This is a genomic window from Pseudomonas sp. GL-R-19, assembly GCF_019956375.1.
Taxonomy (GTDB): domain Bacteria; phylum Pseudomonadota; class Gammaproteobacteria; order Pseudomonadales; family Pseudomonadaceae; genus Aquipseudomonas.
In genome coordinates this window covers 110661-165201 of sequence record NZ_JAHBDJ010000011.1, presented here as the reverse complement: position 1 = coordinate 165201, position 54541 = coordinate 110661, and the positions used below count along the sequence as shown (strand labels likewise).

General features: G+C 60.1%; 54 protein-coding genes and 1 pseudogene (1 of these 55 running past the window's edge). 25 read left to right on the top strand and 30 right to left on the bottom strand.

The genetic code is table 11. From position 1 onward, the window contains the following. Positions 1 to 50 precede the first annotated feature (50 nt). The 3 genes from KGA83_RS07195 to KGA83_RS07185 all read left to right on the top strand — a co-directional run bounded on the left by KGA83_RS07195 (position 51) and on the right by KGA83_RS07185 (position 1858). Positions 51 to 221, top strand: coding sequence for a rubredoxin (locus tag KGA83_RS07195; RefSeq protein WP_007995385.1), 171 nt, complete (start codon positions 51 to 53; stop codon positions 219 to 221). Between the two features lie 18 nt (positions 222 to 239). After that, positions 240 to 1388, top strand: coding sequence for an NAD(P)/FAD-dependent oxidoreductase (locus KGA83_RS07190; protein ID WP_223529265.1), 1149 nt, complete (start codon positions 240 to 242; stop codon positions 1386 to 1388). Between the two features lie 194 nt (positions 1389 to 1582). Then, on the top strand, positions 1583 to 1858 hold the full coding sequence (locus KGA83_RS07185; protein WP_003195589.1) for an HU family DNA-binding protein: 276 nt from the start codon (positions 1583 to 1585) through the stop codon (positions 1856 to 1858). 131 nt (positions 1859 to 1989) lie between these two features. Here the strand turns inward: KGA83_RS07185 and KGA83_RS07180 are convergent, their stop codons facing one another. Beyond that, positions 1990 to 2340, bottom strand: coding sequence for a DUF6124 family protein (locus KGA83_RS07180; RefSeq protein ID WP_223529263.1), 351 nt, complete (start codon positions 2338 to 2340; stop codon positions 1990 to 1992). Between the two features lie 389 nt (positions 2341 to 2729). Here KGA83_RS07180 and KGA83_RS07175 point away from each other — a divergent pair, with 389 nt between their 5' ends. Beyond that, positions 2730 to 3113 carry a helicase gene (locus KGA83_RS07175; RefSeq protein ID WP_223529260.1) on the top strand — a complete coding sequence of 128 codons (384 nt, stop codon included), beginning with the start codon at positions 2730 to 2732 and terminating at the stop codon, positions 3111 to 3113. Positions 3114 to 3196: 83 nt separating this feature from the next. On the opposite strand, the gene KGA83_RS07170 is transcribed toward KGA83_RS07175, so the two are convergent. From KGA83_RS07170 to exbB, 6 genes are all read right to left on the bottom strand, one after another. After that, a complete protein-coding gene (locus tag KGA83_RS07170) occupies positions 3197 to 4597 on the bottom strand; it encodes an aminoacyl-tRNA deacylase and HDOD domain-containing protein (protein WP_108218874.1) in 1401 nt (466 codons plus the stop codon). A gap of 78 nt (positions 4598 to 4675) precedes the next feature. After that, the gene (gene recG, locus KGA83_RS07165; protein WP_108218875.1) at positions 4676 to 6751 is read right to left on the bottom strand and encodes an ATP-dependent DNA helicase RecG; all 2076 of its coding nucleotides are present in this window, start codon (positions 6749 to 6751) and stop codon (positions 4676 to 4678) included. Positions 6752 to 6760: 9 nt separating this feature from the next. Beyond that, complete coding sequence (locus tag KGA83_RS07160; protein WP_108218876.1) at positions 6761 to 7690, bottom strand: hydrogen peroxide-inducible genes activator; 930 nt, start codon at positions 7688 to 7690, stop codon at positions 6761 to 6763. Positions 7691 to 7884: 194 nt separating this feature from the next. Next, positions 7885 to 8634, bottom strand: coding sequence for an energy transducer TonB (locus KGA83_RS07155; protein WP_223529258.1), 750 nt, complete (start codon positions 8632 to 8634; stop codon positions 7885 to 7887). Next, positions 8631 to 9059: a TonB system transport protein ExbD gene (gene exbD, locus KGA83_RS07150; RefSeq protein ID WP_108217242.1), complete on the bottom strand. Its 429-nt coding sequence runs from the start codon at positions 9057 to 9059 to the stop codon at positions 8631 to 8633. Before exbD ends, KGA83_RS07155 begins: the two co-directional genes overlap by 4 nt. Before the next feature lie 6 nt (positions 9060 to 9065). Then, positions 9066 to 10010: a tonB-system energizer ExbB gene (exbB, locus tag KGA83_RS07145; RefSeq protein WP_108217258.1), complete on the bottom strand. Its 945-nt coding sequence runs from the start codon at positions 10008 to 10010 to the stop codon at positions 9066 to 9068. 188 nt (positions 10011 to 10198) lie between these two features. Here exbB and KGA83_RS07140 point away from each other — a divergent pair, with 188 nt between their 5' ends. Further along, the gene (locus KGA83_RS07140; protein WP_223529256.1) at positions 10199 to 11056 is read left to right on the top strand and encodes an SDR family oxidoreductase; all 858 of its coding nucleotides are present in this window, start codon (positions 10199 to 10201) and stop codon (positions 11054 to 11056) included. A 94-nt stretch (positions 11057 to 11150) separates the two neighbouring features. Here KGA83_RS07140 and KGA83_RS07135 read toward each other — a convergent pair whose 3' ends face one another. The 6 genes from KGA83_RS07135 to KGA83_RS07110 all read right to left on the bottom strand — a co-directional run bounded on the left by KGA83_RS07135 (position 11151) and on the right by KGA83_RS07110 (position 16458). Next, positions 11151 to 11891 carry a hypothetical protein gene (locus KGA83_RS07135; protein WP_108217240.1) on the bottom strand — a complete coding sequence of 247 codons (741 nt, stop codon included), beginning with the start codon at positions 11889 to 11891 and terminating at the stop codon, positions 11151 to 11153. A gap of 67 nt (positions 11892 to 11958) precedes the next feature. After that, positions 11959 to 12339 (bottom strand): RidA family protein, encoded by a 381-nt coding sequence (locus KGA83_RS07130; RefSeq protein WP_108217239.1) that lies wholly within the window; start codon positions 12337 to 12339, stop codon positions 11959 to 11961. A 28-nt stretch (positions 12340 to 12367) separates the two neighbouring features. After that, a complete protein-coding gene (spoT, locus tag KGA83_RS07125; protein ID WP_108217238.1) occupies positions 12368 to 14473 on the bottom strand; it encodes a bifunctional GTP diphosphokinase/guanosine-3',5'-bis pyrophosphate 3'-pyrophosphohydrolase in 2106 nt (701 codons plus the stop codon). Between the two features lie 57 nt (positions 14474 to 14530). Next, positions 14531 to 14794 carry a DNA-directed RNA polymerase subunit omega gene (gene rpoZ / locus KGA83_RS07120; RefSeq protein ID WP_007921129.1) on the bottom strand — a complete coding sequence of 88 codons (264 nt, stop codon included), beginning with the start codon at positions 14792 to 14794 and terminating at the stop codon, positions 14531 to 14533. A gap of 167 nt (positions 14795 to 14961) precedes the next feature. Continuing rightward, positions 14962 to 15582, bottom strand: coding sequence for a guanylate kinase (gene gmk, locus KGA83_RS07115; RefSeq protein ID WP_007975181.1), 621 nt, complete (start codon positions 15580 to 15582; stop codon positions 14962 to 14964). 12 nt (positions 15583 to 15594) lie between these two features. Further along, positions 15595 to 16458, bottom strand: a complete 864-nt coding sequence (locus tag KGA83_RS07110) for a YicC/YloC family endoribonuclease (protein ID WP_115948392.1) — start codon at positions 16456 to 16458, stop codon at positions 15595 to 15597. A gap of 268 nt (positions 16459 to 16726) precedes the next feature. On the opposite strand from KGA83_RS07110, the gene rph reads away from it, so the two are divergent. From rph to gltS, 3 genes are all read left to right on the top strand, one after another. Beyond that, complete coding sequence (rph, locus tag KGA83_RS07105; protein ID WP_007989575.1) at positions 16727 to 17449, top strand: ribonuclease PH; 723 nt, start codon at positions 16727 to 16729, stop codon at positions 17447 to 17449. 28 nt (positions 17450 to 17477) lie between these two features. Next, positions 17478 to 17846 (top strand): DUF4870 domain-containing protein, encoded by a 369-nt coding sequence (locus tag KGA83_RS07100; RefSeq protein WP_007996522.1) that lies wholly within the window; start codon positions 17478 to 17480, stop codon positions 17844 to 17846. A 383-nt stretch (positions 17847 to 18229) separates the two neighbouring features. Then, complete coding sequence (gene gltS, locus KGA83_RS07095) at positions 18230 to 19435, top strand: sodium/glutamate symporter (RefSeq protein WP_115948391.1); 1206 nt, start codon at positions 18230 to 18232, stop codon at positions 19433 to 19435. Positions 19436 to 19541: 106 nt separating this feature from the next. Here gltS and KGA83_RS07090 read toward each other — a convergent pair whose 3' ends face one another. Then, positions 19542 to 20321: an exodeoxyribonuclease III gene (locus KGA83_RS07090; protein WP_003176915.1), complete on the bottom strand. Its 780-nt coding sequence runs from the start codon at positions 20319 to 20321 to the stop codon at positions 19542 to 19544. 82 nt (positions 20322 to 20403) lie between these two features. Here KGA83_RS07090 and pyrE point away from each other — a divergent pair, with 82 nt between their 5' ends. Next, positions 20404 to 21048, top strand: a complete 645-nt coding sequence (pyrE, locus tag KGA83_RS07085) for an orotate phosphoribosyltransferase (protein ID WP_108217236.1) — start codon at positions 20404 to 20406, stop codon at positions 21046 to 21048. 180 nt (positions 21049 to 21228) lie between these two features. On the opposite strand, the gene argB is transcribed toward pyrE, so the two are convergent. The 4 genes and pseudogenes from argB to coaBC form a co-directional block, all read right to left on the bottom strand. Beyond that, positions 21229 to 22134 carry an acetylglutamate kinase gene (gene argB, locus KGA83_RS07080; protein WP_008047078.1) on the bottom strand — a complete coding sequence of 302 codons (906 nt, stop codon included), beginning with the start codon at positions 22132 to 22134 and terminating at the stop codon, positions 21229 to 21231. A gap of 17 nt (positions 22135 to 22151) precedes the next feature. Continuing rightward, positions 22152 to 23528 (bottom strand): annotated as a pseudogene (locus tag KGA83_RS07075) (phosphomannomutase/phosphoglucomutase); the annotation flags it as partial. A gap of 265 nt (positions 23529 to 23793) precedes the next feature. Then, positions 23794 to 24249, bottom strand: a complete 456-nt coding sequence (gene dut / locus KGA83_RS07070) for a dUTP diphosphatase (protein WP_007975171.1) — start codon at positions 24247 to 24249, stop codon at positions 23794 to 23796. A gap of 5 nt (positions 24250 to 24254) precedes the next feature. Continuing rightward, the gene (coaBC, locus tag KGA83_RS07065; RefSeq protein WP_102700099.1) at positions 24255 to 25463 is read right to left on the bottom strand and encodes a bifunctional phosphopantothenoylcysteine decarboxylase/phosphopantothenate--cysteine ligase CoaBC; all 1209 of its coding nucleotides are present in this window, start codon (positions 25461 to 25463) and stop codon (positions 24255 to 24257) included. Between the two features lie 135 nt (positions 25464 to 25598). Between coaBC and radC the strand changes: the two genes are divergently transcribed. Beyond that, positions 25599 to 26273, top strand: a complete 675-nt coding sequence (gene radC, locus KGA83_RS07060; RefSeq protein WP_223529254.1) for a RadC family protein — start codon at positions 25599 to 25601, stop codon at positions 26271 to 26273. Between the two features lie 130 nt (positions 26274 to 26403). Here the strand turns inward: radC and KGA83_RS07055 are convergent, their stop codons facing one another. Then, entirely contained in the window at positions 26404 to 27990 is a 1587-nt protein-coding gene (locus KGA83_RS07055; protein ID WP_108217233.1) for an ABC transporter substrate-binding protein, read from the bottom strand. A gap of 446 nt (positions 27991 to 28436) precedes the next feature. Here KGA83_RS07055 and rpmB point away from each other — a divergent pair, with 446 nt between their 5' ends. Together rpmB and rpmG are read left to right on the top strand one after the other, a co-directional pair. Further along, positions 28437 to 28670 (top strand): 50S ribosomal protein L28, encoded by a 234-nt coding sequence (rpmB, locus tag KGA83_RS07050; RefSeq protein WP_007975166.1) that lies wholly within the window; start codon positions 28437 to 28439, stop codon positions 28668 to 28670. An 11-nt stretch (positions 28671 to 28681) separates the two neighbouring features. Further along, positions 28682 to 28837: a 50S ribosomal protein L33 gene (gene rpmG, locus KGA83_RS07045; protein WP_003177274.1), complete on the top strand. Its 156-nt coding sequence runs from the start codon at positions 28682 to 28684 to the stop codon at positions 28835 to 28837. A gap of 116 nt (positions 28838 to 28953) precedes the next feature. Here the strand turns inward: rpmG and KGA83_RS07040 are convergent, their stop codons facing one another. The 3 genes from KGA83_RS07040 to KGA83_RS07030 form a co-directional block, all read right to left on the bottom strand. Then, positions 28954 to 29265 carry a hypothetical protein gene (locus KGA83_RS07040; protein ID WP_223529252.1) on the bottom strand — a complete coding sequence of 104 codons (312 nt, stop codon included), beginning with the start codon at positions 29263 to 29265 and terminating at the stop codon, positions 28954 to 28956. Positions 29266 to 29575: 310 nt separating this feature from the next. Next, a complete protein-coding gene (locus tag KGA83_RS07035; RefSeq protein ID WP_108217232.1) occupies positions 29576 to 29794 on the bottom strand; it encodes a peptidase inhibitor in 219 nt (72 codons plus the stop codon). A 168-nt stretch (positions 29795 to 29962) separates the two neighbouring features. Continuing rightward, on the bottom strand, positions 29963 to 30325 hold the full coding sequence (locus KGA83_RS07030; RefSeq protein WP_108217231.1) for a cupin domain-containing protein: 363 nt from the start codon (positions 30323 to 30325) through the stop codon (positions 29963 to 29965). A 235-nt stretch (positions 30326 to 30560) separates the two neighbouring features. Between KGA83_RS07030 and KGA83_RS07025 the strand changes: the two genes are divergently transcribed. Both KGA83_RS07025 and KGA83_RS07020 read left to right on the top strand, forming a co-directional pair. Continuing rightward, positions 30561 to 32054, top strand: coding sequence for an aldehyde dehydrogenase (locus KGA83_RS07025; protein WP_223529249.1), 1494 nt, complete (start codon positions 30561 to 30563; stop codon positions 32052 to 32054). Positions 32055 to 32241: 187 nt separating this feature from the next. After that, positions 32242 to 33384 carry an MFS transporter gene (locus KGA83_RS07020; protein WP_115948387.1) on the top strand — a complete coding sequence of 381 codons (1143 nt, stop codon included), beginning with the start codon at positions 32242 to 32244 and terminating at the stop codon, positions 33382 to 33384. Positions 33385 to 33406: 22 nt separating this feature from the next. Here KGA83_RS07020 and KGA83_RS07015 read toward each other — a convergent pair whose 3' ends face one another. Both KGA83_RS07015 and KGA83_RS07010 read right to left on the bottom strand, forming a co-directional pair. Continuing rightward, positions 33407 to 34981 (bottom strand): phospholipase D family protein, encoded by a 1575-nt coding sequence (locus KGA83_RS07015; RefSeq protein WP_115948386.1) that lies wholly within the window; start codon positions 34979 to 34981, stop codon positions 33407 to 33409. Between the two features lie 60 nt (positions 34982 to 35041). Beyond that, on the bottom strand, positions 35042 to 36475 hold the full coding sequence (locus tag KGA83_RS07010) for a PLP-dependent aminotransferase family protein (protein ID WP_108217227.1): 1434 nt from the start codon (positions 36473 to 36475) through the stop codon (positions 35042 to 35044). A gap of 179 nt (positions 36476 to 36654) precedes the next feature. Here KGA83_RS07010 and KGA83_RS07005 point away from each other — a divergent pair, with 179 nt between their 5' ends. Next, the gene (locus KGA83_RS07005) at positions 36655 to 36900 is read left to right on the top strand and encodes a DUF1127 domain-containing protein (RefSeq protein ID WP_108217226.1); all 246 of its coding nucleotides are present in this window, start codon (positions 36655 to 36657) and stop codon (positions 36898 to 36900) included. Positions 36901 to 36932: 32 nt separating this feature from the next. Here KGA83_RS07005 and KGA83_RS07000 read toward each other — a convergent pair whose 3' ends face one another. Continuing rightward, the gene (locus KGA83_RS07000) at positions 36933 to 38240 is read right to left on the bottom strand and encodes an NAD(P)/FAD-dependent oxidoreductase (protein ID WP_108217225.1); all 1308 of its coding nucleotides are present in this window, start codon (positions 38238 to 38240) and stop codon (positions 36933 to 36935) included. A 147-nt stretch (positions 38241 to 38387) separates the two neighbouring features. Here KGA83_RS07000 and KGA83_RS06995 point away from each other — a divergent pair, with 147 nt between their 5' ends. Beyond that, on the top strand, positions 38388 to 38741 hold the full coding sequence (locus tag KGA83_RS06995; RefSeq protein ID WP_223529237.1) for a YkgJ family cysteine cluster protein: 354 nt from the start codon (positions 38388 to 38390) through the stop codon (positions 38739 to 38741). Between the two features lie 100 nt (positions 38742 to 38841). On the opposite strand, the gene KGA83_RS06990 is transcribed toward KGA83_RS06995, so the two are convergent. Further along, positions 38842 to 39330, bottom strand: a complete 489-nt coding sequence (locus KGA83_RS06990) for an Lrp/AsnC ligand binding domain-containing protein (RefSeq protein WP_007975155.1) — start codon at positions 39328 to 39330, stop codon at positions 38842 to 38844. A gap of 157 nt (positions 39331 to 39487) precedes the next feature. On the opposite strand from KGA83_RS06990, the gene dadA reads away from it, so the two are divergent. From dadA to KGA83_RS06960, 6 genes are all read left to right on the top strand, one after another. Continuing rightward, positions 39488 to 40792: a D-amino acid dehydrogenase gene (dadA, locus tag KGA83_RS06985; RefSeq protein ID WP_108217257.1), complete on the top strand. Its 1305-nt coding sequence runs from the start codon at positions 39488 to 39490 to the stop codon at positions 40790 to 40792. Further along, positions 40764 to 41117 carry a RidA family protein gene (locus KGA83_RS06980; protein ID WP_108217223.1) on the top strand — a complete coding sequence of 118 codons (354 nt, stop codon included), beginning with the start codon at positions 40764 to 40766 and terminating at the stop codon, positions 41115 to 41117. The genes dadA and KGA83_RS06980 overlap by 29 nt, the downstream gene beginning before the upstream one ends. 97 nt (positions 41118 to 41214) lie before the next feature. Beyond that, positions 41215 to 42288: an alanine racemase gene (alr, locus tag KGA83_RS06975; protein ID WP_115948385.1), complete on the top strand. Its 1074-nt coding sequence runs from the start codon at positions 41215 to 41217 to the stop codon at positions 42286 to 42288. A 128-nt stretch (positions 42289 to 42416) separates the two neighbouring features. Further along, entirely contained in the window at positions 42417 to 42965 is a 549-nt protein-coding gene (locus KGA83_RS06970; protein WP_108217221.1) for a cupin domain-containing protein, read from the top strand. Positions 42966 to 43147: 182 nt separating this feature from the next. Further along, the gene (locus KGA83_RS06965; RefSeq protein ID WP_108217220.1) at positions 43148 to 43570 is read left to right on the top strand and encodes a c-type cytochrome; all 423 of its coding nucleotides are present in this window, start codon (positions 43148 to 43150) and stop codon (positions 43568 to 43570) included. Positions 43571 to 43819: 249 nt separating this feature from the next. Then, a complete protein-coding gene (locus KGA83_RS06960; protein ID WP_223529235.1) occupies positions 43820 to 45742 on the top strand; it encodes an acetyl-CoA hydrolase/transferase C-terminal domain-containing protein in 1923 nt (640 codons plus the stop codon). 129 nt (positions 45743 to 45871) lie between these two features. Here KGA83_RS06960 and KGA83_RS06955 read toward each other — a convergent pair whose 3' ends face one another. Together KGA83_RS06955 and rep are read right to left on the bottom strand one after the other, a co-directional pair. Then, entirely contained in the window at positions 45872 to 46444 is a 573-nt protein-coding gene (locus KGA83_RS06955) for a xanthine phosphoribosyltransferase (RefSeq protein WP_223529233.1), read from the bottom strand. Between the two features lie 55 nt (positions 46445 to 46499). Beyond that, a complete protein-coding gene (gene rep, locus KGA83_RS06950) occupies positions 46500 to 48509 on the bottom strand; it encodes a DNA helicase Rep (RefSeq protein ID WP_108217218.1) in 2010 nt (669 codons plus the stop codon). A 264-nt stretch (positions 48510 to 48773) separates the two neighbouring features. Between rep and KGA83_RS06945 the strand changes: the two genes are divergently transcribed. Further along, entirely contained in the window at positions 48774 to 50447 is a 1674-nt protein-coding gene (locus KGA83_RS06945) for a putative bifunctional diguanylate cyclase/phosphodiesterase (protein ID WP_223529231.1), read from the top strand. 101 nt (positions 50448 to 50548) lie between these two features. Here the strand turns inward: KGA83_RS06945 and KGA83_RS06940 are convergent, their stop codons facing one another. Beyond that, a complete protein-coding gene (locus KGA83_RS06940; protein WP_108217216.1) occupies positions 50549 to 51958 on the bottom strand; it encodes a NorM family multidrug efflux MATE transporter in 1410 nt (469 codons plus the stop codon). A 157-nt stretch (positions 51959 to 52115) separates the two neighbouring features. Here KGA83_RS06940 and KGA83_RS06935 point away from each other — a divergent pair, with 157 nt between their 5' ends. Further along, positions 52116 to 53036, top strand: a complete 921-nt coding sequence (locus tag KGA83_RS06935; RefSeq protein WP_108217215.1) for a LysR substrate-binding domain-containing protein — start codon at positions 52116 to 52118, stop codon at positions 53034 to 53036. A 150-nt stretch (positions 53037 to 53186) separates the two neighbouring features. Continuing rightward, the gene (locus KGA83_RS06930; RefSeq protein ID WP_108217214.1) at positions 53187 to 54401 is read left to right on the top strand and encodes an aldose 1-epimerase family protein; all 1215 of its coding nucleotides are present in this window, start codon (positions 53187 to 53189) and stop codon (positions 54399 to 54401) included. A 57-nt stretch (positions 54402 to 54458) separates the two neighbouring features. Here KGA83_RS06930 and KGA83_RS06925 read toward each other — a convergent pair whose 3' ends face one another. Next, on the bottom strand, positions 54459 to 54541 hold the final stretch of the coding sequence (locus KGA83_RS06925; RefSeq protein ID WP_223529229.1) for a YifB family Mg chelatase-like AAA ATPase. The gene runs 1411 nt beyond the window's last position; 83 of the gene's 1494 nt are visible here — the last part of the coding sequence; the start codon falls outside the window, past its right edge; it ends in the stop codon at positions 54459 to 54461.

Below are 54541 nucleotides of genomic sequence, written 5' to 3'. Positions count from 1 at the left end.
CCATCGACCGTCCGGCCGGAAAAACGCCTGAACCCTGAGGAAGTACCTGAATGAAAAAGTGGCAATGTATCGTCTGCGGCCTGATCTACAACGAAGCCGACGGTTGGCCGGATGACGGCATTGCGCCGGGCACCCGTTGGGAAGACGTCCCGGCAGACTGGCTGTGCCCGGACTGCGGTGTGGGCAAAATGGATTTTGAAATGATCGAAATCGCTGCCTGAATAATTGAGGAGTAAGGAATGAACGCACCTGTCGTCATCATTGGCACCGGCCTGGCGGGTTACAACGTGGCCCGCGAGTTTCGCAAACTCGATAGCGAAACCCCGCTGCTGCTGATTACCGCCGATGACGGGCGCTCCTACTCCAAGCCGATGCTCTCCACCGGCTTCGGCAAAAACAAGGATGCCGACGGCCTGAGCATGGCTGAACCCGGCGCCATGGCCGAACAACTCAAAGCGGAAATACGCACCCACACCCGCATCAGCGGCATCGACCCGGGCCACAAACGCCTGTGGATTGGTGAAGAAGCGGTGATCTACCGCGACCTGATCCTGGCCTGGGGCGCCGAAACCGTGCGCGTGCCCATCGAAGGCGACGCGGCGGATTGCGTCTTCCCCATCAACGACCTGGAAGACTACGCACGTTTCCGCGCGGCGGTAGCCGGCAAGCGCCGCGTGCTGCTGCTCGGTGCCGGCCTGATCGGCTGCGAGTTCGCCAACGACCTGACCCTGGGCGGCTACGAAGTGCAACTGGTTGCACCGTGCGAACAAGTCATGCCGACCCTGTTGCACCCGGCGGCCGCCGCTGCGGTACAGGCTGGCCTCGAAAGCCTCGGCGCGCGCTTCCACCTTGGGCCAGTGCTCAACCGCCTGCAACGCGTGGCTGACGGCCTGGAAGCGCACCTGTCCGATGGCCAGGTGATCCCGTGCGACGTAGTGGTCTCGGCCATTGGCCTGCGCCCACGGGTCGACCTCGCGGCAGCGGCCGGTCTGCAGGTCAGCCGCGGCGTCATGGTCGATCGGCACCTGAAAACCTCCCACGCCAACATCTACGCCCTGGGTGATTGTGCCGAGGTCGACGGGCTGAATCTGCTGTACGTCATGCCTCTGATGAGTTGTGCGCGAGCGTTGGCCCAAACCCTCGCCGGCAACCCGACCGCCGTCACCTATGGCCCGATGCCGATCACCGTCAAAACCCCGGTCTGCCCGTTGGTGGTATCCCCGCCGCCACGGGGCGCAGAGGGCATATGGACCGTCGAAGGGCAGGGCGCCGACATCAAGGTGTTGTGCCGCGATGCCGCGGGCAAGCTGCTCGGTTATGCCCTCACCGGCGCCGCCGTGATGGAAAAACTGGCCCTGAACAAAGAGCTTCCGGCTCTGTTGGCATAAATACCGGTCGTTCTGTCGGAATCACCCCCCTTTTGCCCTAACAATGGCCGCGCCGATACTGGCGCGGGGCCTCACTGCGTGCCATCCTCACTCCTGTCTGCCGCAGAGTAGAGCATCTGCGGCGCTTTGGGCGCTGCTCCGCAGAGAGCAGCACGGACATAACAACAACAAACCGTCAAAGGGGCTTCACTCACATGCGTAAACCAGACCTCGCCGCAGCCATTGCTGAAAAGGCAGACCTCACCAAAGAACAAGCCAACCGCGTTCTCAACGCCGTTCTTGAAGAAATCACCGGTGCCCTGCACCGCAAAGACAGCGTGACGCTGGTGGGCTTCGGCACCTTCCTGCAACGCCATCGCGGTGCCCGCACCGGCAAAAACCCGCAAACCGGTGAGCCCGTCAAAATCAAGGCCAGCAACACCGTTGCGTTCAAGCCAGGCAAATCGTTGAAAGACAGCGTTAATCCGTAATCCGCTTTCACCTCCCGCGTCGCGGGGGAGTGGAATAAAAAATGGGCACGCCAACCAGGGTTGGGTGCCCATTTTTTGTGGGTGGCGAATCAGCCGAGCCCGCTTTGTTGCTTGGCGAGAATCGCCGCCATTTACGGCTCATCCAGATGATCCAGCGCCCGCTCTACCAGCAAATGCGCCCCCTCAGCCACGCGACTGATCGCCAGGGCTACAGAGCGGCGCGAGCCGTCTACATCGTCGGCCAGGTCAGCGGCGATGGCGCTGATGGATAGCAGATCTTCCGAGGCGTTGGCCAGGAGTGCTTCGGTGTTGATGTCCGGGCAGACACTGAAGAGCTGGCCGCTGCGTTTCGTTGGTGTTTGTTTTGGTGGGGCGAGACAGTGATCGAGGGCGCGTTCGGCGGCTTCGTGGAGTTTTTTGGAATTGAGGGATTCGTAGGGGGATGTGGCTTCGTTTTCGGATGCGTCGGGTATCGGAGTCATTGGTGTAAATCCTTGGTTAAGAAGTTTTGCTCCCGATTTCGGACTTGCACATCCGGTCGCCGTTTTTGGTGGTGACGATCAGAGGTTATCGATGAATTCAAAATTCGCCTAGGTCATGTATGGCGCAGCATTTTGAAGGAAGACTCCGATAGGTTTGCAGGGTAGAGGGGGGCAAAAGATCGCAGCCTTCGGCAGCTCCTACAGAATGTCTTTCTTCAGGTACAGAAGTGGCGTGTGGAGTGGCCGGAGTGATGTGTTGATAACTGTGACTTAGTAGTCATCGTGCAGGTAATGGTAATGATCTTCTCCTAATGCAGCTGGATACTGGTGTTATCGCCTGAAGCCGTTAAACTGCCCCGGCCGTTCATTTTTCTCTTGAGGCTGTGCGCATGAAGTTTCGTTTTCTGCTGTGGATGCTGGGTTTGTTGATGGGTAAGGCCAGCCGGACCAATCCGGCGTTTCAGCAGCAGTTGGGTGACAAGGACCTGGTGTTTCAGCTGCAGACCCTGGACGGGAAAGTGGCGCGGCAATTTCGCGTGAAGGACCGGCGCATTACCAGCCAATCGGGTGTGCATGCCGAGCCTGCGTTTGCGATTGCCTTTAAAGACGCCGCGTACGGCTTTGCCACGATGCAGGCGAAGAACAAGCAACTGGCGTTCATGACGGGGATTCAGGACAAGTCGATTCAGATCAAGGGCAACCCGGCGCTGGTGATCTGGTTCCAGGGGCTGACCAAGTATTTGAAGCCGAAGAAGGCCAAGGCCAAGGCTTGAGAGCTGTCAGTTAGACCGCGTGATACTCATCGCGAGCAGGCTCGCTCCCACAGGGATCACCTGATTCCTGTTCGCGATGCTTTTCAGCCCTGGGTGAACTGCGAAGCCAGTTCGCGCAGCAGCACTTCGGCCTCGAGGACTTTGCTGACCACGTCGTTGGCTTTTTCGCGGCTCAGGCCAAGGCGTTCGAGCAGGGCGTCGGGGATGCCTTCGTCCGGACCAGAGCCGATGCCACGGCTGCGCAGCAGGCGTACAGACAGGCACACCAGGTTCGGGTATTCGGCGTAGGCGCCATCGTAGGCCGGGTCGTGCTGGAAGCGCAGGGCGGTGGCCAGTTCTTCAGGCATGTCCCAGAAACGCATCAGCCATGTGCCGATCTGTTCCCGGCTGATGCCCAGCAGGTGTTGTTCCACGAAACTGTGGCACAGGTGCGGGTTGACCTCCAGGTGGCGGCAGATCAGTGAGAAGTGCGGCGGGAACACGTGGGCCAACAGCAGGTAGCCGAAGTTGTGCAGCAGGCCGGCCAGGTAGGTCAGGCCGGCTTCCGGACGCTGGGCGCGCGGCATGGCGCGGGTCAGGCCTTCGATGACGGCGGCGGTGTAGATCGACTGCTGCCAATACGGCGTGGAGTGTTGCGGGTGGTCTTTGGGCAGGCTCAGGGTTTTGCCCAGGGCCAGGCCCAGCGCCAGGTTGATCACCAGGTCGAAGCCCAGCACGCGCACGATGGCGTCTTCCACCGAGCGGATCTTGCCCGGTGAGGCGTAGTACGGCGATGCCGCCCAGCTCACGACTTGTGCGGCCAGCGCCGGGTCGGTTTCGACCACGCCGGTGATGTCGTCGATGGTGGCGTTGGGGTCGACGCGCAGCTTGATGATTTTTTGCGCGGTTTCGGCCAGCGGCGGAATCTCGATGGTCGCTTCCAGGCGCTGCTGGATACGCCGCGCGGTGAACGCCTGGACGGCCTGGGTGATTTCCTCGCGGTCGTCATCGGGGCGGTCGAGGTTGGGGCGGATGCTGGTCAGGTTTTCGCCGAAGTTGGCGGCGCTGGCCTTGGTCAGCATGGTCTTGAAGTCTTCACTGGAGATTTCCAGCAGCACGCCCGGCTCACCGGAATTGACCAGCAGCTTTGGTTCGCGCAGCAGGCTTTCTTCGTACAGGCACGGCGAGCTGGTGAGCGCCGGCAGGCCAGGCAACAGGCTCAGGTTGTGCTTGCCGAGCATTTTTTCCAGGCGTTCGACGGGTACGGCAGTGAGGCGGCGACCGGTGAGTTCGGTCAGGCGATTGAGGTCGAGCAACTGGCTCTGCGGGAACAACACCATCAATGCGCCGACGCTGTCATCCAGCAGAACGGCCTGCACTTTGCGCGCGGCATTGAGGCCGTGATGGTCCAGCACTTCTTCGTAGGCAATGGCCAACTTGCCCAGCATCAGCCGAATAACCGACGGAGCGTGCGGGGTGGCGGGTGCTTGGGCAACTTCGGTCATGGACTGTATCCGTTTCAAAACAATTGCAGGAGTATAACCAGCTTGCTCAAACCCATGGCCCGGAAACTGCGACGGTGCTTAGACTTGGCCGTATTGCTGCCCGTGACGTAGCCAGCGGTCGAGTAGCGGGCTGACGTGGGTTGGCCAGCGCTCGAGCAATGCCTGGGCGGCATCCCGTACGGCGGGCAACAAATCGGCATCGCGCATCAGGTCAGCGACTTTGAATTGAAGCAGGCCGGTTTGCCGGGTGCCGAGCATTTCGCCGGGGCCGCGCAGTTCCAGATCCCTTTCGGCGATGACGAAACCATCGTTGGTTTCGCGCATGATGCCCAGGCGCTGGCGGCCGATCTGCGACAGCGGCGGATGGTAGAGCAGCACGCAATGGCTGACGGCGCTGCCCCGGCCGACGCGGCCGCGCAGCTGGTGCAGTTGCGCCAGGCCCAGGCGCTCCGGGTTCTCAATGATCATCAGGCTGGCGTTGGGTACGTCCACGCCCACTTCGATCACCGTGGTCGCGACGAGCAGTTGCAGGTTGCCGGCCTTGAACTCGGCCATCACCGCGGCTTTTTCCGCAGGCTTCATGCGGCCGTGGATCAGCCCGACTTTCAACTCGCCGAGGGCGGCGGTGAGGTCCTCATAGGTGGTTTCGGCAGCCTGGCAGGTCAGCTCTTCCGACTCTTCGATCAGCGTGCACACCCAGTAGGCCTGGCGCCCTTCGGCGCAAGCGCTGCGTACCCGCTCGATGACTTCGACCCGGCGGGTGTCGGTGATCAGTACGGTGTTGACCGGAGTCCGGCCCGGCGGCAGTTCGTCGAGGATCGAGGTGTCGAGATCGGCGTAGGCGCTCATGGCCAGCGTGCGCGGAATCGGCGTGGCGGTCATGATCAACTGGTGCGGGCACATGCGCCCGCCGACGCCCTTCTGCCGCAAGGCCAGACGCTGCTGCACGCCGAAGCGGTGCTGCTCGTCGATGATCACCAGCGCCAGGTTCTTGAATTGCACTTCATCCTGGAACAGCGCGTGAGTACCAACCACCATCGGTGTGCCGCTGGCGATTTGCTCCAGCGCGGCTACGCGGTTCTTGCCCTTGAGCTTGCCGGCCAGCCACGCGACTTCGATGCCCAGCGGTTCGAGCCAGCGCTTGAACGTGATGAAGTGCTGCTCGGCGAGAATCTCGGTGGGCGCCATCAGTGCGACCTGATAACCGGCCTCCAGCGCTTGCAACGCAGCGAGGGCGGCGACTACGGTTTTGCCGGCGCCAACGTCGCCCTGGATCAGCCGCAGCATGGGTTCGTGCTGACTGAGGTCGTATGCGATTTCGTTGCCGACCCGTTGCTGGGCACCGGTCGGGTTGAAGCCGAGGTTCGCCAGGTACTTAGCCGGCAGTTGGGTGGCTTTGGGCATTGCCGGCGCGCGCAGGGAGCGCATGCTTTCACGCAGGCGCTGTTGCGACAATTGATGGGTCAGCAGTTCTTCGAAGGCCAGACGGTGCTGCGCCCAGTGGTGACCGAGGGCCAGTTCATCGACGTCGGCATCGGCGGGTGGGTTGTGCAGGTAGCGGATCGCATCGGCCAATGGCGCCAATTGGTAGTCGCGAGCCAGTTCGTTCGGCAGCCAGTCGGGCAGGCTGCTGGGGCCGAGCAGGGTGAGGGTCTGCATGCACAACTGGCGCAAGCGCTGTTGGGTCAGGCCTTCGGTGAGCGGGTAGACCGGGGTCAGGGTTTCATCCACCGGCGGCGGTTCGTCACCGGTGATGGCGCGGTATTCCGGGTGGTAGATCTCCAGCCCCGAAGCACCGGGCCGTGCCTCGCCGTAGCAGCGAATCCGCGTGCCGCGTTTGAGGCCTTCTTTCTGCGCGTTGCTGAAATGGTAGAAGCGCAGGCTTAAGCCCCCGGTGCCGTCCTGTAGTCGAACCACCAGGCTGCGTCGCCGGCCCATGACCACGTCGGCGCCGCTGACGGTGCCTTCGATGACCGCGTCCTGTCCGGGTCGCAATGCGCCAATCGGAACCACGCGGGTGCGGTCCTGATAGCGCAGCGGCAGGTGAAACAGCACGTCCTGGAGGTTTTCCAGGCCGACCTTGGCCAGTTTCTCGGCCATGGCTTCACCGACACCCTTGAGTGCCGTCACCGACACTTGCGACAACTCGCTCATGACCGTTGCTTAGCCCGCAGCGACTTGTGCCGCTGGCTTGGCCACCGAGCACAGGCGAATGGAGTCGGCGAGGATTTCAATCGCCTTCGGACGCGGGAAGCTGGCGCGCCAGGCAATGGCCACGGTGCGGAACGGTACAGGGGCCGAGAGCGGGCGCACTTCAATCACGCCCGGGGCGTAGTGATGGCTGTCGACTGCCGATAACGGCAGGATCGAAATACCCAGGCCGGACGCGACCATGTGGCGAATGGTTTCCAGGGAACTGGACTCCACCGTGGTGTGCTTGGCGCCGTCGTTGCCCTTGGTCAGGGTCGGGCAGGCTTCCAGTACCTGATCGCGGAAGCAGTGACCTTCTCCGAGCAGCAGCAGGCTCTTGTCGTTGAGCAGGTTGGCGTCGATGGATTCTTTCTGCGTCCACGGGTGCTGCGCCGGCATCAGTACGTAGAAGGGCTCGTCGTAGAGTTGCAGGGTCAGCACGTCGGCTTCATTGAACGGCAGGGCGATGATGATCGCGTCGAGCTCGCCGTTGCGCAGTTTGTCGCGCAGCACGTGGGTGAAATTTTCCTCGATGTACAGCGGCATCTGCGGGGCGACCCGGTGCAGTTGTGGAATCAGGTGCGGAAACAGGTAAGGCCCGACGGTGTAGATCGCGCCGACTTTGAGCGGGGCGGTCAGTTGATTCTTGCCGGCCTGGGCCAGTTCGCGGATGCCCTGGGCTTGTTCCAGCACTTTCTGCGCCTGGGCGACGATGCCTTCGCCGACTGGGGTCAGGCGCACGGCGCTTTTGCTGCGCTCGAAAATCAGCACACCGAGTTCGTCTTCAAGCTTTTTCACGCCCACCGAAAGGGTCGGCTGGCTGACGTGGCAACGCTCGGCCGCGTGGCCGAAGTGCTGCTCTTGGGCGAGGGTAACGATGTAGCGTAATTCTGTAAGAGTCATAGCAAGCGTCCATGAAGTTGCGGGCCAAGCATACCGGCTGCAATCGATAGACGCACGTTATCAGACTGTACGTGTCGAGTGACACTGGGCAATGCGAAAGGCAAAAAAGATCGCAGCCTGCGGCAGCTCCTACAGGGATCACATTAACCCGTGTAGGAGCTGCCGCAGGCTGCGATCTTTTGATCTGCTGCTTTTTACCGCCGACGCTTTTCCAGCGAATAAACAAACGGTGCAACGATTTCGATGGAGCCATTGGTCAGCATGTCGACCGGTGGCTTGGGCAGCGGTTGAGCGCGGCGGATCATTTCCAGGGTGGCCCGGTCCAGATCGGCAGTGCCCGAGGCGCCTATCAGCTCAAACGACAACACATTGCCTTCGGCATCCACGACGAAACGCAGACGGTTCATGCCTTCCTTGCCCCGCGCCTGGGCACTGGCCGGGTACTTCTTGTACTTCTGCAGGTGCGCCAGCAAGGTGCCTTGCCAGCTGGCCTTGGCCGCCAGTTGAGCCGGTGAAGGGCCGGGTGCAGGCTGGGCGGATTTCTCCGTTGGCGTCTGAGTCTGTTGCGTTTCGGCCGGTTTCTCTTCCGCCGGTTTTTCCTTCGGCGGCTCAGGTTTCTTCTCTACCGGCTTCGGCGGCTGCGGCTTGGGCTTTGGCTTGACGGGCTTGGGCACGGCAATTTCAGCTTTCGGCGCTTCGGCGAGCTTGGGTATCGGCAGTTCTTCAACCGGAGCCGGTGGCTGCGGCGGGGTGACGACCTTCGGCGGAGCAGGCGGTGGCGGGGCAGGAACCGGTGCCAGCTCGACCATCATTGCCTGAGGGGGCAATTCGATAGGCGGACGAGCGGACCAGTTCAGCGCCAGCGCGATGGCCAGCGCGTGAACACCCAGCACCACGGCCAGGCTACCGCTGTAACGCGTCAGCTTATGGCGCGTCGTGATCATTTTTTGGCTGCCGACTCGAGACCGACAAGACCCACCTTCAGGTAGCCGGCAGAGCGCAGGTTATCCATCACGCTCATCAGGTCGCCGTAATCCACGCCTTTGTCGGCCTGGAAGAAGATTGTCGTGTCTTTCTTGCCCTGGGTTTTGGCGTCGAGCGTGGCGCCGAGTGCTTCGGCCTTCACTTCGTCTTCGCCGAGGAACAGGCGCTGGTCAGCCTTGACGCTGAGGAACACCGGTTTCTCTGGCCGCGGCGCCGGCTTGGCGGTCGAGGCGGGCAGGTCGACCTTGATGTCCACGGTGGCCAGAGGGGCCGCCACCATGAAGATGATCAACAGCACCAGCATCACGTCGATGAACGGCGTGACATTGATTTCGTGGTTTTCGGACAGATCGTCGTCTGCCCCTTCCTTCAAATGCAGGCCCATGGCCGATTACCCCACTTTCACCATGTGCGGTTGCGAGCTGCGCTCAGGCTGGTGGTCGAGGTCACGGCTGACCAGCAGCAGGACCTGTGCCGAGGCGTCGGACACCTGGGCCTTGTAGCCGGCAATGGAGCGGGCAAAGACGTTGTAGATCACGACTGCAGGGATCGCTGCAACCAGGCCCAGCGCGGTAGCCAGCAGGGCTTCGGCGATGCCTGGCGCGACGACGGCGAGGTTGGTGGTCTGGGTTTTGGCAATGCCGATGAAGCTGTTCATGATGCCCCACACGGTGCCGAACAGGCCGACGAACGGCGCAGTCGAGCCGATGGTCGCCAGTACGCCGGTTCCGCTGCTCATGTTGCGACCGCAGGCCGCGACCAAGCGCTCAAGACGGAAGCTCACGCGTTCCTTGATGCCTTCTTTCTCGCGGCTGTTGACCGACAGGCGCATCTCTTCGAGGGCGTCATGCACCAGCAGGTTGGCCAGGGTGCCTTCCTTCGCCGCAGTGGCGCTGGCTTCCTTGAGGGAGGCGGATTTTTTCAGTTGGGCGATTTCACCGCGCAGCCGACGTTTGGCGCCCATCAACTCAAGGCCCTTGGCGATCCAGATGGTCCAGGTGATGATCGAGGCAATGGCCAGGCCGATCATCACGATTTTCACGATGATGTCGGCATTCTTGTACATGCCCCACGGCGACAGGTCATGGGCCATGCCCAGGGTGTTGTCGGCTTCGAGGACTTCAGGAACGTCTTCACCCAAGGTTTCTGCCGGTGCTGCCTGGGCAGGATCGGTCGCGGCCTGTGCAGGTGCTGTAGCGGCGGCCGGAGTAACGGATACCTGGGCATCGGCGAAAGCGGTGACTGGTGCGAGCATCAGGCTGAGGAGCAGGGCGGCCACCGCGCTCCAGGCGCGAGGTCGTTTGGTTGGCGAAGCGGGGAATTGATTGCGTGTCATGCTGGCCGGACCTGAGAGAAAAAACGGGTGATGTTCTTCCAGGCCTCGAAAGGCCGAGAACAAAAGTGGGGTGCATTATTGCAAGTAATTCTTGTTAACAGAAGTAATAGCGTCTCTTTTTTTCCTGCATTGCTAGCCGCCTGTCTATTGCCGGCGCTAGTCTGTGGCTTTGCGATGGGAGTTTTCTGATGTCTGCGCCTACTGTTTTGATCGCCGGCTGTGGTGATGTCGGCAGCCGCCTGGCCACACAACTGCTGACGGCTGGGTGGGAGGTTCACGGCCTGCGACGCGACGTTTCACGCCTGCCCAAGGGCGTCATCGGTGTTGCCGGTGACCTGTTCAACAAAGACTGCCCAGCCACTTGGCCAATCGGTGCCGTGGATTACCTGGTGTATTGCGCGGCGGCCACCGATCACGACGAAGCCGGTTACCGCGCTGCGTATGTCCAGGGCCTGGAGCATGTGCTGGAGTGGCTGAACGACTACGGGCAGATGCCCAATCGCCTGTTGTTTGTTTCCAGTAGCAGTGTTTACGGGCAACAGGAGGGCGAGTGGGTCGACGAGACTTCGCCAGCCGTGGCGGCAGGTTATTCCGGACGTGTGATGCTCGAAGCCGAGCAACTTGCCCTTAAAAGCGGCATTCCGGCCAGTATCGTGCGCTTGACCGGCATTTACGGCCCCGGCCGTGAATGGCTGCTGACGCAGGTGCGCCGAGGTTATCGCGTGGCGGTCGAACCACCGTTGTACGCCAACCGGATTCATGCGGACGATGCCGCGGGGTTGATGGCGTGCCTGCTTGAGGCGGATCGACGTGGTGTGGCGCTGGATGATATCTACATCGGCGTCGATGACGCACCGGCAGCGCTGGCGGATGTGGTGGGCTGGTTGCGCGAGTATCTGGGTGTGACCGAATGGGCTGATGACGACAGCGTGCGACGCACTGGCAGCAAACGGTGCAGTAATGCGCGGGCTAAAGCCTTGGGCTGGTCGCCGAAGTACCCGAGTTTTCGCGAGGGGTATGCGGCGATCATTGAAGGGCGCTGTTAGCTGCTAATGGCAAAAAATCGCAGCCTTCGGCAGCTCCTGCAAAGTTACATGTACACCTGTAGGAGCTGCCGAAGGCTGCGATCTTTTCAGGGATTTATTGCTTTTCCAGCAGCCACTTGCGCTCACCCGGGGTGAACGAGGGCATTTCATCCGCCTGCGCCGTGTTCACGGTCTGGAAAATCTCCAGCTCTTTGCCCTTGCGCGCAAAGATCCAGGCGTTGCCCTGGCCATTTTGTTGCAGCCACATATTGTCGTTGCCGCCGCTCATGGATGCGCAATCGCCGGCCAGGCACAACGCATAGCGGTCGCTGCCTGGCAGGCCGGTCACCTGGCCATCAGCCTGGAATTGCACGGTGCTGCCTTCGCCGGGACCGCTGACGATTGTCCAGCCGCCGCCCATGTAGGCTGAATACAGTGCACGCTCGAAACTGGCGCCGATCGGAGCGCCCTCCGGCACCGGGATCTGGGCGCGGTCGAAGACCTGTTCGGGCTCGTTGTCGCTGGCAGACTGGCTCAGTTGCTTGCCGTCACGCGTCAGCTCACTGGCCGAACTGCCATAAAAGTCGACTTTCCAGGCACCGGACTCTTCACCCAGCAGTTTGCCTTCGACGTTTTCAAAGCCGTTGGTGTAGCGGGCCTGACTGGCCTTGGTGTTGATGTCCCATTCCAGATTCGGGCCATAGGCCTGGAGCGCTTCACGCAGGGGGACACCTTTGGCTGCAGCATCGATCGCCACCTGGTTGATCCAGGTGCCGCTGACATCACGATCGGCAGGGTTGCTGGCACATCCGCCCAGGAACAGGGCGAGCAGCGAGAGAGCAAGCGCGTTGCGCATGGTGGAATCCTTTCAAGCTTTCTTTACAGCAGAGCAGTCGGCGCAGCCTTGGGCTGCGCCGCACGCATTACTCGATGACCAGGATGGCATCCATTTCAACCTGCGAACCCTTTGGCAGGGCTGCTACACCGATGGCGGCGCGGGCAGGGTAAGGCTGGTCGAAGTACTTGCCCATGATCTCGTTGACCTTGGCGAAGTGGCTCAGGTCGGTGAGGAAGATGTTCAGCTTGACGATGTCCTTGAACGAACCGCCAGCGGCTTGCGCCACGGCCTTGAGGTTCTCGAACACCTGGACGGTCTGGGCTTCGAAGCCTTCAACCAGCTCCATGGTTTTTGGGTCCAGAGGAATCTGACCCGACATGTAAACGGTGTTGCCAGCCTTGATCGCCTGGGAGTAAGTACCGATGGCGGCCGGGGCCTTGTCGCTGGTGATAACAGTCTTGGTCATGTATGACTCCTTGTAATGTGTTGGCGAGCTATGCACGCATGCGGGTGATGCGAGTCACCCCGGACAAGGCGCGCAGTTTCTTGATCACGCGGGCCAGGTGCACGCGGTCGTGCACGCTGACCACCAACTGGACCACGCTGATGCGACCATCGCGTTCGTCCATGCTGATTTTCTCGATATTGCCGTCGGCTGCGTTGACGCTGCTGGCCAGCAGGGCGATCAGGCCGCGCTGGTGCTCCAGCTCGACGCGCAGCTCGACGTTGAATTCGCCGGTGACATCCTTGGCCCACGAGAGCTGGATGCATTTTTCCGGGTTGTGCCGGATTTCGCTGATGTTGCGGCAATTATCCAGGTGCACGACCATGCCTTTGCCGGCGGACAGGTGGCCGACAATCGGGTCGCCCGGGATCGGCGTGCAGCACTTGGCGTAGCTGAGCACCAGGCCTTCGGTGCCGCGAATCGCCAGCGGGCCTTCCGGACTTGGCAAATGTTCGCCTTCGCCCAGCAGTCGGCGGGCCACCACATAGGCCATGCGATTGCCCAGACCGATGTCTTCGAGCAAATCTTCGATCAGTTCGAGACGGTACTCGACCAGCATGGCCTTGACGCGTTCGGCCGGGATTTTCTCCAGCGCGCTGTCGAAACCGTTGAGGACCTTGTTCAGCAGGCGTTCGCCGAGGCTGATGGATTCGGAGCGGCGTTGCAGTTTCAGTGCGTGGCGGATGTGCGTGCGCGCCTTGCCGGTGACCACGAAGTTAAGCCAGGCCGGGTTCGGGCGGGCGCCGGGAGCACTGACAATCTCGACCGTGGAGCCGCTTTGCAGCGGTTCGGACAGTGGTGCGAGACGGCGATTGATTCGGCAGGCAATGCAGCTGTTGCCGACGTCAGTGTGCACCGCGTAAGCGAAGTCGACTGCCGTGGAGCCCTTGGGCAGCTCCATGATCCGGCCTTTGGGCGTGAACACGTAGACCTCGTCCGGGAACAGGTCGATCTTCACGCTTTCGATGAATTCCAGCGAGTTGCCGGCGCGTTGCTGCATTTCCAGCACGCCTTTGACCCACTGGCGGGCGCGGGCATGGGTGCCTTTGGGCTGCTCGTCGCCGCTGGATTTGTACAGCCAATGGGCGGCGATGCCGTTGTTGGCCATCTCTTCCATTTCGCGGGTGCGGATCTGGATCTCGATCGGTACGCCGTGCATGCCGAACAGCGTGGTGTGCAGCGACTGATAGCCGTTGGCTTTGGGGATCGCGATGTAATCCTTGAAGCGTCCCGGCAGAGGCTTGTACAAATTATGTACAGCGCCCAGCACGCGGTAGCAGGTATCGACCTTGTCGACGATGATCCGGAACGCGTAGACGTCCATGATCTCGTTGAAGGCCCGACGCTTGCCGCGCATTTTCTTGTAGATGCCGTAGAGGTGTTTCTGCCGGCCGCTGACCTCGCCCTGGATGCCATCAATGGCCAGGCAGTGGCTCAAGGACTCCTCGATCTTGTTGACGATTTCCTTGCGGTTGCCCCGGGCGCGTTTGACCGCCTGGTTGATCCGCGCGGAACGCATCGGGTGCATGGCCTTGAAGCCGAGGTCTTCGAACTCTATGCGGATGGCGTGCATGCCCAGCCGGTTGGCGATGGGCGCATAGATTTCCAGGGTTTCCTTGGCGATGCGTCGGCGTTTTTCGCCAGACAACACTTCCAGGGTGCGCATGTTGTGCAGGCGGTCGGCCAGCTTGACCAGGATCACGCGAATGTCGCGGGCCATGGCCATGGCCATTTTCTGGAAGTTTTCAGCCTGGGCTTCCGCCTTGGTCTCGAAATTCATCTGGGTCAGTTTGCTGACCCCGTCGACCAGTTCGGCCACGGTTTCGCCGAACTGCGCTTGCAGCGCTTCCTTGGCAATACCGGTGTCTTCGATCACGTCATGCAGCATTGCAGCCATCAGGCTCTGATGGTCCATGTGCATGTCGGCAAGAATATTCGCAACCGCGAGCGGGTGCGTGACGTACGCCTCGCCGCTACGGCGGCGTTGGCCGTCGTGGGCTTGTTCGGCGTAGAAATACGCTCGGCGGACCAGGTTGACCTGGTCGTTGCCGAGGTAGGTCGATAAGCGATCGGCGAGGGCGTCTATGCTCGGCATGATATCTCCTGCCGCAAGCTGTGATCCCGCGCCGTGCTACGTCGACCAGGCATAGGCTTAGACGGCCTCGTTGGACTCGTCCTCGAATGCAGCAAAAAGCGGTTCATCTTCAACAATTTCGGCTTCAGCGATAGCTGCGTAGTCGATCAGGCCTTCAGCGATTTCGCGCAGGGCGACGACGGTAGGCTTGTCATTTTCCCATGCTACTTTCGGCTCTTTGCCGCCGGTGGCCAGTTGACGGGCACGCTTGGTAGAGAGCATGACCAGCTCAAAGCGGTTATCCACGTGTTCTAGGCAGTCTTCAACGGTTACGCGGGCCATGGTCTTCCTCGTAGCAAATGCAATATGCGCGCTGCCCGGATGGGCGAGCGGACTCAACAGTTTAAAAAATCACCAGCGATTAGGGAAGCGCTGATTTTTTGACCAAGCCCTTCAACGCGCTGCAAGTACCAATGTAAAGCCCTTGCAGCGGTTTTGGGAAGAGCTGATTAACCGAGCAATTCAGCCAGCAATTTGCCGTGACGCTGCTGCTGACGCTTCTGAATCAGCTGATTGGCGCGGAAAATCGCCTTCAGATCGTGCAGCGCGTGGGCGAAATCGTCGTTGATGATCAGGTAGTCGTAGTCGACATAGTGGCTCATTTCGCTGACGGCTTCGCGCATCCGGCCGTCAATGATCTCGTCACTGTCCTGGCCGCGATTGGTCAGGCGCTGGTGCAGGGCCTGCAATGACGGCGGCAAAATGAAGATCGAGCGGGCCTGAGGCATCAGCTTGCGCACTTGCTCGGCACCTTGCCAGTCGATTTCCAGGATCAGGTCGTGACCTTCGTCCAGGGTCTGCTGCAGGTGGCTTTGCGAGGTGCCGTAGAGGTTGCCGAACACTTCGGCGCGCTCGAGGAAATCCCCGTGCTCGATCATCTTCACGAACTCGCTGCGGTCGACGAAGTGATAGTTCACGCCATTCACTTCACCGGGGCGCATGGCGCGGGTGGTGTGGGAAACCGAGACGCGGATCTCCGGATCGGCGTCGGTCAGGGCCTTGACCAGACTGCTCTTGCCCGCGCCCGAAGGGGCGGAAATGATGTACAGGGTGCCGGTGCTGTGTGTCATGTCGGGGTAGCCTTACTCAATATTCTGCACTTGTTCGCGCATTTGCTCGATCAACACCTTGAGGTTGACCGCAGCCTGGGTGCTGCGCGGGTCGAAGGCTTTGGAGCCCAGTGTGTTGGCTTCGCGGTTGAGTTCCTGCATCAGGAAGTCCAGGCGCCGACCGGCAGCGCCGCCGGATTTGAGCACCCGGCGAACTTCGATGATGTGGGTGCTCAGGCGATCCAGTTCTTCGGCGACGTCGCTTTTTTGCGCGAGCATGACCATTTCCTGCTCCAGGCGCTGCGGGTCCATCTCGGCCTTCATGTCGGCGAAGCGGTCGAGGACTTTCTGGCGTTGGGTGGCGAGCATTTGCGGGACCAGTTCGCGCAAAGTCACCACGTCGTCTTCGATGGAGGTCAGCCGCTCGTTGATCAGCCGCGCCAACTCCGCGCCTTCGCGCTCGCGGCCGGCCTTGAGTTCCTTGAGGCCCTGATTGAACAGTGCCAGCGCTTCGGCGTTCAAGGCTTGCGGGTCGATGGCGTCGCCTACCAGTACGCCGGGCCAGGCCAGGACTTCCAGCGGGTTCAGCGCGGCCGGGTTCTTGATCAGGCTGGCGATGGTCTCGGCGGCGGCGACCAGTTGCGCGGCACGCTCCTGATCAATTTGCAGCGCTTTGCCGGTGTTTTCTTCGGTGAAGCGCAGGGTGCATTCGAGCTTGCCCCGCGATATACCCTGGCGCAGGGCTTCACGAACAGCGCCCTCGAGGTCGCGAAAGGACTCCGGCAGGCGCAGGTGGGGTTCCAGGTAGCGGCTGTTGACCGACCGCAGCTCCCAGCTCAGGGTGCCCTGGACGCCGGCGTTTTCGACGCGGGCGAAGGCGGTCATGCTGTGCACCATGGCGGTACCTCGCAATGCAGATCGGCACCGAACCGAGGCTCCGGGAATCCGATATCAATGAATTAAAGCCGACTGGCAGCAAAGGCGCAGGATTGTAGCGCAGTGACGCGGATGCGCCCAAACACACGGTGTGACAAAGAGCGGCAGGCCTTCGCCGACGTGCGGTGCAGAGCCCTCGGTCGTCGGCGGAATTTTTTAGACGTGCCCAGTGGCGGCCGGCGGCTCTATAATGCTCCGCAGATTTCCGTCCCCAGTACAGGTACTCCCTATGATACGTCCAAGTGGTCGCGCTGCCGATCAGCTCCGCTCGATCCGCATCACCCGCAACTACACCAAACACGCCGAGGGTTCTGTGCTGGTCGAGTTCGGTGATACCAAGGTCATCTGCACCGTCAGCGTTGAACCGGGCGTACCGCGTTTCCTGAAAGGCCAGGGCCAGGGTTGGTTGACAGCCGAGTACGGCATGCTGCCGCGCGCTACCGGCGAGCGTAACCAGCGTGAAGCCAGCCGTGGCAAGCAAGGCGGTCGCACCCTGGAAATCCAGCGTCTGATCGGTCGCTCCCTGCGCGCTGCACTGGACATGTCCAAGCTGGGCGACGTCACCCTGTACGTCGACTGCGATGTGATCCAGGCCGATGGCGGCACCCGCACGGCTTCGATCACCGGCTCCATGGTTGCGCTGATCGATGCCTTGAAAGTCATCAAGAAGCGTGGCGGTCTGAAGGGTGGTGACCCGGTCAAGCAGATGATCGCTGCTGTTTCCGTGGGCATGTACAAGGGGGAGCCTGTGCTTGACCTCGACTACCTGGAAGACTCGGCCGCCGAGACGGACCTGAACGTTGTGATGACCAGCGCTGGTGGTTTCATCGAAGTCCAGGGCACTGCCGAAGGCGCGCCGTTCCAGCCTGAAGAGTTGAACGCCATGCTCGAGTTGGCGAAGAAAGGCATGAACGAGATCTTCGAACTGCAAAAGGCCGCATTGGCCGACTGACCGGACTGCTCCAGGCAAGGAGGACGCCATGAGTGACGAGCAACTGCCACTGCCCACGCCGAGCCAAGAGGTGCGTCAGTGGGCCATGTTTTGCCACTTGTCCGCCTTGCTGGGGATCTGGATTCCGTTTGGCACGATCATCGGCCCGCTGATTCTCTGGCAGATGAAGCGCGAGATGGACCCGTTCATCGATGCCCAAGGCAAGGAAGCGCTGAACTTTCAGATCTCCGTCGCCATTGCCTCGGCCATTTGCTTCTTGCTGATGGTGGTGATTATCGGGTTCTTCCTGTTTGGCCTGATCGCGATCGGTGCGCTGGTGCTGACGATCATTGCCGGGGTGAAGGCCAATGAAGGGCAGCCTTATCGGTATCCGTTCACCTGGCGGTTGATCAAGTAAGCCAGGACGCTGATGCTGTTTTAAGCGCAGTTCAATACAAATGCCCCGACATGTCGGGGCATTTGTTTTTTTGCAATCAGATTAATCTCTAATGTTGCGTACTTGGTCGCTCGCTATTCAAACGAAATTCATTCGTGCAAATAAAATTTCTTACACGTTTAGTCACAAACTGCAAGGCTCAGTGCGGCTTGTATGCTTGGCAATGAGACTTGGCGATTGATAAAGTTGCCGCAAGTAATATTTATAAAGAAATATTTCGATATATTCGGACCATTGACGGCCTCTGAATCCAATACTAGTCAGTGTTGAGATGGATCAACCTGTTCAAGAGGCGTGTCCAGGTAAAAAGTTCGCCCCTGAATGTAAAAGCAAGAATATCCCAAATGCTTCAGCTCGATTTTTATGGAACGCTTGTCGCCGCCTCTTTAGTACTTTTGCTGGGGCGCGCTCTTGTCTCACGTATCGGTTTTTTACGTACTTATAATATCCCGGAGCCTGTAGCAGGCGGCTTGGTGGTTGCCTTGGGTCTTCTGGCTTTGAGAACCCTCGATTTTGAAATCCGATTTGATACCTCGCTGCAAACTCCCTTGATGTTGGCGTTTTTTGCCACCATCGGCTTGAGTGCAGACTTCGCCAGTCTGAAGAAGGGTGGGCGCGTCGTGGGGGGATTTTTGCTGGCGGTTGTCGGACTTCTGGTGATCCAGAATGCGATGGGCATCGGGCTTGCAACGGCGCTGGGGCTCGACCCCTTGATGGGCTTGCTGACAGGCTCGATTACCTTGGCAGGCGGCCACGGTACAGGTGCTGCGTGGGGGGCGACGTTCAGCGAGAAGTTCGGTCTGGCGTCTGCCTCTGAACTGGCCATGGCCTCCGCGACGTTTGGCCTGGTGCTGGGCGGTTTGATTGGTGGGCCTGTTGCCCGCCTGCTCATCAGCCGTGTCCAGGTGCCCGGCCTCGAGCAGGAAAAGCCACGGCTGCCCAAGGGTTTTGAGCAGCCGAACAAAGAGCGCTCAATCACGTCATTTTCGCTTGTCGAGACACTGGCTTTGATCGCTGTCAGCCTGCTGACGGGCTCACTCCTGAATGGGTGGCTTCAAGGAACCGCATTTGAGTTGCCGACATTCGTTTGCGTGTTGTTCGTGGGCGTGGTTTTACGAAACGGGCTTTCGGCGCTTGGCGTGTATCAGGTGTTTGAGCGTGAAGTCTCAGTGCTGGGGAACGTCAGCTTGTCGCTGTTTCTGGCGATCGCTCTGATGTCACTCAAATTGTGGGATCTGGCTTCACTGGCATTGCCGATCTTCATCATCCTGGCTGTACAAACGCTGGTCATGGCACTGTTCGCGATTTTTGTGACGTTCAGGATGATGGGCAGTAACTACGATGCCGCAGTACTGGCGGCAGGGCACTGCGGTTTTGGACTGGGAGCCACGCCAACGGCCATCGCTAACATGCAAGCGGTGACACAGCGCTACGGACCTTCGCAGATAGCGTTCCTGGTGGTGCCGATGGTGGGTGCATTCTTCATCGACATCATTAATGTGATCGTGATCAAGTTGTACCTTGCACTGCCGTTTTTCGCCGCGGCTTGAGAGTCAGATCACTGGGCGCTCTTGGATGGAGCGCATAAAAAATGCCCGTATCTTGCGATACGGGCATTCTTTCGACTGTCTGTCAGACTGCTCAGTGAAGAATCACTTAGATCGTCAGCGTCCAGTCGTAGTCCACGATCAGTGGCGCGTGTTGCGAGAACCGCGGCTGGCGTGGCAGGCGTGCGCTGCGCACGAAGCGGCGCAGGCCCGGGGTCAGTAGCTGATAGTCGAAGCGCCAACCGAGGTTGAGCATCTCCGCCTGTTCGTTATCCGGCCACCAGCTGTACTGGTCGCCTTCACGGCTGACTTCGCGCAGGGCGTCGACATAACCCATGTTACCGACAATCTCGTCCATCCAGGCACGTTCAGGTGCCAGGAAGCCCGGAGATTGCTGGCTGTCGCGCCAGTTCTTGATATCCAGCTTCTGTTGCGCCACGTACAGCGAGCCACAATAAATGTACTCGCGACGTTTGCGTCGCTGTTTATCCAGATAACGGGCGAAGTCGTCCATTAGCTTGAACTTCTGGTTCAAGTCTTCATCGCCGTTCTGCCCCGAAGGGAGCAGCAAGGTCGCGATGCTGACCTTGTCGAAATCTGCTTGCAGGTAGCGCCCGTAGCGGTCGGCCGTCTCGAAACCGAGACCGCTGATGACAGCCTTCGGTTGCAACCGCGAATACAAAGCCACGCCGCCTTGGGCAGGGACTTCAGCATCGCAGGCATAAAGGAAGTAGCCATCCAGTTGGAAGGCTGGGTCATCCAGTTCAAAGGCGGAGGCACGGGTGTCCTGCAGGCAGATGACGTCGGCATTCTGTGCTTGCAGCCAACTGAGCAAACCACGCTCGACTGCAGCCTGAATACCATTGACGTTCACACTGATGATCCGCATAAATGGCCCCAAAAATCGCGTGCGTGTATGATACACGGCGTCAAGCTAATTAGCTAAATCCGTGGTATTTGGGGTTTTTTTCATGCAAGCGTATCAGCGCGATTTCATCCGTTTTGCCATCGATCGCGGCGTTTTGCGCTTCGGTGAGTTCACCCTGAAGTCCGGGCGCACCAGTCCATACTTCTTCAATGCGGGCCTGTTCAACTCAGGGCAGGCCCTGGCGCAGCTCGGTCGTTTCTATGCCGCTGCCATTGCCGAGAGTGGCATTGCGTTCGACGTGCTGTTTGGACCGGCCTACAAAGGTATCCCGTTGGCCGCGACCACCGCCGTGGCACTGGCCGAGCATCACAACCGTGACCTGCCATGGTGCTTCAACCGCAAGGAAGCCAAGGCCCATGGCGAAGGCGGCAGCCTGGTCGGCGCACCGTTGACCGGCGATGTGCTGATCATCGACGACGTAATCACCGCTGGCACCGCGATCCGTGAGGTGATGCAGATCATCGCCTCCCAGGATGGCGCCAAGGCCGCTGGCGTACTGATCGCCCTGAACCGTCAGGAGCGTGGCAATGGCGAGTTGTCGGCGATCCAGGAGGTCGAGCGTGACTTCGGCATCCCGGTGATCAGCATCGTTTCGCTGAACCAGGTGCTGGAATTCCTGGCGGATGACCCGCAGCTCAAGCAGCATCTGCCGGCCGTGGAAGCGTACCGCGCCCAGTTCGGCGTCTGACCGCAAAGCACTTGTAGGAGCGAGCTTGCTCGCGATGGACGCCAGGGCGACGCTTTTCGTCAGGCACCCCGCGTTATTGTTGACGTTTTTCGCGAGCGAGCTCGCTCCTACAGGGATCTGCCGGCAAAAAAAGACCCCGCTCAGCCAGGCCGAGCGGGGTCTTCTTGTTTGCGCTATCGCTTAAGGACGCTTGCGATTGCTGATCAGGGTGCCCACGCCGGTATCGGTGAAGATTTCCAGCAGGATCGCGTTCGGCACGCGTCCGTCGATGATCAGCGAGCTGCCCACGCCGCCCTGGACCGCTTCCAGTGCGCAACGGATCTTCGGCAGCATGCCGCCGTAGATGGTGCCGTCGGCGATCAGGTCGTCGACTTGCTGGGTTGTCAGGCCGGTCAGGACCGTGCCCGACTTGTCCATCAGGCCGGCGATGTTGGTCAGCAGCATCAGCTTCTCGGCTTTCAACGCTTCGGCGACTTTACCGGCCACCAGGTCAGCGTTGATGTTGTACGACTCGCCGTTGGCACCGACACCGATTGGCGCGATCACCGGGATGAAATCGCCCTTGACCAGCAGGTTCAGCAGGTCGGTGTTGATCCCGACCACTTCGCCCACGTGGCCAATGTCGATGATTTCCGGGGTGGTCATCTCCGGCGTCTGACGGGTAACAGTGAGCTTCTTCGCGCGAATCAGCTCGGCGTCTTTACCGGTCAGGCCGATGGCGCTGCCGCCATGACGGTTGATCAGGTTGACGATGTCCTTGTTGACCTGGCCGCCGAGGACCATTTCCACCACGTCCATGGTCGCGGCGTCGGTGACGCGCATGCCGTCGACGAAATGGCTCTCGATCGACAGGCGCTTGAGCAGGTCACCGATTTGCGGGCCGCCACCGTGAACCACCACCGGGTTGATGCCCACGGCCTTCATCAGCACGATGTCGCGGGCGAAGCCGGTTTTCAGCTCCTCGCTTTCCATCGCGTTGCCGCCGTATTTGATCACCAGGGTCTTGCCGACATAACGGCGGATGTAAGGCAACGCTTCGGACAGGACCTTGGCGGTGTTGGCGGCGGCTTCGCGTTCGAGGGTCATTCAGGGCTCCGGGTGAATCAGAACGGTAGTTGGAGATCAGGTGCAACGCGCTTGAGCTGGATGTGGAACACATCCTTGATACGTTGCAGTTCAGCCTCGTCATCGGCCTCGAAACGCAGCACCAGCACCGGTGTGGTGTTGGATGCGCGTACCAGGCCCCAGCCTTTGGCATAGTCGACTCGCACGCCGTCAATGGTGGTCAGGTCAGCGCCTTCGCCCCACTGCGCATCGTGCAATGCATCAATGATGCTGAATTTGCTCTCTTCGGTCACATGGATATTGATTTCCGGCGTAGAAATATCGTTGGGGAAGGTCGCGAACAACTCTTCGGCCGAGGATTTTTCCTTGCTGAGGATCTCCAGCAAGCGTGCGGCGCTGTAGATGCCGTCGTCGAAACCGAACCAGCGCTCCTTGAAAAAGATGTGCCCGCTCATTTCGCCAGCCAACAGGGCGCCGGATTGTTTCATTTTCTTTTTGATCAACGAGTGACCGGTCTTCCACATTAACGAACGGCCACCGTATTCCTTGATCAGCGGAATCAGGCGACGGGTGCATTTGACGTCGAAGATGATTTCGGCGCCCGGGTTACGCGCTACAACGTCGCGGGCAAACAGCATCAACAGACGGTCCGGGTAGACGATGCTGCCGGTGTTGGTCACCACGCCGACGCGGTCGCCATCGCCGTCGAAGGCCAGGCCGATGTCAGCGTTGGTTTCCTTGACCTTGGCGATCAGGTCCACGAGGTTTTCAGGCTTGCCCGGGTCCGGGTGGTGGTTCGGGAAGTTGCCGTCCACTTCGCAGAACAGCGGGATGACTTCGCAGTTCAGCGCTTCGATTAGCTGCGGGGCGATCACGCCGGCCGCGCCGTTGCCGCAGTCGACAACCACTTTCAGGCGACGGGCCAGCTTGATGTCCTGGACGATTTCGGTGGTGTAGCGGTCGAGGATCTCGACCGGGGTGATGCTGCCCTGGCCGCTGCTCAGGTTGTTGGTCTTGAGGCGGTCGTGCAGGGCCTGGATCTGCTCGTTGGCCAGTGTGTCGCCGGCAATGACGATCTTGAAGCCGTTGTAGTTCGACGGGTTGTGGCTGCCGGTGAGCATCACGCCGGATTTTCCGGCCAGTACGTTGGCGGCGTAGTAGAGCGCCGGAGTCGGGACCAGGCCGACATCACTGACGTGGCAGCCGCTGTCGGCGATGCCTTTGATCAGTTGCGCGACCAGTTCCGGGCCGGACAAGCGGCCATCGCGACCGACGGATACGTTTGGCTCGCCCTGGGCCAGGCTTTGGGAGCCGACGGCACGGCCGATCCAGTAAGCGGTTTCGGCGTTCAGGAATTCCGGAACGGTGCCGCGAATGTCGTAGGCGCGGAAGATGCTGTCAGGGAATTTGGGTGCGACTTTGGCCGGGGTGTTCATCTGTGGAAATGCTCCATCTCGAAAGTGGCTGGACAGGCCGCCGATTCATTCGGTGGCAGGTTCAAACTGAAGGGTATGACGGCGTTTTCCACAGAGAGTTCGTGGTATGAAAGGGCCATGACGCCCCTGACGGCACGGGTTTGACCAGGCAATGCCTTGATTTTCGGTGCTAAACCTTGCAGATGACAATTTGAATTTTGTGGCGAGGGAGTCTGTTCCCCCACCACAAAAGAGCGTGTCCGGATCAGCGGGTACCGGTATGGCCGAAACCGCCAGTGCCGCGCTCGGTTTCAACAAACTCTTCAACCATTTCGAAGTGAGCCTGCACCACTGGCACCAGCACCAACTGTGCCAGGCGCTCGCCAACCGGCATGGTGAATTCGGTCTGGCCACGGTTCCAGCAGGAAACCATCAATGGGCCTTGGTAGTCGGAGTCGATCAGGCCGACCAGATTGCCCAGCACGATGCCGTGCTTATGGCCCATCCCCGAGCGCGGCAGAATCAGCGCCGCCAGGTTCGGGTCGCCGATATAGACCGACAGGCCCGTGGGGATCAGCACGGTTTCACCCGGCTTGATCACGGTGTCCTGTTCCAGCATGGCGCGCAGGTCGAGGCCGGCGGAGCCCGGTGTGGCGTATTGCGGCAGCGGGAATTCGGTACCGATGCGGGGGTCGAGGATCTTGGCTTGCAAAGCGTGCATGTAAATTAAACCTGGTTCAGACGTTCGGCGATAAAAGTGATCAGCTGGCGAGCAATCTTGCTCTTGCTGGTCTGGGCGAAGAGTGTGGCGTGTAGCTCGCGGTCGATGACGCTGCAGGCGTTTTCTTCGCTGTTGAAGCCAATGCTCGGGTTGGCGACGTCGTTGGCGACGATCAAATCGAGGTTCTTGTCTTTCAACTTGCGTGCAGCGTAATCGAGCAGGTGTTCGGTCTCGGCGGCGAAACCGACACTGAACGGGCGGTCGGGGCGGGTGGCGATGGTGGCCAGGATGTCCGGGTTGCGCACCATCTGTAGCAACAAGCCGTCGCCGTTCGTAGGATCTTTCTTGAGTTTCTGTGGGGCGACGACTTCCGGGCGGTAGTCCGCAACGGCTGCCGAGGCGATGAACAGGTCGCAAGGGATCGCGGCTTCGCAGGCAGCGAGCATGTCGCGGGCGCTGACCACGTCGATGCGGGTGACGCGATCCGGTGTCGGCAGGTGCACCGGGCCGGTAATCAGGGTTACGCGGGCGCCGGCTTCCACGGCAGCTTCGGCCAGGGCAAAGCCCATTTTCCCGGAGCTGTGGTTGGTGATGTAGCGCACCGGGTCGATGTTTTCCTGGGTCGGGCCGGCGGTGATCAATACGTGTTTACCGGTCAGGGCCTGACGCTGGAAGCAGTCGGCGGCGCACTGGGCCAGTTCAAGGGCTTCGAGCATGCGCCCCAGGCCCACGTCGCCGCAGGCCTGGCTGCCGGAGGCCGGACCAAAGACCTTGATGTCGCGACTTTCGAGGGTTTGCAGGTTGGCCTGGGTCGCCGGATCGCGCCACATCGCCTGGTTCATTGCTGGCGCAACGGCGACCACCGCGTCGGTGGCCAGCACCAGCGTGGTCAGCAGGTCATCGGCAATGCCTTGGGCCAGACGAGCAATCAGGTCTGCCGTGGCGGGGGCGATCAGTACCAGGTCGGCCCATTTGGCCAGTTCGATGTGGCCCATGGCCGCTTCGGCCGCCGGGTCCAGCAGGTCCAGGTGGACCGGGTGCCCGGACAGGGCCTGCATGGTCAGCGGGGTGATGAACTCTGCGCCGCCACGGGTCATGACCACGCGCACTTCGGCGCCCTGATCGATCAGGCGGCGAACCAGGTCGGCGCTCTTGTAGGCAGCGATGCCGCCGCCGACGCCCAGAACAATGCGTTTCCGATACAGCCGCTGCATAGGCCTGCCTTTCAATTCGTTGGTGACATACGTGGCGAAACCCCCTCCCCAGGGTGAATTCGCCCGCAAAAAAGATGGGCTACGATATCACAGCGACCGCTACGGAACAGCGGTGCCCACAGACAGGGAGGTGCTATGAGTATTCGCGATTGGCCGGCGGCGGAACGGCCGCGGGAGAGGTTGCTTGAACAGGGCGCGGGAAGCCTTTCGGATGCCGAACTGCTGGCGATCTTTTTACGCACGGGCGTGGTGGGTAAAAGTGCAGTGGATTTGGCGCGACACCTGTTGAATCAGTTTGGCAGCCTGCGATTGCTGCTTGAGGCCGATCAGGAAACGTTCAGCAAGCAGTTGGGGCTTGGGCCGGCGAAATTTGCACAGTTGCAGGCTTCGCAAGAAATGAGCAGGCGTCATCTGGCCGAGCGTGCGCGCCAAAAATCGACACTGGAGAATCCGCATGCGGTTCGCGAGTACCTGAAATCGATGTTGCGCCACGAGCCACACGAGGTGTTCGGTTGCCTGTTTCTCGATTCCAAGCATCAGGTGCTGACGTTTGAGACGTTGTTTCGCGGCTCCATCGACAACACCAGTGTTCATCCGCGAGAGGTGGTCAAACGCGCCTTGGCCAACAACGCAGCGGCATTGATCCTCTGCCACAACCATCCTTCGGGTAACACCGACCCCAGTCAGTCCGACCGGGTGCTGACCAAGCGCCTGCAAAAGGCGCTGGAGCTGATTGACGTGCGGGTGCTTGACCATTTCATCATCGGCGACGGCGATCCGTTGTCGATGGCGGAGTATGGGTGGATGTAGTGCATGGCCCCTGTAGGAGCGAGCTTGCTCGCGATGGTCGTGAACGATAACGCGGGTAGTCAGGCACCCTGCAGCGTTCTCGGGTTTATCGCGAGCAAGCTCGCTCCTACAGGGTTTTGTGTATAGCGGATTACTTGATGTTGACCTTGGAGTAGTCCTGCCGCCCAAACGGGCTGACCGAGTACCCCTCGACATCCTTGCGCGTCAGCGCGAAAGCAGTCGGGTGGGCCAGGGGCAGCCACAACGCCTGTTGCTGGATCTGCGCCTGCGCCTGTTCGTAGAGTTTGCTACGCACACCTTGCTCGCCAGTGGTCTTGCCGGCGCTGATCAGCTTGTCCAGATCCTGGTTGCAGTAACGGGCGAAGTTGGTCCCGGATTTGACCGCAGCGCAGGAAAACTGCGGCGTGAGGAAGTTGTCCGGGTCACCGTTGTCGCCAGCCCACCCCATGAACAGCAAGTCGTGTTCACCGGCCTTGGCGCGGCGGATCAACTCGCCCCATTCGATCACGCGTATTTCTGCCTGAATGCCTATTTCGGCCAGATCGGACTGCAGCAGTTGTGCACCTAGGCTCGGGTTGGGGTTGAGCAGGCTGCCGGAAGGGCGGGTCCAGATGGTGGTCTGGAAGCCTTCCTTGAGCCCGGCCTTGGCCATCAATACTTTGGCCTTTTCGATGTCGTGAGGGTAGCCCGGCAGGTTTTTCGCGTAGCTCCAGGTGTTGGGCGGGTACGGACCGTTGGCCGCCTCGGCAGTGTCCTCGAACACGGCTTTGACATAGCTGGCCTTGTCGAAGGCAAGGTTGATAGCCTGACGCACCTCTGGCTTGTCCAGCGGCGGGTGCTGGCTGTTGATGCCGACGAATGCGGTCATGAACGCGTCAGTCTTTTCGACTTTCAGGGTCGGCTCTTTCAGCGCTTCCTGTACGTCCAGAGGCTTGGGCGACAGGGCGATCTGGCATTCGTTACGGCGCAATTTCTGCAGGCGCACGTTGGCATCCGGCGTGATGGCGAAGATCAGCGGATCTACAGAGGGCTTGCCGCCGAAGTATTCGGGGTTGGCTTTGTAGCGAACCGAGGCGTCCTTCTGGAAGCGCGTGAATACGAACGGCCCCGTGCCGATCGGTTGGCTGTTGAGCTTCTCCGGTGTACCTGCCTTCATCAGTTTGTCGGCGTATTCGGCCGAATAGATCGAGGCGAAGCCCATGCTCAGGGTCGCCAGGAAGGTCGAATCCGGGTGGTCGAGGGTGAAGCGCACGGTCTGCGGATCGAGGGCGTCGATCTTCTTGATCAGTGCAGGCAACTGCATCGATTGCGCATGCGGGAAGCCGCTCTGGGCGACTTTGTGCCACTCATTGGCCGGATCGAGCATGCGGTCGAAGCTGAAAATCACGTCTTCGGCGCTCAGGTCACGCGTTGGGGTGAAGTACTCCGTTCGATGGAATTTCACCTGCGGGTGCAACTTGAAGACGTAGGTCAGGCCGTCGGTGCTGACTTCCCAGCTGTCGGCGAGGCTGGCGACCACTTTGCCACTGGCTGTGTCGAAGTCCACCAGGCGGTTCATCAGCACATCGGCCGAGGCGTTGGTGGTGGTCAGCGAGTTGTACTGCACCACGTCGAACCCTTCAGGGCTGGCCTCGGTGCAGACGCTCAGGGCGGCGGCAAAGGCCTGTGGGCTCAGCAGAAGCGGGGCGAGCAATAGCGGTAGGGCAGCGAGGCGCATGGTCGGCTTCCTTTACAGATCGAAGGCCCATCTGCAAGTGCAGTCTGGAAAAGGCTTACCCTAGTGGGCTCTTTTGTAAATGACTATCCCCTTTTTCATTTTAAGGGGACTATAGGCACCAGATTTTGCTGTGCAGCGGTTGAGCAAAACTCCAGGTTGGCTCGATGAACGACTCTCTGCGACGAGCGGTCGCCATCGACGATAGCCTTTATCCAAGGCGCTCGGAGCCAGGAAAACGGGGTTTTTGTGAATTCTACGCACACTGAATGTTGTTGCTCTCCAGTCTTTCTGGTATAAAGCAGCGCTCTTTTCTAGGGGCCCGGTTCCTTCACTGTAGGTGTAGCCGGTAAGACCTCTAAAGAAACGCGGCGCCTGGCGCCAAATGACTGAGAGATTAAGCGGCCAACCCATGCCGGGTTGGGCATGTGGTTTTAGAGGGCTGAGGCATGTCTAGAGTATGTCAAGTTACCGGTAAGGGTCCGGTGACTGGGAATAACATTTCCCACGCAAACAACAAAACCCGTCGTCGTTTCCTGCCGAACCTGCAGCATCACCGCTTCTGGGTTGAAGAAGAGAAACGTTTTGTGCGTCTGCGCGTATCTGCCAAAGGCATGCGTATCATCGACAAGCGTGGCATCACTGTCGTGCTGGCCGAACTTCGCCGCGATGGCAAGGTTTAAGGGAGCTAATCATGCGTGAATTGATTCGTTTGATTTCGAGCGCCGGTACTGGTCACTTCTACACTACCGACAAGAACAAGCGTACTACCCCGGACAAAATCGAGATCAAGAAATATGATCCGGTTGTTCGCAAGCACGTGATCTACAAAGAAGGCAAAATCAAGTAATTGATTTTACCCTCTTACAAAAAAGGCCCGTATCGCGAGATACGGGCCTTTTTTGTTGCTTGTCGAGCCGGGTGTTATTAACGGTCTCGAGTTTTCAGCAGCGATCGATTAACTAATTAACCGCACTGAAAGTGGCTGTAGAAGTTTTCTTTATTGCTGAATACTCGGAGGCGATCGCTCCTGTATTCCTGAGTATAAGTCTCGCCTGCTTTCTCATGGCGTACGATTGCCGCCCCTGAGATTCGGCGCAGCTCCTCCAAAAGCTCTGGTGTGACCTGAGTCGGCACCAAGGTGCTGAATCCAAAGTTACTATTGCATTGGTCAGGTTTGCTTGGGGGCTCGGAGGCCGAGGCTTCAAACATTCCCAAGCTCAGTGCAAGCACGGCTGTCAGGGCAGAACTTTTCAGATAATTGATTTTAGATATCATGTCGCTTCCTTGCGTAATTTATTTAAGGCAACCTGTTTGTTTAGGGTGCAACGAGATAATAATAGAATATGGTGTCAATAAGTGCGGTATATATTAATCGTTTATGTCAGTGTTTGCGTCATGCAGGCGCACTCTTTCGGATGAGATTTATATCAAGGATATTTGGTTCGATAGTTCTTGATTGGCTGGTCTGCAATCTAGGCAAAATCAAGTAATTGATTTTACCCTCTTACAAAAAAGGCCCGTATCGCGAGATACGGGCCTTTTTTGTTACGCGGGAATCAAGTTGTTTCGTCAGTGCCGAAACGGATCAGCCGCAGTTGATGCTGACGATGATTCTGTCGGCGTTGGTATGCAGGTTGATGCGTTGTGGGCGCAGGTCCAAGCTCGAAGGGTACTTCGGTCCAGTGGCTCGCACTGGCGCGCCATTGGCCAGGGCGCGAACTTCTTCAAGCAGTTCCGGGGTGCATTCGCGGCCGATGGTGTATTGGGCGATGGCGAGATCGCATTGATCGGGTAAGACTGGCATGTTGCCTCCTTGCATGATTGTTGGTTGGGGTGCCTGCGTTGTCGGGTGGGCGCACGTCCTGTGCGTTACCGTCCCGACGATGAAATGCGTGGCACCTGTCAGCAAGTCTTACCCGGAGTCGCTGTCCCGGGCCAGCGGTAAAATGTCAGCGACTGTTTCGATGTGGGTTCAAGCCTTCTGTTCAAACGCCACGTAGATCTTGCGGCATGGCTCCAGCACTTCCCAGGTGCCTTTGAACCCGGCCGGAATGACGAAGCGGTCACCGGCACGCAAGGTCTTGGCGTTGCCGTCGCTGTCGCGCAGCACCGAAACACCCTGAACGATTTCGCAGTATTCGTGTTCGGTGAAGTTCACCGTCCACTGGCCGACGGCACCTTCCCACACGCCGGCGTTCAACTGACCACAAGGGCTATTGTAGTGGTTGTAAACCGCTTGCTCCGGGTCGCCCTTGAGCACTTTGGTCGGGTCCGGACGGTAGCGTTCGGCGGCGGTGGTAGCCTGGCTGAAGTCGACGACGTTCTGGATGTTCATTGTTGTTATCCCTCCGTTTTTACGGCGCGAGTGGTTGGTCAGCCCAAAGTCTATGTTTATTAAAATGAACATCGCAAGGCCGTTTAATAGCGTTATGTCAAATATATTGAAACTTCATGGGTGGCTGGTTTAGGGTGGTGGATGCCTTGGGCCGATAAGCATGCTGGCCGGGCAGAATTCCTGACAGCGCCCGCGAAGAACGCGGGTGTCGTATCAATAAGAGGAGGACACTCGCATGACCACCCTGACCCGTGCCGACTGGGAACAACGTGCCCGCGACCTGAAAATCGAAGGCCGCGCCTATATCAATGGCGAATACACCGACGCCGTTTCCGGCGAGACCTTCGAGTGCATCAGCCCGGTCGATGGCCGTCTGCTGGGCAAGATTGCCAGCTGTGACGCCGCCGATGCCCAGCGTGCCGTGGAAAACGCTCGCGCCACTTTCAATTCCGGTGTCTGGTCGCGCCTGGCGCCGACCAAGCGCAAATCCACCATGATCCGTTTCGCCGGCCTGCTCAAGCAGCACGCCGAAGAGCTGGCCCTGCTTGAAACTCTGGACATGGGCAAGCCAATCAGCGATTCCCTGTACATCGACGTTCCCGGCGCGGCCCAAGCCCTGAGCTGGAGCGGCGAAGCCATCGACAAGATCTACGACGAAGTCGCTGCAACCCCGCACGATCAACTGGGTCTGGTGACCCGTGAGCCGGTTGGCGTGGTCGGCGCCATCGTGCCGTGGAACTTCCCGTTGATGATGGCGTGCTGGAAGCTGGGGCCTGCGCTGTCCACCGGTAACTCGGTGATCCTCAAGCCGTCGGAAAAATCGCCGCTGACGGCGATTCGCATCGCTGAACTGGCTGTCGAAGCCGGCATCCCGAAAGGCGTGCTGAACGTATTGCCGGGTTACGGTCACACCGTCGGCAAGGCCTTGGCCCTGCACAACGACGTCGACACCCTGGTGTTCACCGGTTCGACCAAGATCGCCAAGCAGCTGTTGATCTACTCCGGCGAGTCGAACATGAAGCGCGTCTGGCTCGAAGCGGGCGGCAAGAGCCCGAACATCGTGTTCGCCGATGCTCCGAACCTGCAAGACGCTGCCGAGGCGGCTGCCGGTGCCATCGCCTTTAACCAGGGCGAGGTTTGCACCGCCGGTTCGCGCCTGCTGGTGGAGCGTTCGATCAAGGATAAATTCCTGCCGCTGGTGATCGAAGCGCTGAAAACCTGGAAGCCGGGCAACCCGCTGGACCCGGCGACCAATGTTGGCGCGCTGGTCGATACCCAGCAGATGAACACCGTGCTGTCTTACATCGAGTCCGGTCATGCCGACGGCGCCAAGCTGGTGGCCGGTGGCAAGCGTACGCTCCAGGAAACTGGCGGCACTTACGTTGAGCCGACGATTTTCGACGGTGTGAGCAACGCGATGAAAATCGCCCGGGAAGAAATCTTCGGCCCGGTACTGTCGGTCATTGCATTCGACAGCGCCGAAGAAGCCATCGCGATCGCCAACGACACGCCGTACGGCCTGGCCGCTGCGGTCTGGACGGCCGACATTTCCAAGGCCCACCTCACTGCCCGCGCACTGCGTGCCGGTAGCGTGTGGGTCAACCAGTACGATGGCGGCGACATGACCGCTCCGTTCGGTGGCTTCAAGCAGTCCGGCAACGGTCGCGACAAGTCCCTGCATGCTTTCGACAAGTACACCGAGCTGAAGGCGACCTGGATCAAGTTGTAAGCCGTTAAGGGAGGCCTGTTTTTACAGCAGGCCTCCCGAACGACGCAGATCCCTTGTGGGAGCGAGCCTGCTCGCGATAGCGGTGTAACAGTCGACTTCAATGTTGAATGTTGTACCGCTATCGCGAGCAAGCTCGCTCCCACAGTGTTTTGTGTTGTAAATAAAAATATCCACAGGAGTGTGGAACATGCGTTGGGCGACTTATTTCGCCGTTTTGGCATCTGTCTTGAGTGTCGGCCTGGCCCTGGGTGTCAGCATGCCGCTGGTGTCGTTTCGTCTGGAGAGCTGGGGCTACGGCTCGTTTGCCATTGGTGTGATGGCGGCGATGCCGGCCATCGGCGTCCTGTTGGGGGCGAAAATCTCCAGCCATCTGGCGGCGCGATTCGGTACGGCCAACCTCATGCGTCTGTGCCTGTGGGCCGGGGCGGTCTCCATCGGTTTGCTGGCGCTGTTGCCGAGCTATCCGATCTGGTTGGTGCTGCGGCTGATGATCGGGGTGATCCTGACCCTCGTATTCATCATCGGTGAAAGCTGGATCAATCAACTGGTGGTCGAGCAATGGCGGGGGCGGCTGGTGGCGCTGTATGGCAGCAGCTACGCACTGAGTCAGCTGGCCGGGCCGGTGTTGCTGGGCTTGCTTGGCACTGAGCACGATTATGGTTTTTGGGTCGGCGTCGGTTTGCTGATGGCTGCTCCGTTTCTGCTGCTGGGGCGCAGTGGTGCGCCGAGCAGCGAGGCCAGCAGCGTGACCCTGCGTGATTTGCTTGAGTTCTGCCGTGGCCTGCCGGCGATTGCCTGGGCGGTGTCGTTGTTCGCCGCGTTCGAGGCGATGATTCTGACGCTGTTGCCGGTCTATTGCCTGCGCCAGGGCTTCACCACGGAGATCGCCCTGGCGATGGTCAGTACGGTGGTGGTCGGCGATGCGGTGCTGCAATTGCCGATTGGTGCGTTGGCCGATCGCTTGTCACGCCGGGCGTTGTTTACCGGCTGCGCAGTCGTCTTGCTGCTGTCGAGTCTGGCGATCCCAATACTGATCGACACGCTGCTGATCTGGCCGCTGTGGGTGTTGTTCGGCGCCAGCGCTGGCGGGTTATTCACCTTGTCGTTGATCCTGATCGGCGAGCGTTATCGCGACGATGCGCTGGTGCGGGCTAACGCCCATATCGCCCAGCTGTGGGGGATTGGTTGTCTGGTCGGGCCGCTGTTGGCGGGCGCCGGCAGCCAGTGGATCAGCGGTCATGCGTTGCCCTTGCTGATGGCGGTGGGGGCCTTGGGGGTATTGATCGTGGTGTCGCGGCAAGGTGCGTTTGGTACCGCGCAACCGGCATAGCTCAAAAAATCTTTTGAGGGTTCTACAACATCCGCTCCAGCCCAACCGTGTTGCTCAGCCACGCATTGAATCTCCGCCACGAACTCCCTGGCTCCTTGGTCAGGGTGTGCATTTTTCCATCGTCTTCGGTGGTCCAGACGATCTGATCGTTTTCCAGTTCCACCTGATAACTCAGGGCCGGTGCCATGCCCTGCAACGCCAGTTCACGGACCCGTACGGCCAACTCCGGACTGTCCACCAGCACGCCGACTTCGGTGTTCCACAGCACCGAGCGCGGATCGAAATTGAACGAGCCGATAAAGGATTTCTGCTGGTCGAAGATCATCGCCTTGCTGTGCAGACTGGATTCAGAGCCGTAATAGGCGTTGCTGGAAAACAGATGCGACCCGCTACTGCTGCCGCCTCCCTCGCCCGGCTGGCGACGCAATTCGTACAGCTTCACGCCGTGCTCCAGCAGCGCCCTGCGATAGGGCGCGTAACCACCGTGTACTGCGGGTACGTCCGTGGCTTGCAGTGAATTGGTCAGCAAACTTACTGAAACGCCAGCGTCGGCGCGCCCGGTCAGGTACACCAGCCCCGGTTGGCCGGGAACGAAGTAGGCCGAGATCATGATCAGCTCTTTGCTGACGTTATTGAGTTCAGGTGCGAGTTGCGTGGTCAGCAGCAGCCGCGGATCGGGCTCGCCCTTGGCCAGTACCTTGCTCGGTGCGTCCCACAATGCCTGGCTCCAGGCCCAGATCAGTTCGCGGCGCCAGATGTCCAGGCGCGGGTGCGTGGTGAAGGTCATCAAGTGTTTGTACAGCGCGTGATTCTGTTTGCGTGTTTGCGCCAGGGACTCTTCCAGTCGGGCGCGAGTGGTTTCCAGGTCCTGGGGAGTAGGTTTGCTCGACAGGAATTCGTCGATCGGTTTACTCAGGGCGCTGTTCCAGTACTGGTCGAAACTGTGCCCGAGTTGCTCGGCGACCGGGCCGACACCGAGCATGTCGATGTCAGTGAAATTCATGTTGGGCTTGGCATCGTAATACTCGTCCCCCAGATTGCGTCCGCCGACGATGGCCATGCTGTTGTCCGCCAGCAACAGCTTGTTGTGCATGCGTCGATGTTGTTGCGACAGATTGAACAGCCGGCCCACGGTGCGCGTCACGTCGGTGCTGCGACCAAGATTCAGCGGATTGAACACGCGGATCTGGATTTTCGGGTGCGCGGCGAGAGTGGCGATGACGCGGTCCAGGCCGTCGCTGGCGGTGTCGTCGAGCAGTACCCGCACCCGCACGCCCCGGTCGGCGGCCTTTAGCAATTCTTCGATCAACATGCGCGTGCTGATGCCGTCGTGCACGATGTAGTACTGCAAGTCGAGGCTGCTTTGGGCGTTGCGGATCAGTTCGGCACGGGCGGTGAAGGCCTCGGTGCTGTCCGATAGCAGGCGAAAGCCCGATTGTCCGTTGTAGGGTGCGGCTTGCGCCTGGACCGAGCGGCCGAATGCGGAGTCTGAAGCCGGCAGCGCCTGGCTCGGCACACGCTGAACGTCGAAGCTGGAGCAACCGCCCAGGAACGCGGCGAGTAGCAGAAGAGCAAGCAGGGGCTGTCTGACTCTCACGTAGGATCGTTCCGTTTGGCGGCGCAGATAGGCATATGGACGCTGATTCCCGAATAAAAGTCAGTCGCTGAGCTGATCGGTTTCCGCCAGCAGTTTGATCGCTGTCGCACCGACCTTGCGCACCGCGTCTTCGATCTGCGGTGTTGGTTTGGCAGCGTAGTTCATGCGCAGGCAATTGCGGTACTTGCCCGAGGCGGAAAAAATACTGCCCACGGCAATCTGTACGCCTTGGTCGTGCAGTGCACGATTCAGTTTCAGGGTGTCGAAACCTTCCGGTAGTTCGACCCACAGCATGAAGCTGCCTTGTGGGCGACTGGCGCGGGTGCCGGTCGGGAAATAGCGGGTCACCCAGTCGATCATCATGTCGCGATTACGCTGGTATTGCGTGCGCATCCGCCGCAAATGCGGCTCGAAATGGCCGCCCTTGAGAAATTCGGCGATGGCAATCTGCGGCTGTGGCGCGGTGGATCCGGTGCTGATGTATTTCATGTGCAGCACCCGTTCCAGATAGCGACCGGGCGCGACCCAACCAATGCGCAGGCCCGGCGCCAGGGTCTTGGAAAACGAACTGCACAACAGGACACGACCGTCCTCGTCAAAGGATTTGATCGTGCGCGGGCGTGGATAGGTATAGGCCAGTTCGCCATACACATCGTCCTCGATGATCGCCACGTCAAACCGTTGTGCAAGCGTCAACAACGCGCGTTTGCGCGACTCCGGCATGATGTAGCCCAGCGGGTTGTTGCAGTTGGGGGTCAACTGTATGACCTTGATCGGCCACTGCTCCAGGGCCAGTTCCAGCGCTTCGAGGCTGATGCCGGTCAGCGGATCGGTGGGGATTTCCAGGGCTTTCAGGCCCAGGCCCTTGAGGGTCTGCATCGCGCCGTGAAAGCTCGGCGAGTCCACCGCGACAATGTCGCCGGGTTCGCAAATCGCGCGAACGCTGGTGGACAGCGCTTCATGGCATCCAGTGGTGACCACCAGTTCGCTGGCGCTCAGTTGGCAGCCGGAATCGAGCATCAGGCGAGCGATCTGTTCGCGCAGCTCGAGGTTGCCGTGGATGTTGTCGTAATACAGGCCGGGCATGTCCTGCCGCCGGCTGATTCGCGCCAGGTCACGCAACAGAGGCTTCATGGTCGCACTGGTGATATCCGGCATGCCGCGGCCCAGTTGCACCACGTCTTTGCGCGGCACGGCGCGGATCAATTCCAGCACCTGATCCCATTGAGAGATGTCCACCGGGCGCTGGGCCGGGCGACCGACCGCCGGCAAATCCGGCAATTGGCGACTGGCAGGAACGAAGTACCCGGACTTGGGCCGTGGCATGGCCAGCCCGCTGTCTTCCAGCACCCGATAGGCCTGCTGCACCGTGCTCAGGCTGACGCCGTGCTCGACGCTCAGCGCCCGTACCGAAGGCAGTCGGTCACCGGGGCGATAGAAGCCCTGTTCGATACGCGTGCCGAGCAACTCGGCGAGGTTGACGTATAGGGTCATGGTGCAGCCTCGATGAGGGTGATTCGGATAACCGGTACAGATCGGGGAAAAAATCAGGATTCAGTGGCGGAATCGGCAAAGCTGTATGGAGTTAATACAGTAGCTTTGAATCTGTAATGCTTTTTGCCGCCCGCGCATCATGGAACCTCTGGCTACCCAAGTAAACAGGAGCATCCAAGATGAACGGTTTGAGCGATGTGCGGCTGACGTTACGCAGTCAGGAACTGGCGGCAGAGCAGAACAACGGCATGCGGGAGGCGGGCATGCGCAATGCCTTGTCCGGCCAGAGTCGTTGGGACCGGTTCTGGCGTCGGCTGCATACGCGCAAGGCGTTGCTGGCGCTGACGGCCGACCAGCTCAAGGATATCGGGCTGACGCGGGAGAGGGCGCAAGAGGAGGGGCTGAAGCCTTTCTGGCGCCTGTAAGATGAACTGCGTTCCCTACAGGCGAATGGAATTCAGCGAAGCTCTTTCAATCGATGCCACAACATCCCCAACGCCAGTAACGGCGAACGCAAATGCTTGCCGCCGGGGAAGGTGATATGCGGCACCTTGGCAAACAGATCGAAGCCGCCGCTGTGCTGGCCGCTGATAGCTTCGGCCAGTAGCTTGCCGGCCAGGTGCGTGGCATTCACGCCATGGCCGGAATAGGCCTGGGCGTAGTACACGTTCGGCTGGTCCTTGAGTCGTCCGATCTGCGGCAGGCGATTGGCGCCGATGCCGATCATGCCGCCCCATTGGTAATCGATCTTCACTGCGCTCAGCTGCGGAAAGACTTCGAGCATTTTCGGACGCATGTACGCGGCGATGTCTTTCGGGTCGCGGCCCGAGTAATGGCAGGCGCCGCCAAACAGCAGGCGCCGGTCCGCCGAGAGCCGGTAGTAGTCCAGCGCCACCCGCTGGTCACAGACCGCCATGTTCTGCGGTAGCAGGGCGTGAGCCTGTTCTTCGCTCAGTGGTTCGGTGGCGATGATGTAGCTGCCGGCGGGCAGGATTTTGCCGCTGAGTTCCGGGTTGAGGTTATTGAGGTAGGCATTGCAACCCAGCACCAGGGTCTTGGCGCGCACCGAGCCCTCGGCGGCATGGACCTTGACCTCGGGGCCATAGTCGATGCGGGTCACGGCCGAGTGCTCGAACAACCGGACCCCCAGTCGCTGTGCCGCTGCGGCTTCGCCCAGAGCCAGGTTCAGTGGATGCAGGTGCCCCGAACCCATGTCGATCAGGCCACCCACATAGCGCGTGGATCCGACAACGGTGTGCATCTCGTTGGCTTGCAGCAAACGGGTTTCGTAGCGGTAGCCGAGGCTGCGAAGTTCTTCGGCATCCTCGGCGAAGCCTTCAAGGTCACGGGGCTTGTTGGCGAGGTCGCAGTAACCCCAAGTCAGGTCGCAGGGGATCTGGAAGCGCTCGACCCGTTGCCGGACGATTTCCACGGCTTCCAGGCCCATGAGTTTCATCTGCCGCACGCCTTCGACGCCGATAATGTTGGTGAATTGATCGAGGCCGTGGCCGACGCCGCGAATCAACTGCCCGCCATTGCGTCCGCTGGCACCCCAACCAATTTTATGGGCTTCAAGCAACACCACGCTGAGGCCACGCTCGGCCAGCTCAAGCGCCGTGTTCAACCCCGAAAACCCGCCGCCCACCACACAGACATCGGCCAGCACTTCGCCTTTGAGCGCCGCAAGTTCGGGCTGCGGCAGGCTGCTGGCGGCGTAGTAGGAAGCGGTGTGGTTCAGAGCAGGCTGGTGAGCACGGGCATTCATGTGCGTGATCCTGGTTCTTGCGTTTAGAAAACTTGACGGAGCATAAGCCGGACCTTTCCGGGCGGGCAACATTGGTCGGCTAGTGCTGTCTGGATCGGAGCTTTTGCGGCAGAATCGCGCTCTATTCCGCTATCGGTCACCGCTTCAATGAGCTGCAACAGCCAGACAATCCGTACCCTGCGCCAGCAGATTCCCACATTCGAGTGCGTGCCCGGCTGCCATGACTGCTGCGGGCCGGTGACCACCTCGCCGGAAGAAATGTCTCGTCTGCCACGCAAGACCCGCGCCGAGCAGGATGCCGCCATGGAAGCGCTCAACTGTGTGCATCTGGGGCCGAATGGTTGCACCGTGTATGACGAGCGGCCGCTGATCTGCCGGTTGTTCGGCACCACCAAGACCTTGCCGTGCCCCAATGGGCGGGGGCTGGTGGAGCTGATTCATCCACGGGTGGAGAAACAGGTGTTTGAGTACATGGCATCGAACCGGCAGGTGTTGGTTTAAGAGAGACCGAGTCGCCTGTCTTCGCGAGCAGGCTCGCTCCCACAAGGACGCCGCCGTACCTGTGGGAGCGAGCCTGCTCGCGAAAGGCGCGCCGCCATCTTCAATCCGGAATCGGCAAGGTCAGGCTCTCTTTCACCTCTTCCATCACGATATAGCTCTTGGACTCGCGCACATGGGGCAGCTTGAGCAGGATGTCGCCCAGCAATTTGCGGTACGAGGCCATCTCGGAGATCCGCGCTTTCACCAGGTAGTCGAAATCCCCTGACACCAGATGGCACTCCAACACATGGGGCAATTTCAGCACCGCGCGTCGGAACTCTTCGAAAGTATCGCCGGATTTGTAGTCCAGGCTGATCTCGACGAACACCAGCAGACTACCCTTCAGGTGCTGCGGATTGAGCCTGGCGTTGTAGCCCATGATGATCCCTTCGCGCTCCAGACGCCGGACCCGCTCAGTACACGGCGTGGTCGAGAGCCCGACCTTTTCTCCAAGCTCCGTAAAGGAAATCCGCCCGTCCGCTTGCAGGATCCGCAGGATGTTGCGGTCGATCTTGTCCAGCTCACGTTTGGTCTGAGTGTTGGTACGCATAGGGGATGCGCCTCCGTGAAAAGGGTTTTTGCCGAGAATTGTCGCCAAATATAGGCGCTTATATAGTGAAAAGCACTGGCAGATCTTTTTTACACTGCGCGCATCTAAAGCTCTGAATAACAAACGTCAGCGGTTAGCCGCGATGAGGGATATGAAAATGCGCGTCATGGTCTTGGGTAGCGGCGTCATCGGTACCACCAGTGCTTATTATCTGGCCCGTGCCGGGTTCGAAGTGGTGGTGGTCGACCGGCAGCCGGCTGCTGCCATGGAGACCAGTTTCGCCAACGCCGGGCAGGTCTCGCCGGGTTATGCCTCGCCGTGGGCCGCGCCGGGTGTGCCGCTCAAGGCCATCAAGTGGCTGTTGCAGCGCCATGCGCCGCTGGCGATCAAGGCCACTGCCGACATCGACCAGTACCTGTGGATGGCACAGATGCTGCGCAACTGCACCGCCAGCCGTTACGCGGTGAACAAGGAGCGCATGGTTCGCCTGTCCGAGTACAGCCGTGACTGCCTCGATGAACTGCGTGCCGAAACCGGCATCGCCTACGAAGGCCGCAGCCTCGGTACTACCCAGTTGTTCCGCACTCAGGCCCAGCTCGACGGCGCGGCGAAAGACATCGCCGTGCTGAAAGAGTCCGGCGTGCCGTTCGAGCTGCTCGACCGCGACGGTATTGCCCGCGTCGAGCCGGCGCTGGCCAGCGTCACGGACATCCTCGCCGGTGCCCTGCGCCTGCCGAACGACCAGACTGGCGACTGCCAGATGTTCACCACCAAGCTTGCAGAAATGGCCGCAAACCTCGGTGTGCAATTCCGTTTCGACCAGGACATTCAGCGCCTCGACTTCGCCGGTGATCGCATCAACGGCGTGTGGATCGACGGCAAGCTGGAAACCGCCGACCGCTACGTGCTGGCCCTCGGCAGCTACTCGCCGCAACTGCTCAAGCCGCTGGGGATCAAGGCGCCGGTGTACCCGCTCAAGGGCTATTCCCTGACCGTGCCGATCACCAACCCGGCGATGGCCCCGACTTCGACCATTCTCGACGAGACCTACAAGGTCGCGATCACCCGTTTCGACAACCGCATCCGCGTCGGCGGCATGGCTGAAATTGCCGGTTTTGACCTGTCGCTGAACCCGCGCCGGCGCGAAACCCTGGAGATGATCGTCAACGACCTTTATCCTCAGGGCGGGAATCTGGCCGAGGCCAGCTTCTGGACCGGCCTGCGTCCGACCACTCCGGACGGCACGCCGATTGTCGGCGGAACAAAGTTCAAGAACCTGTTCCTGAACACTGGTCACGGCACGCTGGGTTGGACCATGGCCTGTGGCTCCGGTCGCTTGCTGGCTGACCTGATGGCGAAGAAAAAGCCACAGATCAGCGCCGAAGGCCTCGATATTTCCCGTTATGACAACAAAACCCAGGAGCCTGCAAAGCATGTCAGTCCAGCGCCAGCTCACCAATGAGCGCATGAGTCAGATCGTCACCCATAACGGCACGGTTTACCTGGCCGGACAGGTCGGCGATGACATGAACGCCGGGATTGAACAGCAGACCCGTGAAGCCCTCGCCAACATTGAGCGTTTGCTCGATCTGGCGGGCACCGACAAGCACAATCTGTTGTCGGTGACGATTTACCTGAAAGACATCGACGCGCATTTCGAAGGCATGAACGCGGTGTGGGACAAGTGGCTGCCAAAAGGCGTCGCCCCGGCTCGTGCCACGGTTGAATCGAAATTGTGCGAACCGCAAATTCTGGTCGAGCTGTCGGTTGTAGCCGCTCTGCCATAAGCTTTCAGACAGATCCCTCTCCCGGTGCTGCTGGCGGTTCACGCCGTCAGCCAGCGCCGGTTTTTCTTCCCGATAACCCGACCAGAAGTCTGCCGCCATGCGTCCTGCCCGTGCCCTGATCGACCTTCAAGCCCTGCGTCACAACTACCAAATCGCCCGTGAACTCACGGGGGCCAAAGCCCTCGCGGTGATCAAGGCCGATGCCTATGGCCATGGCGCGGTGCGTTGCGCCCAGGCGCTGGAAGCCGAGGCGGACGGGTTTGCCGTGGCCTGCATCGAAGAGGCGTTGGAGCTGCGGGCGGCGGGCATTCTTGCGCCGATCCTGCTGCTGGAAGGTTTTTTCGAAGCCGACGAGCTGGCACTGATCGTCGAGCATGATTTCTGGTGCGTGGTGCATTCGCTGTGGCAACTCGAAGCCATCGAGAAAGCGGTGTTGAGCAAGCCGATCACGGTGTGGCTCAAGCTTGACTCGGGCATGCACCGGGTTGGCCTGCATCCGGCGGATTATCAGGCTGCCTATCAACGGCTGCTGGCCAGCGGCAAGGTCGCGAAAGTGGTGTTGATGAGCCACTTTGCGCGTGCCGATGAACTGCACGAGCAATCCAGCGCCGACCAGGTTGCGGTGTTCGAGGCCGCGCGCAATGGCCTGGACGCCGATATCAGCCTGCGCAATTCGCCGGCGGTGCTCGGTTGGCCGCAGATTCCAAGCGATTGGGTGCGCCCGGGCATCATGCTCTATGGCGCCACGCCCTTCGAAGAAGCCAATGAAGTGGCTGCGCGCCTGCAACCGGTCATGACCCTGGAATCGAAAGTGATCAGCGTGCGCGAGCTGCCGGCCGGCGAGCCCGTCGGTTACGGCGCCAGATTCATCACCCCCAAACCGATGCGCATTGGCGTCGTGGCCATGGGGTACGCCGATGGCTACCCGCGTTCGGCACCGACCGGCACGCCGGTGTTGGTGGCTGGTCAGCGTAGCCAGCTGATTGGCCGGGTATCGATGGACATGCTCTGCATCGACCTGACCGATGTGCCGCAGGCCGGCCTCGGTTCGACCGTCGAATTGTGGGGCAAAAACATCCTCGCCAGTGATGTGGCCATGGCTGCCGGCACGATTCCATACCAGATATTCTGCAACCTGCGCCGAGTGCCACTGCTCTATTCCGGGGCTTAGTGCCCGAAGCTCCAGACCGGAAGTCGCCTCGCTGAACAGGATTCAGGTCAAAGTGTTGTAAATACTGAACGCTGTCGCCATGATAACGCTCACTATTCCAACAATTTTGAATCCTGGAGGCGCAAGCTTTGGACGTCGGTGAACGACTGCAATCCATCCGTAGGCTCAAAGGCCTTTCCCAGCGTGAGCTCGCCAAACGGGCAGGGGTCACCAACAGCACGATTTCGATGATCGAAAAGAACAGCGTGAGCCCTTCGATCAGTTCGCTGCGCAAGGTGCTGGGCGGGATTCCCATGTCCATGGTCGAGTTCTTTTCCGAAGAAATCCTGCAGGAAAAACCGACTCAGATCGTCTACAAGGCCAACGAGCTGATCGATATTTCCGATGGCGCGGTGACCATGAAACTGGTCGGGCGTGCCCATCCGAGCCGGGCGATCGCATTCCTCAATGAAATCTATCCGCCAGGCGCCGACACCGGTGACGAGATGCTCACCCATGAGGGTGAGGAAACCGGCATCCTGGTCGAAGGAAGACTGGAACTGGTGGTCGGTCTCGAAACTTTTGTCCTCGAAGCCGGCGATAGCTACTACTTTGAAAGTACCAAGCCACACCGTTTCCGTAATCCGTTCGATGTGCCAGCGCGACTAATCAGCGCAGCCACGCCGGCGAACTTCTAAGAAAAGAGGCGTCCTGCCAGCATCGCAGAGGCGCCCGGGCTGTTTTTCCGTCGCGGCCTAAGACCCCTCCGACTTTGGGGTTGTTTCAGTGCGACGGGCTTACCGCTATACTTGCGCCCGCCTGCGAACCGTGGCCGTAGGCGTGACTAGCCACCATTGAGGGTGAACGCGTGAACCTAATTATGAAAATGCTGGCTGCACCAGCAACCGTACTGGCCCTATGGGCTGTCAGTGTCAGCGCTCAAGCTGCGACCAACGACGAAATCGCCAAACGCCTTGAGCCAGTCGGCCAGGTTTGTGTTCAGGGTAAAGAGTGCAAAGGGATGGAAGTGGCCACTGCCGCTGGCGGCGGCGGTGGTGCAAAAACCCCGGATGAAGTGATTGCAAAACATTGCAACGCTTGCCACGGTTCAGGCCTGTTGGGCGCACCGAAAATCGGTGATGCCGCCGCCTGGAAAGAACGTGCCGATCACCAGGGCGGCCTCGACGGCATCCTGGCCAAAGCCATTACCGGTATTAACTCGATGCCGCCTAAAGGCACCTGCGCCGATTGCTCCGACGCCGAGCTCAAAGGCGCCATCCAGAAGATGTCCGGCCTGAAATAAGCCTGGGTCTTGCTGCTGGAAAGCCGCTTTCGAGCGGCTTTTTTGTGCCTGCAATCTCGATAAACGCCGCTGATCCCTGTAGGAGCGAGCTTGCTCGCGATGGTCGCCAACGATAATGCGGCAAACCTGATACCCCGCGGCGTCTGTGAATCCTTCGCGAGCGAGCTCGCTCCTACAGGGCTGTTCATTGCGGCAAAGACCCGGCAAGCTCGGACCAACCCCAATCCATGGAACGTGAGGGAGGATCCGATGGTTCAGCTGTGTTCTATCGAGCAGGCGGTCGATGACGTGCTGGCGCGGTTGCCGGTTCACATTCACATGGGCCTGCCCCTGGGCCTGGGGAAACCCAACCACTTCGTCAACGCGTTGTATCGACGTATCACGCAACTGCCCGAGCGGCGGCTGACGATCTACACCGCGCTGTGCCTGGGCCGTCCGCCCTTGGGCGACGGATTGCAAAAGCGCTTTCTCGAACCCTTTATCGAGCGGGTGTTCGGCGATTATCCGGAGCTGGAATTTCTCGCCGACCTGCGTCGCGACCAACTGCCGGGCAACATTCACATTCAGCAATTCTTCATGCAGCCCGGCAGTCTGCTCAACAGTGCCGCGGCGCAGCAGGATTACGTCAGCAGCAACTACAGCCATGCGGCGCGGGACATCAACGCCGCCGGGTTGAACCTGGTGGCGCAATTGGTGGCCAGCGATGTCGAACATCCCGACCGCTTGAGCCTGAGCTGCAACCCGGACATCACCCTCGACCTGCTGCCGATGATCGCCAAGCGCCGCGCCGCCGGAGAAACCATCCTGATGGTCGGCCAGGTGCATAACGATCTGCCTTACATGCCCGGGGATGCGGAACTCGGCATCGACACTTTCGACGTGTTGATCGACCAGAAGGACAACACCACGCTGTTCTCCACGCCGAACATGCCAGTGGGGTGTCAGGACCATTTCATCGGCCTGCACGCCAGCACGTTGGTGCGTGACGGCGGCACCTTGCAGATCGGCATCGGTTCCATGGGTGATGTGCTGACGGCGGCGCTGCTCGCGCGGCAGGCCGACAACGACGGATACAGCGCTTTGCTGGCAGACGTAAACCTCGGCCACTGGGCGCAACTGATCGCGCGCGAAGGTGGCATCGAACCCTTTGCCAAAGGCCTGTATGGCTGCAGCGAAATGTTCGTCAACGGCTTGCTGGTGCTGGCCGATGCCGGGATCGTGCGGCGCAAGGTCTACCCGGACGTGGCGACCCAACAGCAGGCGAATGCCGGCACCCTCGACGAGACTGCGCAAACCGATGGCATCTCGGTGCACGGCGGTTTCTTCCTTGGTCCGCGCAGCTACTACGAGCGCTTGCGCGAATTGCCACAAAACAAGCGGCTCGAATTCAACATGACCCGCATCAGCTACATCAACGAGCTGTACGGTCAGGAAGAACTCAAACGTTTGCAGCGCCTCGATGCGAGGTTCATCAACACGGCCTTCACCGTGACGTTGCTGGGGGCCGCCGTGGCGGATCAGCTCGAAGACGGACGTGTGCTCAGCGGCGTAGGCGGGCAGTACAACTTCGTGGTTCAGGGCCATGCGCTGCAAGGCGCGCGCTCGGTGTTGCTGCTGCGCAGCTGGCGCGAATCCGGCGGCGACGTCAGCTCGAACATCGTCTGGGAGTATGGCCACTGCACGATTCCCCGGCACTTGCGGGACATCGTGGTCACCGAATACGGCATCGCCGATCTTCGCGGCAAAACCGACGCGGCAGTGATCGAGGCCTTGCTCAATATCAGCGACTCGCGTTTTCAATCGGGATTGATCGAGCAGGCGCAGAAAGTCGGCAAATTGCCCAGGGACTTCCGTCTCGATCCGCGCTTTACCAATAACAGTCCGCAGCGTTTGCAGGAGATTCAGGTGCGGCATCCGCAGCTGTTTCCGGAGTATCCGCTGGGCTGCGATTTCACCGAGGTCGAGCGGGATGTGTTGCGGGCGCTGAACTGGCTCAAGAGCAAGTTCAAGTTGAGCGAGGTGATGGAATTGGGCAAGGCGGCGCTGGATGCGCCGGAGGCGGCAGCGTTCCCGGAGCATCTGGAGCGCATGCAGCTGGCCAACCCGGAAGGCTTGATGGAAGACCTGTTTCAGCGCTTGCTGCTGACCGGCCTCAAGGCCACTGCGCAATAACTGGTCACCGAAAACAATTGTGGGAGCGAGCTTGCTCGCGATAGCGGTGTATCAGTCAACGAAGATGTCGACTGACACTATGCAATCGCGAGCAAGCTCGCTCCCACAGGGGAAATGCGGTGTGGCGGCTTACTCGATAAAGGTCACGACACCATCGGCCAGCGACTTCACGCGAGCCAGGGACTCTACGCGATAACCCTGCGAGTCCAGTTCCGCACGGCCACCCTGGAATGACTTCTCGATCACGATCCCCAAACCGGCAACGGTAGCGCCGGCCTGTTTGATGATCGAAATCAGCGCCTGGGACGCCTTACCGTTGGCCAGGAAGTCATCGATGATCAGCACGCGGTCGCTGCTGGTCAGGTGGCGCGGGGATATCGCGACGGTGCTTTCGGTCTGCTTGGTGAACGAGTACACGGTTGCCGACAGCAGGTTTTCGGTCAGGGTCAGGGACTGGTGCTTGCGCGCGAAAATCACCGGCACGCCGAGGTTCAGGCCGGTCATGATCGCCGGCGCGATGCCCGAGGCTTCGATGGTGACGATCTTGGTGATGCCCGAATCCTTGAACAGCGTGGCGAATTCGTCGCCGATCAGCTTCATCAGGGTCGGGTCGATCTGGTGGTTCAGAAAGGCGTCGACTTTCAGGACCTGGTCGGAAAGCACGATGCCTTCTTCGCGAATTTTCTTGTGCAGGGCTTCCATGAAGCGGTCCTCTTTTGGCGCCTGTGCGCCGAAGGTCATGTAAAAGTGGTCAATTCTAGCGCTTTAACATCGCGCGTATATCCGCCAATGCGTTGTTGCCGCGCACGGCTTTGACTTCGGTCGGTGTGTCGTCGTTACCTTCCCAGGCCAGATCGTCCGGCGGCAGCTCATCGAGGAAACGGCTCGGCGCGCAATCGATGATCTCGCCGTACTGCTTGCGCTTGGCGGCGAAGGTGAAGGCCAGGGTCTGGCGCGCGCGGGTAATGCCCACGTAGGCCAGACGACGTTCTTCTTCGATGGTGTCAGCTTCGATGCTGGAGCGGTGCGGGAGGATTTCCTCTTCCATGCCCATGATGAACACGTAGGGGAATTCCAGGCCCTTGGAGGCATGCAAGGTCATCATCTGCACGCCTTCGGCGCCGTCTTCCTCTTCCTGCTGACGCTCCAGCATGTCGCGCAGCACGAGTTTGCCGATGGCGTCCTCGACGGTCATCTCGCCTTCTTCGTCTTTCTCCAGGGTGTTCTTCAACGCTTCGATCAGGAACCAGACGTTACCCATGCGGTAGTCGGCGGCCTTGTCGCTGGAGCTGTTGGTGCGCAGCCAGTTTTCATAGTCGATGTCCATGACCATGCTGCGCAGGGCCGAGATCGGGTCTTCGCCGGCGCACTGCTCGCGCACCCTGTCCATGAAGCGTTTGAAGCGCGACAGACGATCGGTGAAGCGCGAGTCCAGATGCTCGCCCAAACCCATTTCGTCGGTGGCGGCGTACATCGATATCTTGCGCTCGGTGGCGTAGTTGCCCAGCTTCTCCAGCGTGGTCGAGCCGATCTCGCGGCGCGGAACGTTGATCACCCGCAGGAAGGCGTTGTCGTCGTCCGGGTTCACGATCAGGCGGAAGTAGGCCATCAGGTCTTTTACTTCCTGACGTCCGAAAAAGCTGTTGCCGCCAGACAGGCGATACGGCACCTGATGATGCTGCAACTTCAGCTCGATCAGCTTGGCCTGGTAGTTGCCGCGATAGAGGATCGCGAAATCGCTGTACGGGCGGTCGGTGCGCAAGTGCAGGCTGAGGATTTCCATGGCCACGCGCTCGGCCTCGGCGTCCTCGTTGCGACAGCGGATCACGCGGATCTCGTCGCCGTGACCCATTTCACTCCATAGCTGCTTTTCGAACTCGTGGGGGTTGTTCGAAATCAGCACGTTGGCGCAACGCAGGATGCGGCTGGTGGAGCGGTAATTCTGCTCCAGCATCACCACTTTCAAGGACGGGTAATCTTCCTTGAGCAACATCAGGTTTTCCGGGCGGGCACCACGCCAGGCGTAGATCGACTGGTCGTCGTCACCTACTACGGTGAACTGGTTGCGTTTGCCGATGAGCATTTTCACCAGCAGGTACTGGCTGGCGTTGGTGTCCTGGTATTCATCGACCAGCAGGTAGCGCACCTTGTTCTGCCACTTTTCCAGGATGTCGGCGTGCTCTTCGAACAGCTTCACCGGCAGCAGGATCAGGTCGTCGAAGTCCACTGCGTTGAACGCCTTGAGCGTGCGCTGATAGTGGGTGTAGACGATGGCGGCAGTCTGCTCCTTGGGATTACGCGCGTTTTCCAGGGCCTGGGCCGGCAGGATCAGGTCGTTTTTCCAGGCGCCAATCATGTTCTTGATCTCGTCGACGCCGTCGTCGCCCGAGTATTCCTTCTGCATGATGTCGGTCATCAGGGCTTTGACGTCAGTCTCGTCGAAGATCGAGAAGCCCGGTTTGTAGCCCAGCCGCACGTGTTCCTTGCGGATGATGTTCAGGCCCAGGTTGTGGAACGTGCAGACCGTCAGCCCACGACCTTCACCGGCACGCAGCAGAGTGCCAACCCGTTCCTTCATCTCGCGGGCAGCCTTGTTGGTAAAGGTCATGGCGACGATGTACTGGGCGCGAATGCCGCAGTTCTGGATCAGGTGCGCGATTTTGCGCGTGATCACGCTGGTCTTGCCGGAGCCGGCGCCGGCGAGCACCAAAAGAGGGCCGCCGACGTAGCTCACGGCTTCTTGCTGCCGGGGATTGAGTCGGGACATAGGTAAATTCAGGAGTCAGTCACAAAATGGGCCGGCATTTTAACAGGCTCAGCGAATTGTGCTGCTCTGTCCGACTTGTGACGTACCACGCTATCTGTAATTGCCGGTTTTGTTACTTTCACGCAGGATGCGTAATGAATTTGCGGCTAATGTTCGTAATTTCAGATGCAAAGGGCCCGATTTGATAACTGATGTCATTGTCATTAGTCATCGGAACGGCATAATGCCCGTCGCCTACATCTTTGCAGAGTCTAGGGAGCTAGCTTGTCTACGCCTGTCGAACCCTTGCGTTTGCTGCTACTGGCTGAAGAGCCAGCGTGGGCAGCGTTGTTGCGCGAGTGTCTGGCTCCTATGGGGAACTCGGCCGTGCTCATCAGTGCGCCGAGTTGGGAGTCGGTCAGCAGCCTGTTCGATGACAACCGCAGCGCGGTGTTATTGACCATCCCGCAACTTCAACCGGCGCCGGGCCGTTGCAGCCTGCCGACGGTGTTGCTGCTCGACCATGAGCCGCTGACCCCGCCCGACGGTGTGAGTGACTGGCTGGTGCGCGATATGCTCGATACCGGGATGTTGCGCCGCTGCCTGCGTCATGTGCGCGAGCGTGGCGTCCTGGAAAACACTCTGCAACGCCTGGCCGAGCAAGATCCGCTCACGGGTATCGCCAATCGCCAGGGCTTCCAGACCCTGCTGACCGCGCGGTTGGCGGAAAACGACGGGCGCGGCCTGGCCCTCGGTCATCTCGACCTCGACAACTTTCGTTATGCCAACGATGCCCTTGGCCATCAGGCCGGTGACCGTTTGATTCTGCAAGTGGTGGCGCGGCTCAAGAACCAGCTCGAGGCCGGCGATCAACTGGCACGCCTGGGCAGCGATGAATTCGCTTTGCTGATCGACACCCGTCGCGCTCCCCAGCGTGCCGAGTGGATGGCCGAACGCATCAGCGAAGCATTGGCCGAGCCTTATTGGGTCGACGGCGAAAGCCTGCTGATCGGTTCCAGCCTGGGCATCGCCTACGCCCGGGCCCAGACCGATGCGGATCCGCTGATGTGGCATGCACATATCGCCATGCAGCAGGCCAAAAGCACCCAGGGCTGCACCTTTCACATTTTCAACGAACGCATCAACCGCAATGCCCGCAGCATCGCCGACCTCGAAACCGAGCTGCGCCGGGCGCTGCGCCGCGATGAGCTGGAGCTGCACTACCAGCCACGGCTGAACCTCGCAGACGGGCAAATCGTCGGCCTCGAAGCCCTGGTGCGCTGGCGCCATGCCGAGCGCGGCTTGCTAGCACCGAACGAATTCGTTCCGCTGGCTGAGCAAAGCGGTCTGATCGTGCCGCTGGGCTACTGGGTGATTTCCCGGGCCTTGCGCGACATGCAGGCGCTGCTTGAGCTGGGTTTGCCGCCGTTGCACATGGCAATCAACCTGTCGTTCCGGCAGTTCCAGGACAGTCAGTTGCTTTCGACCCTGAGTCGCCTGATTGCCGAGCGTGGCGTCGAGGCGCAGTGGCTGGAATTCGAACTGACCGAAACCGCGGTGATGCGCCGCAGCGATCTGGTCAAGCAGACCATGGACGCTCTAGGGCGTCTCGGTGTGCGCTTCTCCCTCGACGACTTCGGCACCGGTTTCTCGTCCTTCGTGCACCTCAACAGCCTGCCGATCACCTTGCTGAAGATCGACAAGAGCTTTGTCGGCGGCATGGAACAGCGTGAGGAAAACCGCAAGCTGGTCCACGCGATGATCAACCTGGCGCACAACCTCAACCTTGAGGTGGTCGCCGAAGGTGTGGAAACGCCGGAGCAACTGGATCTGCTGCGCGGGTTTGAATGCGATCAAGTGCAGGGATATTTGATCAGCAAGCCATTGCCGTTGGCTGAGCTGGTGGAGTATCTGATGTTTGGCAGCAATCAGCAGTCGATGCTGGAAATCGTGAGTTAAAAACCCCACGACCCCCTGTAGGAGTGAGCCTGCTCGCGATGAGGCCAGGTCAGTCAACATTCATGTCGGCTGATAGTTCGCTATCGCGAGCAGGCTCACTCCTACAAGGGATATGAGTCTGTCTGAGCGACCTCGAAGCGCTGCTCTGACGTCGTGTCCCGCTTGATCATCCGCTTCATCTTCCATTCAAACCCCAGCGTCAGGCTCACCGCCGCGCACGCCAGCCCCAGCGCCAGGCCCCACCAGACACCCGTTGGCCCCCAGTCCAGGTGGAACGCCATCCACCACGCTGCCGGTGCGCCAATCAACCAATAGCAACCCAGGCCGACGAGGAAAGTGGTCTTGGCATCCTTGAGTCCGCGAATGCAGCCCATGGCAATGGTTTGCACGCCGTCGAACAGCTCGAACCAGGCGGCCACCGCCAACAGGCTCACGGCAAGGTTGATGACATCGCGAAACGCCGGGTCGTTGTGGTCGAGAAACAAACCGACCAACTGGTTTGGCAGCAACCAGAAGACCATGGCGAAACACAGCATCGCCGCCGCCCCGAACGCAATGCCGACTCGCCCGGCCAGCCGCGCCCCCAGCAGTTGCCCGGCGCCGTAGTGCTGGCCGATGCGCATGGTGATGGCATAAGAAATACCCGCCGGGACCATGAATGCCACCGAGACGATTTGCAGGGCGATCTGGTGCGCGCCCAGTTGTGTGCTGCCCATGGTGCCCATGCACAACGCGGCGAAGGCAAACAACCCGACTTCCACCGCGTAAGTGCCGCCAATCGGCAGGCCCAGGCGCCACAGTTCCTTCAGGTACTGGCGGTTCAGTCGCGACAGGCCCTGACGCAGCGGATAGGCCTCATAAGCCGGATGCCGCCGAATGTGCCACGCCAGCGCAAGTGCCATCAGGTTGGCGACAATAGCCGTGACCAGGCCAATGCCGACCAGCCCCAGTTTCGGCAGACCAAACATGCCGGTGATCAGCGCGTAATTGAGCACAAAGTTAGCCACCGTCCCGCCCAGGCTAATGACCATCACCGGCGTCGCACGGCCAATGGCGCTGGTGAACCCGCGCAGGGCCATGAAGCTCAGGTAGCCGGGCAGGGCGAACGGCAGGAAGATCAAAAACTGCCCGGCCATCTGGACGTTGCTTTCGGTCTGGCCGAACAGCAGCAGCACTGGTTTGAGGTTCCACAGCAGCAAACCGGCGGCCAGCGCCATCAGCCATGCCAGCCACAACCCGGCCTGGGTAAGCCGGGTAGCCCCGACAATATCGCCGGCACCCTGACGGATCGCCACCAGTGTGCCGACCGCCGCGATCACGCCGATGCAGAAGATCGACACGAACGAATAGGTCGCCGCACCGAGCCCACCACCGGCCAGCGCCTCGGGACTCAGGCGCGCCATCATCAGTGTGTCGGTGAGGACCATCAGCATGTGCGCCAACTGCGAGGCAATCAGCGGCCCCGCCAGCCGCAGAATGGCCCGGAGTTCAGTACGTGCTGGATGCTGCATGATCATCACGCTCGATTGTCAGAGAAAACAGGAAGCGTCGATTCTCGGCGCTCTGCGGGGTTTGCACAAAGGGATAAAAAGGATGGGTGGCATGATTAAAACTCATGTGAGAGAGTTTCCGATAAGTTGAAGCAATCGCGCTGTAGGAGCTTTCCTGATGTCCCGTCGTCTTCCTCCCTTGTATGCCCTTCGAGCATTCGAAGCGGCGGCACGGCATAGCTCGTTTACTCGCGCCGCCGAAGAACTGTCGATCACTCAAAGTGCAGTCAGCCGACACATTCGTACGCTCGAAGAGCATTTCGCCTGTCGGTTGTTTCATCGCAGCGGGCGCAACCTGCAACTGACCGAGTCGGCGCGGCTGATCCTGCCCGGCATACGCGAAGGCTTCACTGCCCTTGAGCGTGCCTGCAATACCTTGCGCGCCGAGGACGACATCCTGCGCATGAAAGCCCCGTCGACCCTGACCATGCGTTGGCTGTTGGCGCGGCTCAGTCGTTTCCGGCACCTGCGACCGGGGAACGAAGTGCAATTGACCAGCGCCTGGATGGACATCGATACGGTGGACTTCAACCACGAACCCTTTGACTGCGCTGTCATCCTCAGCAATGGGCATTTTCCACCGGACTGGGAGTCAACTTTCCTGTTCCCCGAAGAGCTGATTCCGGTGGGCGCGCCGAATCTTCTGAAGGATCAACCGTGGGACGTTGCGCGTCTGGCCAGTGCCGAGCTGTTGCATCCGACACCGGACCGCCGTGACTGGCGCAACTGGCTGGAGCGCATGGGCCTGACCGATCGAGTCTCGCTCAAGGGCGGGCAAGTGTTCGATACGCTGGAGCTGGGCATGATCGCTGCCGCTCGAGGTTACGGCGTGTCCATGGGCGATTTGCTGATGGTGGCGGAGGATGTTGCGCAGGGACGTCTGAGTTTGCCGTGGCCGACCGCCGTCGCCAGTGGTGAGAGTTATTACCTGGTCTGGCCGAAAACCCGCCCCGGCGGTGAGCGTTTGCGTCGCCTCAGCGATTTCCTGCAAGGCGAGGTCCGGGCCATGGAGTTACCGGATGTCGAGCGCCTGGGCTGAATTGATGGGGTCGACTCAAATCCCGTTTGTCCCACATCTGCGGGTCAATTGTCTTTCTTGGCATTTGCCACCGGTGTCTCGACTTTTCTGCTTGCTGAAACGTTTCTTCAGGTCTATAAAAATGGCACAACTCCAAGAAAGGCTATTGCCATGACCCCACTCAAACTCTTCGTTGCCCTCAGCGCACTGTCCGCTGCCTCCCAAGCCCTGGCCTGGGATTACGTCCTGCTCGACACCGACAAAGCCGCCCAGAACTGGCAAATCACCAGCCAGCAGCTCGGCGTAAAAACCGGCAAACCTTTCAGCGTGACCCTGCGCACCTTGCACGGCGGTCGGCAGGAAGGTGTCAGCATCGTCGACATCGATAACGGCACGATGAAACTTTCGGTAGTTCCAACTCGCGGCATGAACGTCCTGCAGGCCTCGGTCGGTAACGTGCGCATGGGTTGGGATTCGCCAGTCAAGGAAGTGGTCAATCCGTCCTTCATCGAGCTCAACGGCCGTGGTGGCCTGGGCTGGCTGGAAGGCTTCAATGAACTGGTCACCCGCTGCGGCTACGAATGGGTCGGCCACCCCGGCATCGACAATGGCGAACTGCTGACCCTGCACGGTCGCGCTGCCAATATCCCGGCCAACAAAGTCACCCTGCACATCGATGAAAAACCGCCGTATGCCATTAGCCTGCGCGGCGAGCTGAAAGAGCAGGCTTTCAAGAAAGTCGACTTCTCGGTCGCGACCGAACTGGTCACCGAGCCCGGCAGCGTAGCGTTCGCCCTCAACGACACCCTGACCAACAACGGCGACTATCCGAAAGAATACCAGGCGCTGTATCACAGCAACTTCAGCACCCCATTCCTGGAGCAGGGCGCCCGCTTCGCCGCGCCGGTGAAACAGGTGTCGCCGTTCAACGATAAAGCCAAAAGCGATTTGCCAGACTGGCAAACCTATCGCGCACCGACCAAGGACTACGACGAAACGGTTTACAACGTAGTGCCGTACGCCGATGCCAAGGGCGATACATTGACCGTCCTGCATAACAAGGCCGGCAGCCTGGGCGTCTCGGTCGGTTTCAACACTCAAACACTGCCAGTGTTCTCCCTGTGGAAAAACACCGATACCCAAGGGCAGGGCTATGTCACGGGGCTGGAGCCAGGCACGAGTTTTTCCTACAACCGCCGGTATCAGCGGCCACTGAACCTGGTGCCGACGATTGCGCCCAAGGAGCAGAAGCAGTTCCGTATCAGCTACAGCTTGCTGGCGGATAAGGCGGCTGTGGATAAGGCGTTGAAGCAGGTGAGCGAGATTCAAGGTGGGCGGGAGACTGAGGTGCGGCAGACACCGTTGGTTGACCTTACCAAGGGTTGATTTTCGCCATCTTTTCGAAAAGCCGCTTATTGGTCGAAAAAAACTTACAAATTTGAGCTACTGGCTTGTTGGCCGATATTGCAGCGCTTCGGCCAAGTGCTCGCGTCTGATCTCATCGACTTGTTCAAGGTCCGCAAGAG

Excerpts from the sequence above, each read along its gene's own strand:
- KGA83_RS07005 (WP_108217226.1), top strand. The coding sequence starts at position 36,655 with ATGAACGGTTTGAGCGATGTGCGGCTGACGTTACGCAGTCAGGAACTG.
- KGA83_RS06930 (WP_108217214.1), top strand. The coding sequence starts at position 53,187 with ATGACCCCACTCAAACTCTTCGTTGCCCTCAGCGCACTGTCCGCTGCC.
- KGA83_RS07040 (WP_223529252.1), bottom strand. The coding sequence starts at position 29,265 with ATGATATCTAAAATCAATTATCTGAAAAGTTCTGCCCTGACAGCCGTG.
- KGA83_RS07180 (WP_223529263.1), bottom strand. The coding sequence starts at position 2,340 with ATGACTCCGATACCCGACGCATCCGAAAACGAAGCCACATCCCCCTAC.
- rpmB (WP_007975166.1), top strand. The coding sequence starts at position 28,437 with ATGTCTAGAGTATGTCAAGTTACCGGTAAGGGTCCGGTGACTGGGAAT.
- KGA83_RS07035 (WP_108217232.1), bottom strand. The coding sequence starts at position 29,794 with ATGCCAGTCTTACCCGATCAATGCGATCTCGCCATCGCCCAATACACC.
- KGA83_RS07025 (WP_223529249.1), top strand. The coding sequence starts at position 30,561 with ATGACCACCCTGACCCGTGCCGACTGGGAACAACGTGCCCGCGACCTG.
- KGA83_RS07160 (WP_108218876.1), bottom strand. The coding sequence starts at position 7,690 with ATGACTCTTACAGAATTACGCTACATCGTTACCCTCGCCCAAGAGCAG.
- KGA83_RS06980 (WP_108217223.1), top strand. The coding sequence starts at position 40,764 with ATGTCAGTCCAGCGCCAGCTCACCAATGAGCGCATGAGTCAGATCGTC.
- KGA83_RS07175 (WP_223529260.1), top strand. The coding sequence starts at position 2,730 with ATGAAGTTTCGTTTTCTGCTGTGGATGCTGGGTTTGTTGATGGGTAAG.
- rpoZ (WP_007921129.1), bottom strand. The coding sequence starts at position 14,794 with ATGGCCCGCGTAACCGTTGAAGACTGCCTAGAACACGTGGATAACCGC.
- KGA83_RS07195 (WP_007995385.1), top strand. The coding sequence starts at position 51 with ATGAAAAAGTGGCAATGTATCGTCTGCGGCCTGATCTACAACGAAGCC.
- KGA83_RS07190 (WP_223529265.1), top strand. The coding sequence starts at position 240 with ATGAACGCACCTGTCGTCATCATTGGCACCGGCCTGGCGGGTTACAAC.
- rpmG (WP_003177274.1), top strand. The coding sequence starts at position 28,682 with ATGCGTGAATTGATTCGTTTGATTTCGAGCGCCGGTACTGGTCACTTC.
- exbB (WP_108217258.1), bottom strand. The coding sequence starts at position 10,010 with ATGACACGCAATCAATTCCCCGCTTCGCCAACCAAACGACCTCGCGCC.
- KGA83_RS07155 (WP_223529258.1), bottom strand. The coding sequence starts at position 8,634 with ATGATCACGACGCGCCATAAGCTGACGCGTTACAGCGGTAGCCTGGCC.
- KGA83_RS07100 (WP_007996522.1), top strand. The coding sequence starts at position 17,478 with ATGAGTGACGAGCAACTGCCACTGCCCACGCCGAGCCAAGAGGTGCGT.
- coaBC (WP_102700099.1), bottom strand. The coding sequence starts at position 25,463 with ATGCAGCGGCTGTATCGGAAACGCATTGTTCTGGGCGTCGGCGGCGGC.
- KGA83_RS07055 (WP_108217233.1), bottom strand. The coding sequence starts at position 27,990 with ATGCGCCTCGCTGCCCTACCGCTATTGCTCGCCCCGCTTCTGCTGAGC.
- KGA83_RS07020 (WP_115948387.1), top strand. The coding sequence starts at position 32,242 with ATGCGTTGGGCGACTTATTTCGCCGTTTTGGCATCTGTCTTGAGTGTC.
- KGA83_RS06990 (WP_007975155.1), bottom strand. The coding sequence starts at position 39,330 with ATGCGTACCAACACTCAGACCAAACGTGAGCTGGACAAGATCGACCGC.
- dadA (WP_108217257.1), top strand. The coding sequence starts at position 39,488 with ATGCGCGTCATGGTCTTGGGTAGCGGCGTCATCGGTACCACCAGTGCT.
- KGA83_RS07135 (WP_108217240.1), bottom strand. The coding sequence starts at position 11,891 with ATGCGCAACGCGCTTGCTCTCTCGCTGCTCGCCCTGTTCCTGGGCGGA.
- KGA83_RS06960 (WP_223529235.1), top strand. The coding sequence starts at position 43,820 with ATGGTTCAGCTGTGTTCTATCGAGCAGGCGGTCGATGACGTGCTGGCG.
- radC (WP_223529254.1), top strand. The coding sequence starts at position 25,599 with ATGAGTATTCGCGATTGGCCGGCGGCGGAACGGCCGCGGGAGAGGTTG.
- spoT (WP_108217238.1), bottom strand. The coding sequence starts at position 14,473 with ATGCCGAGCATAGACGCCCTCGCCGATCGCTTATCGACCTACCTCGGC.
- dut (WP_007975171.1), bottom strand. The coding sequence starts at position 24,249 with ATGCACGCTTTGCAAGCCAAGATCCTCGACCCCCGCATCGGTACCGAA.
- KGA83_RS07090 (WP_003176915.1), bottom strand. The coding sequence starts at position 20,321 with ATGCGGATCATCAGTGTGAACGTCAATGGTATTCAGGCTGCAGTCGAG.
- recG (WP_108218875.1), bottom strand. The coding sequence starts at position 6,751 with ATGAGCGAGTTGTCGCAAGTGTCGGTGACGGCACTCAAGGGTGTCGGT.
- KGA83_RS07010 (WP_108217227.1), bottom strand. The coding sequence starts at position 36,475 with ATGACCCTATACGTCAACCTCGCCGAGTTGCTCGGCACGCGTATCGAA.
- exbD (WP_108217242.1), bottom strand. The coding sequence starts at position 9,059 with ATGGGCCTGCATTTGAAGGAAGGGGCAGACGACGATCTGTCCGAAAAC.
- KGA83_RS07000 (WP_108217225.1), bottom strand. The coding sequence starts at position 38,240 with ATGAATGCCCGTGCTCACCAGCCTGCTCTGAACCACACCGCTTCCTAC.
- gltS (WP_115948391.1), top strand. The coding sequence starts at position 18,230 with ATGCTTCAGCTCGATTTTTATGGAACGCTTGTCGCCGCCTCTTTAGTA.
- KGA83_RS06935 (WP_108217215.1), top strand. The coding sequence starts at position 52,116 with ATGTCCCGTCGTCTTCCTCCCTTGTATGCCCTTCGAGCATTCGAAGCG.
- pyrE (WP_108217236.1), top strand. The coding sequence starts at position 20,404 with ATGCAAGCGTATCAGCGCGATTTCATCCGTTTTGCCATCGATCGCGGC.
- KGA83_RS07130 (WP_108217239.1), bottom strand. The coding sequence starts at position 12,339 with ATGACCAAGACTGTTATCACCAGCGACAAGGCCCCGGCCGCCATCGGT.
- KGA83_RS07185 (WP_003195589.1), top strand. The coding sequence starts at position 1,583 with ATGCGTAAACCAGACCTCGCCGCAGCCATTGCTGAAAAGGCAGACCTC.
- KGA83_RS07110 (WP_115948392.1), bottom strand. The coding sequence starts at position 16,458 with ATGGTGCACAGCATGACCGCCTTCGCCCGCGTCGAAAACGCCGGCGTC.
- KGA83_RS06965 (WP_108217220.1), top strand. The coding sequence starts at position 43,148 with ATGAAAATGCTGGCTGCACCAGCAACCGTACTGGCCCTATGGGCTGTC.
- KGA83_RS06955 (WP_223529233.1), bottom strand. The coding sequence starts at position 46,444 with ATGGAAGCCCTGCACAAGAAAATTCGCGAAGAAGGCATCGTGCTTTCC.
- KGA83_RS07030 (WP_108217231.1), bottom strand. The coding sequence starts at position 30,325 with ATGAACATCCAGAACGTCGTCGACTTCAGCCAGGCTACCACCGCCGCC.
- KGA83_RS07170 (WP_108218874.1), bottom strand. The coding sequence starts at position 4,597 with ATGACCGAAGTTGCCCAAGCACCCGCCACCCCGCACGCTCCGTCGGTT.
- gmk (WP_007975181.1), bottom strand. The coding sequence starts at position 15,582 with ATGACACACAGCACCGGCACCCTGTACATCATTTCCGCCCCTTCGGGC.
- KGA83_RS07140 (WP_223529256.1), top strand. The coding sequence starts at position 10,199 with ATGTCTGCGCCTACTGTTTTGATCGCCGGCTGTGGTGATGTCGGCAGC.
- KGA83_RS06940 (WP_108217216.1), bottom strand. The coding sequence starts at position 51,958 with ATGCAGCATCCAGCACGTACTGAACTCCGGGCCATTCTGCGGCTGGCG.
- KGA83_RS06995 (WP_223529237.1), top strand. The coding sequence starts at position 38,388 with ATGAGCTGCAACAGCCAGACAATCCGTACCCTGCGCCAGCAGATTCCC.
- argB (WP_008047078.1), bottom strand. The coding sequence starts at position 22,134 with ATGACCCTCGAACGCGAAGCCGCCGCCAACACCGCCAAGGTCCTGTCC.
- rph (WP_007989575.1), top strand. The coding sequence starts at position 16,727 with ATGATACGTCCAAGTGGTCGCGCTGCCGATCAGCTCCGCTCGATCCGC.
- alr (WP_115948385.1), top strand. The coding sequence starts at position 41,215 with ATGCGTCCTGCCCGTGCCCTGATCGACCTTCAAGCCCTGCGTCACAAC.
- rep (WP_108217218.1), bottom strand. The coding sequence starts at position 48,509 with ATGTCCCGACTCAATCCCCGGCAGCAAGAAGCCGTGAGCTACGTCGGC.